Origin of the sequence: Streptomyces sp. NPDC102279 (assembly GCF_044766365.1) — a bacterium.
Classification (GTDB): domain Bacteria; phylum Actinomycetota; class Actinomycetes; order Streptomycetales; family Streptomycetaceae; genus Streptomyces.
The window spans coordinates 1-57,671 of the sequence record NZ_JBIWLU010000013.1 but is presented as its reverse complement, the minus strand read 5'-3'; the positions used below and the strand labels follow the sequence as shown (position 1 = coordinate 57,671).

The window sequence follows — 57,671 nt, the reverse complement described above, 5'->3', positions numbered from 1 at the left end:
GAAGGCAGCGAGCCGGCTCACCTGACCGTGCGGACGCGGCAGGCCTCGTAGCCCTGCCGGTTCGGCAACTCCCCTCACCGCGGCCACCCGGCGACCGGCCCGGCCTGCGCCGAAGTTCTCCCCCTCCCTCAGCGCACCCGGCATCGCACCGATCCTCCGTGCCCCCGCCCGCCGCGCCCGGGGACTCAGCCCTGATTCGCCTGCTGCCCCTCCCCCGCCTGTCCGGCCTGCCCTCTTCCAGGGCCGCCGCAACCGCCCTGGCCGCCGCCCATGCCGCCGCCGGGAGCCCCGCTCGGCATGCCCGAGGGGTTGCCGGACGGGGCCTTGCCGGTGGGCATGCCCGAGGGCGCGCCGGAGCGGGAGGGCATGCCGGACGGTGCTCCCGAAGGGCGGCCGGACGCGCCGCCGCTCGGCATGCCGGAGGGGCGGGTGCAGTTCCGGCCGTCGGAGGTGCCGCTGTCCGAGGACGTCGCGTCGCCCGAGCCGCAGGCCGCCAGCAGGGGCGCGAGGGCGAGGAGGGCGGCGGCGGGGACGAGCCGTGCGCGAGGATTCATGGGTAACTCCCTGTCGGATCGGGCGAGATGGTGGGTGGACGGCCCGCGGTGACCGCCGGTCGACGTGACAGGCCGGCGTCCCCCGGTGGGCGTCCACCGGTCGGGCCGCGCGCCCGTCGGCGGGGGCCGTTCGACGAAGCCGGGTGGCCGAGGCCGTCCGACGACAGGCCGGTCGGCCGGAGCGCCCGGCGCGCGGGCCGGTCGACGTCGGCCCGGCGTCGGCCGATGGACGAAGACGCGCGTGCGCACGTCCGTCGGCGAGGGCCGCCCCGGTCGGGCCGGCCGACGACAGCCGGTCGAGCGGTGGCCAGAGGACCAGATCCACGTAGGTCCGCGCTGTGCCGGAGCTGTGTCTTGCTGTGCGGACCCCCGTACGGCGGGGACGCGATCCCGCGCTCAACCCCCCGCGTACAGCGCGCCGATGGCCGTGGCCGTCGCGGCCAGCTCCGCACGGGCCGCGGCCGGGGCGAGGACCTCCACCGCGTCCCCGAAGGCCATCAGGGTCCGGGCCTCGCGCACGGAACCGTGGGAGAGCCGCGCCGTCACCCACTCACCGGTCCCGGTGTCCTCGGGCAGTTCGGTGAGGACGGCCGCGTTGAGGCGCACGAACATGTCCAGGTGGGAGCGGCGCACCCGGACCGTGATCTCGACGCCGCCGGGCCGCTCCTCGACCTGGCGGCGCAACACCTCCCAGACGTGGGCGAGTTCCACGCCGGGACGGCGGCGCACCGCGTCCGGCAGGAGGGCGGCCGCGCCGATCCTGTCGGCGCGGAACAGCCGCGGGGTGCCGCGCCGGTCGGCGACGAGGTACCAGACCCCGGCCTTGGAGACGAGCCCGTACGGGTCGACGGTGTACGTGCGGGGTTCGGGCTCCCCGCCGTGCCGGTAGCGCAGCCGTAGTCGTCGGTCGGTGAACACGGCGTCCTGCAACACGTCCAGGTCGACGGCGCGTTGAGGCCCGCCCTTCCAGCGGGTGGCGTCGACGAGGATGCGCCGGCCGGTGACCTCGGCGGCAGGCCGGAACGGCGCGGGCAGCGCGGCCATCACCTTGCGCAGGGCGGAGTCGAGCGCCACGTCCAGACCGAGCGCGGCGTGCGCGCCCTGCGCGGCCAGGATGAACAGCGCGCGGGACTCGTCGGCGGTCAGTCCGGTGACGTCCGTACGGAATCCGGCCAGCAGTTCGATGCCGCCGTGCCGGCCGCGCTCGGCGTAGACCGGGACCCCGGAGGTGGAGAGTGCCTCGACGTCCCGGTAGATGGTGCGCACCGACACCTCCAGGCGGTCGGCGAGTTCGTGGGCGGGGACCCGGCCCCGGGTCTGGAGCAGCAGGAGGATCGAGAGCAGGCGGTCGGACTTCACGGGCCCAGGATCGCGCTCACCCGATGACCCGGCAAATGCTGACGGGGGTTGTCAGGTTATGCGTCGACGGTAGGGGCACACCGAGACACGGAAGAGGTCGCTCATGAACGCCATGGACCCCCGCCCCCTGTACACCCGCGCCGCCGGCCGGATCGCCGAACTCATCGGGACCGTCCGGCCGGATCAGCTCTCCGGACCCACGCCGTGCGTCGGCTTCGACGTCCGTCTGCTGCTGTCGCACCTGGTCGGGGGGACCCGGCGGATCGCCGTGATCGGCGCGGGCGGCGACGGGCTCGCGGTGCGGCCGTACGTCGACGGCGTCCCGGACGACGGCTGGGTGGCCGCGTACGACGAGGCCAGGGCCGAGGTCCGGACGGCGTGGGCCGACGACGCGCGTCTGGAGGCGCTCGTGCGGGTGCCGTGGGGTGAGGCTCCCGGGCGCCAGGCCCTCGCCGGGTACGTCATGGAGGCGGTCGTCCACACCTGGGACCTGTCCGAGGCGCTCGGCAGGCCGCTCGAACTCGACCCGGAACTGGCCGAGTTCGCGCTCGCGACCGCCTGCCGGGTACTGCCCGAGGAGGGGCGCGAGGACCCCGAGCTGCCCTTCGACCCGGCGCTCACGGCGCCCGAGGGGGCCGACGCCTACGGCCGGCTGGCGGCCTGGACGGGCCGCCGGCCGTTCGTCACCGTGTGACCGGACGTCGGACCCGGCGGGGCCGCACTCCTTGACCGGAGATCGCACTCGGCCGAGCCGGACCCCGAGGTGGGCGCGTCGGCCGAGCCGCGCCGCGTCACGGAGTCCGCGGTCGGCCGGTCCCGCTCACGACCGGCGGTCCCGATCGGTCGAGCCGGGCCCCCCGACCGGAGCCCGGCTCGACCGGGTCGTACCCCCCGACGAAAGTCCTCGGTCAGCCGAGCCGTGCGCGCGCGAGCTGGCGGGACTGGGCGACCAGCCGGTCCGCGCTGTCCCACACCTCCGCGTCCTCCTCCAGGAAGCCGCCGGCGAGGTTGCGGGTGGTGATCGACACCCGCAGCGGGCCGGGGGCCGGACGGCAGCGCACGTGCACGGTCAGTTCGACGGTCGGCACCCAGCCGGACAGCCCGATCTCGAACGCCGTGGGCGGCAGCGCGTCGACGGCGAGGAGGAGCGAGAGCGGGTCGGCGTCACGGCCGTCGGCGAGCCCGAACCACGCCCGCATCTCGCCCTTCCCGGAGGGGGCGCCGAGGGCCCATCCCAGGGTCGCGGGGTCGAGCTTGAGGAAGAGCCGGTCGGTGATCGCCGAGCTGCCGGGGATCGGCGCGGGCGCGTCCTGCGGTCCGAAGCACTGGTCCATGGACGGGATCGCGGGCGGGCGCGCGGTCGTCCGGACGTCGTCGGGCAGCGCGTCGAGGTCGCCGTACGAGGCGAGGACACGGATCCGCTCGACCTCGCGGCCCTCGTCGTCGTACTGGAAGAGGGACGCCTGGCCCGTCGACAGCGTCCGGCCGGTACGGACGACGTCCGTGCGGACGACGGCGGGGCCCGGCTGGGACGCGGTGAGATAGTGCGCGGAGACCGTGAAGGGGTCGGAGTGCGGCAGGGCGTCGGCGAGCGCGCGGCCGAGGACGGCCAGCAGATAGCCGCCGTTGACGGCGGTGATGATCGTCCACCCGGCGGAGAGGTCCACGTCGTAGACGCCCGGGGCGCGCAGGGTGACCGCGGTGTCGCGGTCGAACTCGCTGTCGCCGATCGTGGCCCGTGTGGCCTGTACCGAAGCTGCTTCTGGCATGTCTGAACGGTACAACAGGAAATTACTAAGCGGTAGCTTTTACTGTTTCGGGAGGATGAACGCCCGTCGGCCCGCGCGGACCCCCTGCCGGGACACCGGCCGCCCCGAGGAGCCGGTCCGGTCCTCCGCACGACCGTCCAGGTGGGTGATCGTTCGCCATTTTCTCGGCAAGTGTCCGAAATCACCCGTGACCAATCGGTCCGGGTGTTCCTCTGACAGGACATGAGTCTCACCGGGACGCCCTTCCTCCTGACCACGATCGCGTTGTGTGCCGTCGCCCTCGTGCTGCCCCTGACCCTGTGGTCCCGGGTTCCCGGACCGGGGCCGGTGCGCGGCGCGGCGCGGCTGCTGATGCTGCTGTTGGCGCAGGCCACCGCGATCAGCGTGGTCTTCGTCCTGGTGAACAACGCGAACAGCCTCTACGACGACTGGGCCGACCTCCTCGGTACCGGCGACCACGTCGGCCGGGCCGCCGACCTCGGTGCGGACGGCACCGGCGGGATCGCGCCGGAGAGCCTGCCGCGGGTGCGGCAGACCTTCGAGCAGGCCGTCGGGCCGGGCATGCGGGAGGCGGGCGGGGTGCGCGTCACCGAGCTGAGGGGACGGGTCTCCGGCGTGAACGCCGAGGTCTACGTCTGGCTGCCGCCGCAGTACGGCGAACCCGCCTTCCGCCACCGCTCGTTCCCCGTCGTCGAGCTGCTTCCCGGCTACCCGGGCTCCGCGAGGGCCTGGTTCGGTTCGCTGAAGGTGCACCGCCAACTGGTGCCGCTGATGCGCGACGGGCGGGTGGCGCCCTTCATCCTGGTCGCGCCGCGCACCAACCTGCTGGCCCGGTCGGACACGGGCTGTGCGAACGTCCCCGGCACGGTCAACGCGGAGAGCTGGCTCAGCGTCGACGTGCCGAGGATGATCGGGGACAACTTCCGCGCCGAGGCCGCGCCCGACGGCTGGGCCACCGCCGGGTACTCGGCCGGGGCGCACTGCGCGACCAAGCTGGCCGTCGCCCACCCCGACCGCTACCGGGCCGCGGTCAGCATGTCCGGGTACAACGACCCGCGTGAGGAGCGCAGTTCGCTCGCCGGCCGGAACCCGGAGCTGCGCCTGCGGAACGATCCATCCGTCCGGCTCCGGGCCGACCGTGTCCCACCGCCGGTCGCGCTCTACTTCTCCGGCGAGTCCGGCGACGGATACGAGGCGGGCGCGGCGATCCAGCGGATCGCGAAGGCGCCGACGCAGGTGGATGTGGTGCTGCTGCCGCGCAGCGCGGGCGGCCACGACATGGGCCTGTGGCGGCCGCAGCTGCCGGAGGTGTTCCGCTGGCTGACGGACCGCTTCCGCACGCGGGCCGCCGCCGGCAGCGGGCCGGGCGCGCCCGGGGACGGCGTGAGCGGCCCCGGCGGCTCCGGCAACCTCGTGGAGACCGGCGACACCGAGCGCTCCCGGGACGTCGTCGGAGCCGGCCGGGTCAGGGGGTCTCTTCCTCGCTCACCGTCGAACGGCGGTTCCAGGCCCGCGGAGCACGCCAGTGGAACCGCATCGCGAGCAGCCGCAGCGCGAAGGCCGTGACCACGGCGAGGCCGCTGGTGAAGGGGGTGAGCGCGTCGTAGCGGATGCAGAGCGCCACCATGGTGGCGCCGACGATCGCGGGAACCGCGTAGAGGTCGCGGTCCCAGCGCAGCAGCGAGGGCACCTCGTTGGCGAGGACGTCCCTCAGCACACCGCCACCGACGGCGGTCGCGAGGCCGAGGGCGGCCGAGGCGGTGAGGCCGAGCCCGTAGTCGTACGCCTTCACGGTGCCCGTGACGCAGAACAGTCCCAGTCCGGCCGCGTCGAAGACGTTCACGCCGACCTGGATGCGCTCCACCTGGGGGTGCAGGAAGAACACGAGCAGGGCGGCGACGAACGGCGTGGTGAAGTACCCGAGGTCCGTGAAGGCGGCCGGGGGCACGGCGCCGATGATGATGTCGCGCAGCAGCCCTCCGCCCAGCGCGGTGATCTCCGCGAGAACGGCGATGCCGAAGACGTCGAAGTTCTTGCGGACGGCCAGCAGCGCGCCGGAGATCGCGAAGACGAAAATGCCGATCAGGTCGAGCGTGTGCTGGACGGAGGGGCTGAAGAGTTGCAGGAGCACCCCCACATTCTCACCTGTCGTGGGGCGTGCGCCTTACGAAGAAAGGTCTAGACGGCGGGCTTACCGGTGGTGAAGAGCCAGGTCTGGAAGAGGTCGTCGAGCTGCCGGCCCGAGATCCGCTCCGCGAGGGAGATGAAGTCGGCGGTGCTCGCGTTGCCGTAGCGGTGCAGTTTCGTCCAGGCGGGCAGCAGCTTGAAGAAGGCGGTGTCGCCGATGCGTTCGCGCAGCATCTGGAGGGTCATCGCGCCCCGCTGGTAGACGGCGGACGCGAACATCGTGTCTCGCTGCGGGTCGCCGACGGTGGTCTGCCAGAAGGAGGAGTCCGCGGGACGGGAGTCGTAGCCGGCGACGAACGAGTCGTGCGCGGAGCGGACGCCCTGGTGTTCCGACCACAGCCACTGCGCGTAGGTGGCGAAGCCCTCGTTCAGCCAGATGTCCTTCCAGTGGGCGACCGACACGGAGTCGCCGAACCACTGGTGGGCCAGCTCGTGCACGATGGTCGACTCCGAGCGCACCGCCGAGTACGCGGGCTTCGACTGGACTTCCAGCGAGAAGCCGGCCTGCGGCATGTCGTCGACGATCGCGCCGGTCTCCTCGAACGGGTACGGGCCGAAGACCTGGGACCAGTAGTCGGTGGCCGCGGCGGTGACGGCGTACACGTCGACGCTGTTGCTGTTCGCGAGCACCGGGTCGATGGCGACGTAGATGGGCGTCCCGGCGGGCGTCCGGCCCGTCTTCACGTCGAACTTCCCGATGGTCGCGGTCGCCAGGTAGGTGGCCATGGGCCGGCTCTCGCGCCAGTGCGTGACCGTGCTCGCGCCGTGGTCGCGGGTCGATATCAGGCGTCCGTTGGAGACACCCGTCAGGCCCTTGGGCGCGGTGATGCGTATGTCGTAGGTCGCCTTGTCGGACGGGTGGTCGCTGGAGGGGAACCAGGTGGAGGCGGCGTTGGGTTCGCAGGCGACGAAGACACCGTCGGTCGTCTTCATCCACCCGTAGTCGGAGCCGAACACGATCGGGCCGCTGAGCGCCTCGGGGACTCCGCCGTAGGTGACGGCGACCGTGAAGGTCCGGCCCTTGGCCAGCGGGCCCCGGGGGGTGACGCGGATCTCGTCGCCCGACCGCGTGAAGTGGGCGGGTCTGCCGTTCACCTCGACCTTGGTGACGTCCAGCTTCTGGAGGTCGAGGTCGAAGGAGGAGAGGCTCTGGGTGGCGCGGGCGGTGAGGGTGGTCCGGCCGTCGAGGCGGTCGGTGGCCGGGTCGTACGCCACGTCGAGGGCGTAGTGGCGGGCGTCGAAGCCGCCGTTGCCGAGCTGGGGGAAGTAGGTGTCACCGATGCCGTCGGCGCCCGGGGTGGGGGCGGAGGAGGCGGCGACAAGGAAGAAGGAGGCCGCCGCGGTGGCGAGGGCCCCTAAACGTGCCGAACGGGAGAGTGCCATTTCGCGTCCCTTTCGTACGTGTGCCGATCAGATTCGATCAGACGGACACGCAGGACTCTGCACTCTCCCGTTCGGGCATGTTCATGACTTTGCCAAGTCGTCACGGGCTGAAGGCCGGTGACTCCTGACAGCCGAGAACGCTACTTCTTGTCTTCCTCCGCCGCGTCGGCCGCCTCGGGGACCACAGCCGCCTCGGACGCCTCAGGCGCCTCGGCGACCGTGTCGTCCGCCGTGGGCTTCACGGGCTTCTCGGCGGGGACCGCCGAGAGCTCGGGCTCCGCCGCGGCGACGGGCGTCACCGCCGACTCCTTGAGCACCGCTTCGCCCACGAGCTCGACAGCCTCCCGCGCCGCCGACAGCAGCACGGTGTCCTGAGGAGCCTGGTCCGCGAAGTTCTCCGGGTGGTGGCAGGCGACCTGCTGACCGGGCTTCAGCTCGATGAGCGGCGGCTCGGTCGTCTTGCAGATCTCCGTGGCCTTCCAGCACCGGGTGTGGAACCGGCAGCCGCTCGGCGGCGAGATCGGCGAGGGAACGTCGCCCTTCAGCAGGATCCGTTCGCTCTTGGCGCCCCGGCGCTTGGGGTCCGGCACCGGCACGGCCGACATCAGGGCCTTGGTGTACGGGTGCATCGGCGCCTCGTACAGCGAGGAGCGGTCGGCGAGTTCGACGATCTTGCCGAGGTACATCACCGCGATGCGGTCCGAGACATGTCGGACGACGGAGAGGTCGTGCGCGATGATCACGTACGTGAGACCGAGCTCGGACTGCAGGTCGTCCATCAGGTTCACGACCTGCGCCTGGATCGACACGTCGAGGGCCGAGACCGGCTCGTCCGCCACGACCAGCTTCGGCTTCAGGGCGAGCGCGCGGGCGATGCCGATGCGCTGGCGCTGACCGCCGGAGAACTCGTGCGGGTAGCGGTTGAAGTGCTCGGGGCTCAGACCCACCAGCTCCAGGAGCCGCTGGACCTCCCGCTTCACCCCGCCCTCGGGCGTGACGCTCTGCAGCCGGAACGGCGCCGAGACGATCGAGCCGATGGTGTGGCGCGGGTTCAGCGACCCGTACGGGTCCTGGAAGATCATCTGGATGTCGCGGCGCAGCGGACGCATCCCCGAGGGCTTGAGCCGGGTGATGTCCTGGCCCTCGAACTCGATGCTGCCGCCGGTCGGGTCCTGGAGGCGGGTGATGACCCGGCCCATGGTCGACTTGCCGCAGCCGGACTCGCCGACGACGCCGAGCGTCTCGCCCTTGCGGACCTCGAAGTCGATGCCGTCGACCGCCTTGACCGCGGCGACCTGGCGCTGAAGAACACCCTTGCGGATGGGGAAGTGCTTCTTCAGTCCCTGGACCCGCAGCAGCACCTCGCGGTCGTCCCGCGACTTCGCGGAGGCCGCGCGGTCGTCGGACGCCGCTGCCTGCTGCGGGATCACCGCGTCGGCGGCGTCCGTCTTCTTCGTCTCACTCACAGCTTCGGCGCAATCTCTTCGGTCCAGATCCGCGTGCGGTCCTCCTGCGAGAGGTGGCAGGCGGTGTAGTGGCCGCTGCCGATCAGCTGCAGTTCGGGGCGCACGGTACGGGTGACATCGCCCTTGGGCAGGTCCGCGTACGGGCAGCGCGGGTGGAAGGCGCAGCCCGACGGGACGTTGATGAGGCTCGGCGGCTGACCCTTGACCGGGATGAGCCGGTCGGAGGTCTCACGGTCGATACGGGGCATCGAGCCGAGCAGACCCCAGGTGTAGGGGTGCTGCGGCTGCTCGAAGATCCGGTCGACGGTGCCGCGCTCCACACAGCGGCCGCCGTACATCACCAGCACCTCGTCGGCGATCTCGGCGACCACGCCGAGGTCGTGGGTGATGAGGACGACCGCGGAGCCGAACTCCTTCTGCAGGTCGCGGATGAGGTCGAGGATCTGCGCCTGGACGGTGACGTCGAGGGCGGTCGTCGGCTCGTCCGCTATGAGCAGCTCCGGGTTGTTGACGAGCGCCATGGCGATCATCGCGCGCTGCCGCATACCGCCGGAGAACTCGTGCGGGTAGCTGTCGGCGCGCTTGGCCGGCTCGGGGATGCCCACACGGTCGAGCATCTCGATCGCCCGCCGGCGGGCGGTCTTCTTGTCGACCTTGTGGTGGACGCGGTACGCCTCCACGATCTGGCTGCCGATCGTGTAGTACGGGTGCATCGCGGACAGCGGGTCCTGGAAGATCATCGCCATCTCGCGGCCGCGGAGCTTGCGCACCTCGTCCGGGTCGGCGTTGACCAGTTCCTTGCCGTCCAGCCAGATCTCGCCGGACATCTGGACGTTCTTGCCGCGTGCGCCGAGCCGGTGCAGGCCCATGATCGCCAGCGAGGTGACGGACTTCCCGGAGCCGGACTCGCCCACGATGGAGAGGGTCTTGCCCTTCTCCACCGAGAAGGTCAGGCCGTCGACGGACTTGACCAGACCGTCGTCGGTCGGGAAGTGCACCTTGAGGTCGCGCACTTCGAGGAAGGAGCGCGGGGCGTTCGAGGGGGAGGAGACGGGCTCGCCGACCGCGGCGCCGGTCTTGGACAGTTCGGTCACGAGAGCCTCACCCGCGGGTCGGCGGCTGCGTACAGCAGGTCCACCAGGAGATTTGCGATGACGACGAAGAAGGCGGCGAGGAGGGTCACGCCGAGGATCTTCGGGAGGTCGTTGTCGGTGATGCCCTGCACCGCGTACTGCCCGACACCGTGCAGCGAGAACACGGTCTCGGTGATCACGGCGCCGCCGAGCAGCAGACCGAGGTCCATGCCGAAGACGGTGATGATCGGGGTGAGAGCGGCGCGCAGTCCGTGCCGGACCACGACCTTGCCCTCGCGCAGACCCTTGGCGCGGGCCGTGCGGATGAAGTCCTCGTTCATCGTCTCCATCATGCCCGAACGGGTGAGCCGGGCGTAGATGGCGGAGTACAGCAGAGCGAGTGAACACCACGCCGGGAAGAGCGTGTTGGCCCACTGCGCCGGGTTCTCGGTCAATGGCACGTAGGTGGTGCCGAAGATCGGCCACTGGTAGGCGAAGAGCAGCAGGGCCAGGTTGCCCGTGAAGAACATGGGCAGCGAGACACCGGCGAGCGCGACGCCCATGAAGGCGCGGTCGAAGATCGAGCGGGGCTTGAGGGCGGAGATGACGCCGATGGTCACACCCGAGACCAGCCACAGGACGGCGGCGCCGCCGGCCAGCGAGAGAGTGATCGGAAGGCGGGAGGTGAGTTCCGGCCAGACCGCCTGGTGGGTCTTGAAGGAGTACCCGAAGCACGGCGCGCTGCAGTGTGCCGTGGTGGGGCCGAGGTCGTAGGTAGCGCCTGTGACGATCCCCTTGATGAAGTGCCAGTACTGGACGTAGACGGGCTGGTCCAGACCGAGGTTGTGCTTGACCGCGAAAATGTCGGCCTTCGACGGGCTCTTCCCGATGTACTGCTGAGCCAGCTGGTCGGGGGTCTGACCGGCCAGTCTGGGGAGCAGGAAGAAGATGGCGAAGGTGACCGCGGAGACGACCAGGAGCAGGATCGCTGCCGCTGCCGTCCGACGGAGGATGTACGAGATCACGGGGATCGGCGCTGGTGCCCGCGGGCCGTAAAGCCCGCGGGCACCAATGCCTTCACCTGCCTTCCGGGGCTACTACTTCTTCGTGGTGCCGATGTTGAGGTAGTCGTACTGACCGCTGAAGGCAGCCGTGGAGACCAGGTTCGTGGCGTACTTCGGACGGGCCAGGAGCACCTTGAAGTAGGTCAGCGGAACGAGGACGGCGTCGTCCATGGTCTTCTTGTCGATCTCGGTGTAGAGGCTGTTGCGCGCAGAGTCGTCCTGCGTGCCGATGGCCTTCTCGAGAAGCGAGTTGACGTCCTTGTTGTCGTACTGCGACAGGTTGGTGTTACCCGAGGCGCCGATGGCGCTGCCGTTCAGGATCTGCTGCAGGAAGCCGTAGCCGGAGGGCCAGTCGGCACCCCACTGCATCATGATCAGACCGATGTTGTTCTTCTCGGTGAACTTCGGGACACCCGCGTAGTCGGTGAAGTACTTGCCCGACGGGTACTGCTTCAGGCTGGCGTTGATGCCGACCGTCTTCAGCGAGTTGATGATCGCGGTGGCCGCGTCGATCTCCTGCGGGCGGTCGCTGCGCGCGGAGATGTTCGTGTTGATGGCCGTCTTGCCACAGGCCTTGAGCTGCTCCTTGGCCTTGGCCGCGTCACCCTTGTTGCCGGCGGACGCGTAGGCGTCGGCCTTGGCGTAGCCCGGGATGTCGGGCGGGAGAACGGTGGAGGCCACGTCGCCGCGGACCGGGCCGCCCTCGGCGGTCTGCACCGAGACCTTGTCGATCGCGAACTGCACGGCCTTGCGGCACTCGACCTTGTCGAACGGCTTCACCTTGGTGTTGATCGCCATGTAGACGAGACGGCCACCGTAGGTGTTGTCCGTGCCGGCCTTCTTGTCGGCCGAGCTGAGCAGCTGCGCCTGGGTCGCGGCCTGGACACCGCCGCCACCGAGGTCGATCGCGTCGCCCGCGAGGACGTCCTTGTCGATCGTCTCGGCGTTGACCTTCAGGTTGACGACGATCTTGGCCGGGTACTGCTTGCGCAGCGGGTCGGTCTTCGCGTCCCAGTCCTCGTTGCGCACGAGGACGGCCTGCTTGCCGTCCGAGTAGCTCTGGAACTTGTACGAGCCCGAGGACACGATGTTCTTGACGTAGTCGACGCCGTTGTCCTTCGCCTGCGGGACCGGAGCGGTCTGCGGCGAGGCGACCAGGTAGTCGAACTCCTGGAACGCGGTCTTCAGGTGGAAGACGACCGTGGTGTCGTCCGGGGTCTCGATGGACGAGAGGCCCTTGGCGCTCTTGTCCTTGTAGGGACCCTTGTACTTGTCGCCGCCCACGAGGAACTGCTGGAAGTAGTTCGGGCCGAGGGAGAGGACGTCACGCGCGAAGTTCGAACGCTCGACCGCGTACTTCACGTCCTTGGACGTGATCGCGGCGCCGTCCTGGTACTTCAGGCCCGAACGCAGCTTGTACGTCCAGGTCTTGCCGCCGTCGCTCGGGACACCCTTGCTCGCCGCGAGGTCGGGGACAAGGGTGTTGCCCTTCTCGCCGGCGCCGGGCTGGAACGTCATCAGCGGACGGGCGTACAGCCGGCTGAGGTTGTACATGTACGCGTAGTACGTGTTGCCCGGGTCGAAGGAGTCCGGGACATCGGAGTACTCGTACGTAACCGTGCCCCCCTTCTTCGTGGAGGCGTTGACGACGTCCGTGGTCGCTGCGTTGGCCCCAGCTGATTTGGTGGTGTCGTCGTTCTTGTTGTCATCGGCCTTGCTGCAGCCTGCAATAAGCAGACTCGCGGAGCCGATGGCCGCAACTGCGGCCAGCGCTGACCTTCGCATGATGGGTGGGTTCCCCTCCATTGTCGGAAACTCTTGGATCTCTCGGTGCGCGTCAGGCATCAGCGACTGCGCGGGTCGAGAGCGTCGCGGAGACCGTCACCCAGCAGGTTGAACGCCAGGACGGTCACGAAGATGGCGAGGCCGGGCACGATCATGAACTGCGGGTCGACCTCGTAGTAGGTGACCGCTTCACGGAGCATGCCGCCCCACGACGCCTGCGGGGGCTGGATGCCGACCCCGAGGAAGCTCAGGGACGCCTCGAAGAGGATGTTGGTCGGGATGAGCAGCGTCGAGTAGACGATGATCGGGCCGACCAGGTTGGGCAGCAGTTCCCGGAACAGGATGTACGGGCCCCTGGCCCCCATGCCCCGCGAGGCGTCCACGAACTCCCGCTCACGCAGGGCGAGCGTCTGGCCTCGGACGATACGGCCCAGGTAGGGCCAGTTGAAGAAGCCGATCACGAAGATCAGCACGCTCAGGTGGAGCGGGAGCCCTTCGAGGCCGAACGCGCCGCCCTGCAGGGTGGCGGAGATGGCGATCGCGAAGAGCAGGAGGGGGAAGGCGAGGAACGTGTCCATCAGGCGGCTGATGATCGCGTCGACGCGCCCGCCGTAGTAGCCCGCGACGACGCCGAGGATCGCGCCGATCACGTTCGACAGGATGGTGGCGCCGAAGGCGACCACCAGGGAGACCCAGGAACCCTCGAGGACACGGGTGGCGATGTCGCGCCCGAACTTCGGGTCGACGCCGAGCGGGTGGTCCCAGCTCATTCCGCCGAACCCGCCCTTGGGCAGCGAGGTGTTGGGGTCGATCAGGTCCTGGTGGAAGGCGTTCGGGTCCAGCCCGAGCATGGCCTGGACGGGCCGGGCGAGCACGGCCAGCAGGATGAGCAGCACGACGATGACACCGCCGGCGACCGCCACTCTGTCGCGCTTGAAGCGCGTCCAGGCGATCTGTCCCAGGGAACGACCCTCGATCTGCCCCTTGTCGACTCCGGCGAGCACAGCCTCTGGCTGAACTTCCGTCGCCGCCCCGGTGGTCTCGATCGGTGCGGTCACAGTGACCCGACCCTTCTCGCCGGTGGTGACCGGCCTACGCCTGCCGCTGTCTGCGGCTTGGTTCACTTGCTCGCCGGGAAGCCGGCCGCAGATGATGCGGCCCGATGACCCGGCTGATCGTTCGACTTGCACTCGCTCACGGAATCGATGACCCCGTGTCTGATGGGCGAGTCTTCAGTGCCGCCACGATCACGTGCCAGGTCTCATGGAGAAAGTATGCGCAACCGTGATGCTTGTAGGGGGATTCCGTTATCCGAACAGTGGGTAACGCGAGCCGGACGGGGGGCAGTTGGGCGCGAAGGGTCCACGCTGATCCTTTTGCCCTCAGACCGTCCCCAATCGGGACAACCACCCCATGCGCCTGCTCCCCCGCAGGTCAGCACCATCGTGCGTACGGCACTGGAAGGCCGCGCACGAGGTCATGATGCCAGCACCGCTCGCACGATCGTACGAGCGGTCCGGAATACGGGACGGCCTCAGTAGCCGCCGCGGGCCGGCGGATAGCCGTAGCCGCCCGCCACCGGGGCCTGCGCGGGGGCCGCGTGGGCCTCGCGGTCGTAGAACGGCCGGGCGTTGGCGCGCAGCCACATCGCGACCGGGTCGAACGCGTCCGACATCGCGACCGTCGAGACGGGCAGCCCCTCCGGGACGGCGCCGATCGACTGCTGCATCATGGCCCGCACCGAGTCGACGGCGGGCGGCGAGGTGTCGTACACGTCCAGGCCGATGGCGAGATACGGCGCCCCCAGCGCGGGCTGCACCCAGGCGCGGCGCAGCGAGCGCACGGCCGGGGTGAGATGGGCGTTCTGCGTGATCAGGGCGTAGAACTGCGGGATCTCGATGCCGGGTTCGGAGAGCCGGAGCGGGCCCGCCGGCTGGCGTTCCAGACCGGTGGCGATCCGGCGCAGATCGAGCCAGGGGATGCCGAGGCCGCCGCCGGGGGCGTGCGGATTCAGCCACAGACCGAAGTGGTCGGGGTAGAGGGTGCGGGCCACGTCCAGGCCGTCGACGACCTCGTACGAGCGGTTCCAGCCGCTGGCCGACAGTTCCTGGGCGGAGGTGACGCACGGCGCGTAACCGAAGCCGTCCACCTGCATGTTGCCGTACTGGGCGTCCGGGGAGCCGGCCTGGCCGTGCCAGAGGAGCATCCACACCTGGCCGGACGAGGGGGTCGTGAGCGCGCGAAGGAGCGCCTCGTAGGCGTCGTAACGCCCGGGCGTCACCTGGCGCAGCATGTGCTCGACCTGCCCGGCCGCGGCCGTGCCCGACGCGCTCACCCTTCAACCGCCCCTTCGCGAACAAATCACGACGAACTCATCCAATACGCCTGCGGTATCGGTGAGAACGTGCGTCAACACCTCGACCGGGCCATGAAACCAGCTTATGCGGCGAACGTCCTCCGCCGGGGGACGCCGTCGCGTGCTCCTTCCGTCACGGTGGGACGGCGCGTGCCTCCCGCGACCGGTCCCGAGGAGCGTCCGGCACGTGCGGAACGGGTGCCGCCCGACGGCCGGGCGGCGGGCGGCCGTTCAGTGACCTGCCTGGTAGAAGGGCCGGACCTGGGCGCGCATCCAGTCACCCACCGGGTCCTGCGTGACGTCGAGCAGCACCAGGTTCACCGGGATGTTCATCGGGACGCGGCCGAGGGCCCGGCCGAGGGCGTCGAGGGGGAGGGTGCGGGCCTCGCCCTCCCACAGCGAGAGTTCGACACCGATGAACATGACCGGGGCGTCGCCCTCGATGCTGGCCAGGCAGCGGCGGGCGCTCAGCACGACGCCGGTCCCGGCGAACTCCGCCGAGGCCGCGGCGAGGAAGTCCACCGGATCCTCCTGCCAGTCCGGCTCGAACAGCCGCACCCGGCCGCCGCTCGCCGGTCCGTCCAGCGGGGTGCGCCCGGCCCGGCACAGGTCGGCGACGGCGATCGGCGGCAGGGGCACACCGACCACGCCGTCCGGGTTGACCGCGATACCGACCTGCGGCGGGAGTCCGCGCGCGAACTCCGCGGCGGGCGCGATGGTGAACGACATGTGGCCGCCGGTGACCTGCCGGAACTGTTCCTCCGAGCTGAAGACGGGCACGTACACCTGGCCTTCGAGCTCCATCGTGGGCAGATCGAGCGGGCCGCTCTCGGGGCCGCCGCCGCTGGGCAGCGGCACCCAGACGAAGCTGCGGCCGAGCACCTCGACGATGCGGGCGCCCGCCGAGGCCGCACCGCCCATGCCGAGGGCCGCGGACAGCACCTCCTCCAGCTCGTTGCCGGGCCAGCCGCCGTGCGGATGGGGGTGTGCCTGTGCCGGGAAGTCCATCTGTCTCTACCGCCTGCTTCGAACCACTGTTCCGGCTGGAAAGGTTAATGGGACGAGACGGCCGGTCAGTGGCCGAAGTCGATCCTGCGCAGCACGTCCGCCGCGTCCCGGTCGAGAAGGACCGCTGAGCCGCACCCCTCGGGGAGGTCGCCCCGCTCCACGGAACGCAGCAGCCGGGCGACCGCGCCGCGGTGGCGCGCGAACGCGTAGCGCGAGACGCCCCGGCCGCGCTCGCGCTGACCGTCCAGCGCGGTGTCCGCCGCGACGTCGAGCAGCAGCAGGTGCAGGGCGCCGCCCCGGCGGCGGGCCTCACGGGCGAGCCAGCGGCGCACCCAGGCCTGGGTGCCGCAGTCGTGCACGACGACTCCGCCCGCGCCGCGCAGTGCCCGGCGCAGGCCGGCGTAGTGCGCGAGGCGGACGAGGGGGCGGTACACCGCGTACGGCAGCAGGCGGGCCATCCGGCCGTCCCAGCGGTCACGGGTGTCCTGCGAGTCGACGCGCTCGCCCTCGACGGCCCGGCGCATCAGCGTCGACTTGCCGCTGCCGGGCAGTCCGGTGACCACGACGAGGTCGCGGGTTCCGAAGCGCAAACCGTGCGGGCTGTGCCCCGCGCGGTCCCTGAGATCCCGGACGACGGCCGCCGGGAGCGGGCCGCACGCCTCCCGGGCCGGCGCTCCGGGCTGCTCGGGCAGCGCGAGACCCGAGGTCGTCGCGTACACCGTGGTCCTGTTCACCGTGGCCGTCCTCCCCTTGGCTGTGGAGCCCCATCCCCGTCGAGTGTAAAGAGAAGGTAATGCGCGGCGCTTCCCGTTTCGGTGAGCGGACTGCCACAGCACGGTTACAGATGCGGACTGCCCTGATCGGACGGGGCGTGCAATGATGGCCGCGCCAACTGCATACCGGCCGCTTGAATCCGCGCGGGAGAGTCCTGGGTACGTGTACCCGGGCGCCGAAGGAGCAAGTCCCTCCCTTGAATCTCTCAGGCCCCGTTACCGCGCGGGCGAGGCACATCTGAAAAGCGGGCCGCTCTCCAGTGGCTCCACCCAAGGTGCAAGTCAGGACCACCGTTTCGCGGGGTCGTGATGAACCTCTCAGGTTCCGATGACAGATGGGGAGGAACGACCTCGCCGTCATGCCTTGGGAGCCCCACCGATGAGCAGCAACACCCCCCGTCTCACCGCGCTCGACGCCCTGCACCGCTCGCTGGGCGCGACGATGACCGACTTCGCCGGCTGGGACATGCCGCTGCGCTACGGGTCGGAGCGCGACGAGCACCTCGCCGTCCGCACGAAGGCCGGCCTCTTCGACCTCTCGCACATGGGCGAGATCACCGTCACCGGCCCGCAGGCGGCCGAGCTGCTCGCCTTCGCGCTGGTCGGCAACATCGCCACCGTGGGCGTCGGCCGCGCCCGCTACACGATGATCTGCCAGGAGGACGGCGGCATCCTGGACGACCTGATCGTCTACCGGCTGGCCGAGCACGAGTTCATGGTCGTGGCGAACGCCTCCAACGCCCAGGTGGTGCTGGACGCGCTGACCGGGCGCGCCGCCGGTTTCGACGCGGTCGTGCGCGACGACCGTGACGCGTACGCGCTGATCGCCGTGCAGGGCCCCGAGTCCCCCGGCATCCTCAAGTCGCTGACCGACGCGGACCTGGACGGCCTGAAGTACTACGCGGGACTGCCGGGCACCGTCGCCGGCGTCCCGGCGCTGATCGCCCGTACCGGCTACACGGGCGAGGACGGTTTCGAGCTGTTCGTCGCGCCCGCCGACGCCGAGAAGGTGTGGCAGGCGCTGACCGACGCGGGTACCCCCGTCGGGCTGATCCCGTGCGGTCTGTCCTGCCGCGACACGCTGCGCCTGGAGGCGGGCATGCCGCTGTACGGGCACGAGCTGACTACCTCGCTGACCCCCTTCGACGCCGGTCTCGGGCGGGTCGTGAAGTTCGAGAAGGAGGGCGACTTCGTGGGGCGCGCCGCGCTCCAGGAGGCCGCCGAGCGTGCCGAGCAGAACCCGCCGCGGGTCCTGGTCGGCCTGATCGCCGAGGGGCGTCGTGTACCGCGCGCCGGGTACCCGGTCGTCGCCGGCGGCCAGGTCGTCGGCGAGATCACCTCCGGCGCCCCCTCGCCCACGCTGGGCAAGCCGATCGCGATGGCGTACGTCGACGCCGCGCACGCCGCGCCGGGCACCGCCGGTGTCGGTGTGGACATCCGGGGCACCCACGAGCCCTACGAGGTCGTGGCGCTGCCCTTCTACAAGCGCCGGAAGTGACACTGGTCCGCACCGGCAGGCCGTCACACCGGTCCGCCGCGCGGGCCGCACACGACACGGGTCCGCACGGACCACGGGTCACCCGGCCCGGCGGGCACCGACGGCACTCCCGGGCGGGCTCGTCCGGACGACCGACTCCCCCCTTTCATCAGCACTCCCCCGCGTACAGGAGAATTCAGGCCATGAGCAACCCCCAGCAGCTCCGCTACAGCAAGGAGCACGAGTGGCTGTCCGTCGCCGAGGACGGCGTCGCGACCGTGGGCATCACCGAGTTCGCGGCGAACGCGCTCGGCGACGTCGTCTACGCCCAGCTTCCCGAGGTCGGTGACACGGTGACCGCGGGCGAGTCCTGCGGTGAGCTGGAGTCGACCAAGTCGGTCAGCGACCTGTACTCCCCCGTGGGCGGCGAGGTCGTCGAGGCGAACCAGGACGTGGTGGACGACCCGTCGCTGGTGAACTCGGCCCCCTTCGAGGGCGGCTGGCTGTTCAAGGTCCGCGTCGCCGACGAGCCCGAGGACCTGATGTCCGCCGACGAGTACGCCGCCTTCACCGCCGGCTGAGGAGTCACCGCATGTCGCTTCTGAACACCCCCCTGCACGAGCTGGACCCGGACGTCGCGGCCGCCGTCGACGCCGAGCTGCACCGCCAGCAGTCCACCCTGGAGATGATCGCCTCGGAGAACTTCGCTCCGGTGGCGGTCATGGAGGCCCAGGGTTCGGTCCTGACGAACAAGTACGCCGAGGGCTACCCCGGCCGCCGCTACTACGGCGGCTGCGAGCACGTCGACGTCGTCGAGCAGATCGCCATCGACCGGGTGAAGGCGCTGTTCGGCGCCGAGCACGCCAACGTGCAGCCGCACTCGGGCGCCCAGGCCAACGCCGCCGCGATGTTCGCGCTGCTCAAGCCGGGCGACACGATCATGGGTCTGAACCTGGCGCACGGCGGGCACCTCACCCACGGCATGAAGATCAACTTCTCCGGCAAGCTCTACGACGTGGTCGCGTACCACGTGGACGACGAGACCGGTCAGGTCGACATGGCCGAGGTCGAGCGCCTCGCCAAGGAGTCGCGCCCGAAGCTGATCATCGCCGGCTGGTCCGCCTACCCGCGTCAGCTGGACTTCGCCGCGTTCCGCCGGATCGCCGACGAGGTCGGCGCGTACCTCATGGTCGACATGGCGCACTTCGCCGGTCTGGTGGCCGCGGGCCTGCACCCGAACCCGGTGCCGCACGCCCACGTCGTCACGACGACCACCCACAAGACGCTCGGCGGTCCCCGCGGCGGCGTGATCCTCTCGACGGCCGAGCTGGCCAAGAAGATCAACTCCGCGGTCTTCCCCGGTCAGCAGGGCGGTCCGCTGGAGCACGTGATCGCGGCCAAGGCCGTCTCCTTCAAGGTCGCCGCCACCGACGACTTCAAGGAGCGCCAGCAGCGCACGCTGGACGGCGCGCGCATCCTGGCCGAGCGCCTGGTCCAGGATGACGCGAAGGCCGTGGGCGTGGACGTGCTGTCCGGCGGCACGGACGTGCACCTGGTCCTCGTCGACCTGCGCAACTCCGCGCTGGACGGGCAGCAGGCCGAGGACCGCCTCCACGAGGTCGGCATCACGGTCAACCGCAACGCCGTCCCGAACGACCCGCGCCCGCCGATGGTCACCTCCGGCCTGCGCATCGGCACGCCGGCGCTCGCCACCCGCGGCTTCACGACCGAGGACTTCACCGAGGTCGCCGACATCATCGCCGAGGCGCTCAAGCCGTCCTACGACGCCGAGGGCCTCAAGGCCCGGGTGTCCGCTCTGGCCGACAAGCACCCGCTGTACCCCGGCCTGAAGTAGTTTCGTACGCTTCAGGCCGTACGTTTTTGTTCGTACGTTTTTCCCGCGTACGGTTTTTGTTCGTACGGTTCGTTCCGTACGGGCGTCCGGGGCACCGCGCACACTGGAAGCAGCGCGGTGCCCCGTCCCATGCAGTCCCGCACCACCCCCGCCGGACAACGGCGTCCGGCGAAACCACCAAGGAGTTCCCCGTGGCCCTCTCGGTCTTCGACCTGTTCTCGATCGGCATCGGCCCGTCCAGCTCCCACACGGTGGGCCCGATGCGCGCCGCGCGCATGTTCGCCCGGCGGCTGCGCAACGAGGAGCTGCTGGCCCCGGTGACCTCGATACGCGCCGAGCTGTACGGCTCGCTGGGCGCGACCGGCCACGGCCACGGCACCCCCAAGGCGGTGCTGCTGGGGCTGGAGGGCGCCTCGCCCCGCACGGTCGACGTGGAGGGCGCCGACGACCGCGTGGAGCAGATCAGGACGTCCGGGCGGATCAACCTGCTCGGCGAGCACGAGATCGACTTCTCCTTCGACGACGACCTGATCCTGCACCGCCGCAAGGCCCTGCCGTACCACGCGAACGGCATGACGATCTTCGCCTACGACGCCGAGGGCGGCCTCGTCCTGGAGAAGACGTACTACTCGGTGGGCGGCGGCTTCGTCGTCGACGAGGACGCCGTCGGCGAGGACCGGATCAAGCTCGACGACACCGTCCTGAAGTACCCGTTCCGCACGGGTGACGAGCTGCTGCGGCTGACGAAGGAGACCGGCCTGTCGATCTCCGCCCTGATGCTGGAGAACGAGCGGGCCTGGCGCACCGAGGAGGAGATCCGCGAGGGCCTTCTCGCCATCTGGCGTGTGATGCAGGCGTGCACCTCCCGCGGCATGTCCCGCGAGGGCATCCTGCCGGGCGGTCTCAAGGTCCGCCGGCGCGCCGCCGTCTCGGCCCGCCAGCTGCGCGCCGAGGGCGATCCGCTGGCCCACGCGATGGAGTGGATCACCCTCTACGCGATGGCGGTCAACGAGGAGAACGCCGCGGGCGGCCGGGTGGTGACCGCTCCGACCAACGGCGCGGCCGGCATCATCCCGGCGGTGCTGCACTACTACATCAACTTCGTGCCGGGCGCCGACGAGGACGGCGTCGTACGGTTCCTCCTCGCGGCCGGTGCCATCGGCATGCTCTTCAAGGAGAACGCGTCCATCTCCGGCGCCGAGGTCGGCTGCCAGGGCGAGGTCGGCTCGGCCTGCTCGATGGCGGCCGGCGCGTTCGCCGAGGTCCTCGGCGGCAGCCCCGAGCAGGTGGAGAACGCCGCCGAGATCGGCATGGAGCACAACCTCGGCCTGACCTGCGACCCGGTCGGCGGCCTGGTGCAGATCCCCTGCATCGAGCGCAACGGCATGGCCGCCGTGAAGGCCGTGACCGCCGCGAAGATGGCGATGCGCGGCGACGGCTCCCACAAGGTCTCCCTCGACAAGGTCATCAAGACCATGAAGGAGACCGGCGCCGACATGAGCGTCAAGTACAAGGAAACGGCCCGGGGCGGGCTCGCGGTGAACATCATCGAGTGCTGATCGCGCACGCCGGGTACGGGTCGCTCCTCCGTACGAGGGTGACAAGGGTGAAGTCGGGGAACTCGAAAGGCAGTTGTTCCCCACGAACCCCGGGCACCACTCTGTGTGGCCCGCCCCCTGCACGGAGGCTCCCCTCATGCTGCGAGGCATCGACGTCAGCGCCTATCAGTCGTCCGCGTACGGAACCGACGGTCTGTCGTTCGTCTTCATCAAGGCGACCGAAGGCCGCTCGTACGTCAATCCGAAGCTCGCCGCCCAGGTGAAGACGGCTCGCGACGCCGGCTGCGTCGTGGGCTTCTACCACTTCCTGTGGCCCGGCGACATCACCGCCCAGGCCGAGTACTTCGTCGGCAAGGCTCCCGAGAAGGCGGGCGACGTGCTCGCCGTCGACTGGGAGACCACCGGCGAGGGCACCCACGCGAGCAACGCGGAGAAGGACCGCTTCATCCGCAAGGTGAAGGAGCTTCGTCCGCACAACCGGGTGGTGCTCTATACGAACCGGAACTTCTGGCTGAACATCGACACCACGTCGTACGCAGGCGACGGTCTCTGGATCGCCGACTACGTCTCCGCGGGCAAGCCCCGCATCAAGGCGAAGTGGCGCTTCCACCAGTACACCTCCGACCCGGTGGACAAAAACGTGGCGGACTTCGCGAGCAAGGCCGCGCTGCGCACCTGGGCCGGCGGGGCGTAGGCCGAGCGGAAGGAAGAGAGCGGACACATGGGCGGAACGGTCGCTGCGGTCAGCAGCAACGGGACGTACTCCTTCACCAAGCCGAACCGGGCGGGCGTCACGCTCCTCGCCGGGCTCGGCGTGGAGGGGGACGTGCACGCCGGGACGACGGTGAAGCACCGTTTCCGGATGCTGAAGGACCCGTCGCAGGTGAACCTGCGGCAGGTGCACCTCATCCACGAGGAACTCTTCGACGAGGTCCGTGCGGCGGGGTTCGAGGTCACCGCGGGTCAGCTCGGGGAGAACGTCACCACCCGGGGCGTCGACCTGCTGGCGCTGCCCACGGGAACCCGGCTGCTCCTGGGGGCGCAGGCCGTCGTCGAGGTGACCGGACTGCGCAATCCCTGCGCCCAGATCGACACCTTCCAGAAGGGCCTCATGAAGCAGGTCGTCGGGCGGGGCGAGGACGGGGCGGTCCGCTTCAAGGCGGGGATCATGAGTGTCGTCCTCACCGGCGGGCCGGTGCGGCCCGGCGACTCCGTGACGGTGGAGCTGCCGGACGGGCCGCACCGGCCCCTGGAGATCGTCTGACCTCCGGGCCCCGTGCCGTACGGGTCAGCCGCGGAAGTCCGCCGGGCGCTCCCTGGGCGCCTCGGCCAGGGCCTTCGTGACCGCGTCCAGGCCTTCCTGAAGGCCGTAGACGGGGGTGCCGGGCTGCTGGCGCCAGGAGTCGTCCAGGCCGCCCGCGTCGACGGTGTCGAAGCCGATCTCGTCGATCAGGTCGCGCACCCGCTGCTTGGCCGCGGCGTCGTCACCGGCCACCGGGAGCGCCATGCGGTCGGGGGCACCCGCCGGGCGACCGCGGTCCAGGATGTCCTGGGCGTAGGTGCCGTTGAAGGCCTTCACGACCGTGTGGCCGATCTGCTGCGCGGTCCAGCGGCTCTCGGTGAGACCGTCGTCCTCGATCGCGTCGATCCGGCCGTCCCGCTGCTGGGGGTAGTAGTTGCCGGTGTCGATGACGGCGACGCCCTCGGCGGCTCCGTCCAGGATGCCGTCCGGCAGGTCCGGCACCGCCTTGAGGGGGACCGTGACGACAACGATCTCGGCGTCGCGCGCCGCCTCCTGGACCGTGACGGGGGTCGCCCCGGTCTCCTCGGCGAGCGCGGTGAGCGTCTGGGGACCGCGGGAGTTGGCGACGGAGACGTCGTGCCCGGCGGCGGTGAACCGCCGGGTGAGGTTGCCGCCGATGTTGCCCGCGCCGATGATGCCGATCTTCATGAGAGACAGACCCTTCCGGGGTTGATGCTCCTGATGGGGATCACCAACCCCGGGGACGGATGCCCTATTCCGGGCTGTGCGGCATCCGGGTGAAGAGGCCGAAAACACCATGTTCTCCGGCTGCTTCGGGCCGGGCCGAGGGCTGCCCGCCGGGTCCGGTGACGCCGAAGGGGCGCCCGCCGGGATGACCGGTGGGCGCCCCTTCGCGCTGCGTCACTTGTTCAGGTGGACCCAGAACTCGTCGAACGAGAGGAGCTTGTCGCCGTTGAGGTCGCGGGCGGAGATGATGACCTCCGCCACCGACTCGGTGACGTTCCAGTCACCGCCCTGGGCGAGCGCAGTCTTGAACTCGGCCGGGGTGATGAACCCGTCACCGTCCGTGTCGATCCGCTCGAACTGCTTACGTGCTTCCTCGATGTCGGCCACCGATCCGCCCCTTCGTCGTGCATCACTGCGTGCGTCACTGCGTTGTGTACGGAGGTCAGATTAACGGTCCGCGCGAGCCCGTAGTGCCGCGACCACCCAGGCGAACTCCGCGCGGTGCGCCGACAGCGGTTCCAGGCCGCGGACCCGCGCGCACAACTCCCGGAACCGGGCCATCTCGGCGTGTGCCGCGGACTCGACGCGGGCCAGCAGCACGGCGTTGTCCGCGTCGCCGAGCAGCCCGGCGAGCACCTCGTCCGCCTCCGGCGAGGCGGGGTCGACACCGCGCTCCAGCGCCTCACCCGCGAGCTGCACCAGCCGGCTCATGAACCACAGGGACGTGCCGGGCGCCACGTCCGGGCCCCGGTCGGCCGCGTTGAACTCGACCGTCTCGCGCATCCTGGCGCGAAACGCCGGGTCCTGGATCAGTTCCGCCAGCTCCACCCAGGCGTCCACCTGCTCGGGGGCGGGGTCGTCGGGCAGATCGCCGACGCTGAACCGCAGCCGGGTACGGATGTCGGGGTCGGCGGTGTCCAGGCCCCCGAAGGTCTCCTCCATGAAGTCGTCGACGATGCGTCCGCGTTCGGCGGCCGAGAGCCGGGCCAGTCTGTTCATGAGCGTCATCTCCTCCGCGGTCGAGCCGCGTCGCGCCACGGTCGACAGCACCGCCCGGGTCACCTTCAGGGACCTGATCTGCGCGTCCAGCGCGGCCACGTGCGCGGCCGCCACCTCCGCCACCGTGGTCCCGCCGGCCAGCACCGCCCGTACGTCGTCCAGCCCGAGCCCGAGCTCACGCAGCGTGCGCACCAGCTCCAGCCGGGCCACGGACCCGGCGTCGTAGAGCCGGTAGCCGCCGGACGAGCGGGCCACCGGGGGCAGCGCGCCCTCGTCCGACCAGTAGCGGATGGTCCGGACGGACAGGCCCGTGCTCCGGGACAGTGCGCCGATGGTGAGAAAGCCGGTGCCGTCGTCGGTCATGTCTGGAAGTCTGGGCCTTCCAGTGGGTGGAGACTCAAGCGCCGAGGGGGGCGGTCGTGACCGGCACCGCACACAGGCTGGAGGCCGTCGTGGACGCCGCGGCACGGGGGGTCTTCCCACCGCCCGACGGCTCCGTCACGGTCGTACGGCAGCAATGCGCGCGCGATGCCGGGGTGCTCGCCTTCACCGCGCACTCCGTGGTCTTCACCGACGAGGACGAGGGCTGGGTGCGCGCGAGGCTGGCCGGCGTCGGCTGCGATCCGCTCGCCGCGGCGATGAACCCCCGGTTCCTCGCCGCGCTCATGGAGCGGACGGGACGCGCGCACGACACCGTCGACGTGATGTCCGTCGCCGCCCCGCTGCCCGGCCCGCCGCCGCTGACCCTCACGGAACTCTCCGGTCCCGGGCATCCGCGGATCGCCGGTGCGCTCAGGCGGCGGGACGGCGTGCGGGCCTGGGCGGCGGACGGCGGGGTGGTGGTCCTCGGACACGGGATCGGGGGGCGCCTGGAGGCCTCTGTGGAGGTGGACGAGGACGTACGGCACCGGGGGCTGGGGCGGGCGCTCGCGACCGCGGCGCGGCACCTCGCCGGCGGGCCGGTCTGGGCTCAGGTGGCGGCGGGGAACGCCCGCAGTCTGCGGGCGTTCCAGGCGGCCGGTTTCCGTCCCGTCGGGGCGGAGGCGCTGCTCACGGCGGTCTGAACGGGCGCCCGGAGCGGGCCGCCGGTTCCGGTGGTGCCGGGGGGCGCGCGTCAGTGCCAGGGCTCGTAGTACGGGTTGCTCTGGCAGTCGCTCATGATCTCGGTCCTGGTCCTCTTGTCGACGGGGCAGACGCCGACGACGTACTGGCGTGCGACGCCGCCGGGGAAGGCCACCTCGTCCTGGCCGGCCCGGCGGTGGGTGTCGCCGATGGTCTTGTTGACGTCGACGCCGCCGGGAGCGTCGATGTAGTAGTTGAAGCCCGCCGTGTTCCCGGCCTTGTAGAGATCGTGGTCGTACGTCGCCGCCACGTACGGCGAGGGCTGGTCGGCACGGGCGTACTGCTCGATGTCGTACTGTCCGCCGATGACGTCCTTCGGGTAGAAGCCCTGCTCGAAGACGGTCGCCGGGCCACGGGTGTCGCTGCGGTACAGGGTGTCGCAGGTCCTGCGCCAGACGGGTTCCGGCGTGATGCGCCCGATGTCCACCCGCCGGTCGGCGGCGGCCTTGACCGGGTCGGTGAACTGGGGGCAGCTCGGTGCCGCGGCCCTGGTGGCGGGGATGGCCGGGGCGGCGGGCGTCGCGGCGGTCGTCGCGAGGACGGCCCCGAGGGACAGGACGACGGCGGCGGCCCGCCGCCGCGGGCGATGGATGATCATGGGGAGCACGATCTCCGTTCCGCGGTGGCGGGCCGTGCATCGTCACCCGTACGACGGCGTGTCAGCTCAAGCGGGTCAACAGGCGCCGCTCTAGCGGAAGATGCCGGTGTGGCCGAGCGAGTAGCGGCCGGGCTGCGGGTACACGGCGAGGCCGTGCGGGCCGCTGCCGACCGGGATGCGGGCGAGCTGCACACCGGTGCGCGTGTCGATGGCGTACACCTCGGCGTTGTAGCGGCCGGAGAGCCACAGGACCTTGCCGTCCGCCGAGACGCCGCCCATGTCGGGGCTGCCGCCGTCGGGCAGGCGCCACTTCTTGGTGAGCCTGTTCTGGGTGAAGTCGAAGATGGAGATGGTGCCTTCACCGCGGTTGGAGATGTACATCTCGCGGGAGTCGCGGCTGACGTAGAGGCCGTGTGTGCCCTTGCCGGTGTGCAGCAGGGTCGGCTTGGTGAACTTGTCGCCGTCCAGGACCCACACGCCGTCGGCCATCATGTCGGCGATGTAGAACCTCTTGCCGTCCGGGGAGATCTTCACGTCCTGAGGCATCGCCCCCTGGAACGGGAGTTTCTGCTGGGCGACCACCTTCATCTTCTCGGTGTCGACCTTCAGCAGTTCGCCGCTGAACTCGCAGGACACGATGAAGTACCTGCCGTCCGGGGAGAAGTCGGCGTGGTTGACGCCGTAGCAGCTGACCGGCACCGTCTTGACGCGCTTCATCGTGTGCGCGTCGCGGAACACCAGCTCACGGTCGAGGGAGGCCATCACGATGGCGTACTTGCCGTTGGGCGTGAAGTACAGGTTGTACGGGTCGTGCACGTCGACCGGCTTGCCCGCCTTCCCCGTCTTCGGGTCGATGGGCGTGAGGCTGTTGCCCTTGTCGTTGTTGACCCACAGCGTCTTCATGTCCCAGGAGGGGACGACGTGTTGGGGCTGCACGCCGACCTTGATCGTCTCGATGACCTCGTACGTCTTCGGGTCGATGACCGTGACCGTGTTGGACTCGGTGTTCGGCACGTACACCCGGGACGGGAAGTCCTTGACCACCGGGGAGAGCCGGCCCGGCCGGTCGGCGGCGTAGACGTCCGTCGGGTCCAGCAGCGGAGGCATGCCGGGCAGACCCTCGGGTGTCTTCTTCTTCACGGGGGCGGGCTGGACGGCGGCCTTCGTGCCGAGGGCCTCGTCGGCGTGCTTCCCGCCGGGGCCGCCGCAGCCCGCGAGGGCGGCCAGCGTGGTGAGGGCGGCGCCGACGGCCAGCACGCCACGCAGGGAGGTGTGCAGGGAGGAGCGCGGGGAGGAGGGGGGCGTCAGCATCAGCTCAGCAACTCCGTTGTGGTGACCGGGCGCAGGCCGCGCCGGTCGAGCTCGTGCAGGAGGTCGGGGAGGGCGGCGACCGTGTCGGCGTAGCCGAAGTGCAGGCTCACCACGGAGCCGGGGCGGACCGTCGCCAGGACGTTCCGGGTGACCGCGGCGGCCCCCGGCGACGTGAAGTCGAGGGAGTCGACGTCGTAGGAGAGGGTGTGCGGGTAGCCGGCGTCCTGTGCCAGGCGCTGGACCAGGGCGGAGGCCCGCGGGCTGCGGGAGGGCCGGAACCAGGTGCCGATCGAGCCGGTCAGCCGCTTCAGCCGGTCCGCGCAGCCCCGGATCTCGGCGGCGGCCTCCGTCTGCGACATCGCGTTGATGTCGAGGTGGTGGAGCGTGTGGTTGCCGAGATCGTGGCCGCCGTCGAGGATGCGGCGTGCGATGCCGGGGTGCTCGTCGAGCCAGGTGCCCACGGCGAGGACGGTGACACGGACGCCGGCCTTCTCGGCCTCGCCGAGAAGCGACGTGGCGATGGCGGGATCGCCCTGTCCGTGGAAGGTGAGGGCGACTTTCGGGGGGGTCGTGCGGGGGCCGTGGGTGATCTCGGGGGGCTGGGCGGGGAAGCGGCGGGGGGCGGGGGCGGGGGGTACGACGGGCGCGCTCGGCGCGGCGGGGGGTGTCGGGGGCGTTGTCGAGGGCTGGGCCCGTGCGGCATCGGGGGTCGCCCGGGCGGAGCAGCCTGCGGTGAGGGTTCCTGCGGTGAGGGCGAGTCCCGTGAGCAGGGCCGCGCGCCGGGGTGGGGCGGCTGCGGGGTCTTCGGCGGGCGTGGTCACCGGACCATTTAAGGGGTGATCGTCCTGGAAACCGACGATTGGTCCGTCTGCGGGCGGCTGCGCGCCGGGCGGCCCGGGGGCGTTCCGGTCGGGCCGGGCGTTCCGGGTGTCCTCCGGTGGGTGGATCGGGGCCGTGCCGGTAGCTCCGCCCGTCGCCGCCGGATCAGACGCGGGGGAGGAAGCGGGAGCTGCTCGACCCGGAGGTAGGCGACGGGCATCCGCTGTGACGGCACGCCCCCTCCCGACGGATGCCGGGTGCGCGCGGCAGGGGGCCCGTGCACCTTCCCTCCGTCGACTGCCGGGCGCGGGCACGCGCCCGTACCCCCGGCGATCGAGGAGCGGGGGGTGGGGCGGCGCCCCAGGTGGGGACGGGCAGGGGCGGAGGGAGCGGGAGGAGGTTGCGCCGGGGGCGAGAGGTGGGACCGGGTGGAGGTTTCGGGGAGGGCGTCCGGGCCAACATCCCCTGGTTTTGGATCAATCCGGCGGGTCTGCGATAGTCAGCGATGCGACCTCCACCCATTGACCCGGGCCATGGTTGTCGTCGGCACCGCGGATCACACCCCATTCGTTCCGCGGAGCCCCGAAGCCCCGGCTGCCCTGCGGCCGGGGTTTCCGCGTACGACGGACGGTTCAGCGGTCGGCGACGCGCATCTCGAACCAGGTGGTCTTGCCACGGGGCAGCAGATCGACGCCCCAGCGGTCGGAGAGCTTGTCGACGAGGAAGAGACCGCGCCCGCTCAAGTCCAGTTCCTGGACCGGCAGGAGGCAGGGGAGGCCGCGGGAGGGATCACGCACCTCGACGCGGATCCAGCCACGGCGACGGCGCATCCGGAGTCCGAAATGGCGGGCGCCGGTGTGCCGCACGGCGTTGCCCACGAGTTCGGAGACGAGTAAGACCGCGTCCTCGGTCATCTTCGGCGAGAGACCCCAGTGACGCAGCACCACCACCTGGGCGAGCCGCCGCGCGGACGCCGCGGACTCCGGGCGGGACGGCAACCGCACCTCGGTCTCGGTGGGATTGCCGAACAACTCCAGTGCTTTGAGTGCCCGTTCGTCCTCGACCGCAGGCGTCCAGCGTGCCGCGGTCGCACTCCCGTGCCGCCGCGGCTGTTCGATACCCTCCAGCCCCGCCATGCCCCCATCATGGCCGCCCCGGCCTCACTTGGGGGCCGTTCCGGAGGAATACGCCCCCCGGAATGGGACATTCCGACGCCACTGATCGGCATATGCCCCGGGCATTTCGGAAGCCCGGACAACCCATCCGACCTGCGGACGAAGGGCAGTTGGGGGCAATACCCGGCGACCGCCGACAAGATGCGCTTAAGGTTGCCTTAAGGCTGGCATAAATCGCTCCATCGGGGGACGCCGGGTAAGACACCGCGTCAACTGCAAGTGGATCAGGGGAATTACGGGGGTGGCGTTCGCCCTCCGGTCAGAGGAACTTCGCCTTGCCCGGGCCCTCCTCGACGAAGCTCCGCATCCCCCGCTCCCGGTCCTCCGTCGCGAACAGGCCCGCGAACCAGTTCCGCTCGATGGCGAGTCCGGTCTCCAGGTCCGTCTCCAGACCCGCGTCGATGGATTCCTTGGCGGCGCGCAGCGCGATCGCCGGGCCCTGCGCGAGCCGGGCGGCCCACGCGTGAGCCGCCGTGTACACCTCGGCGGCGGGGACGACCCGGTCGACGAGGCCGAGGGCGAGCGCCTCGTCGGCCTTGACCATGCGGCCGGTGAAGATGAGGTCCTTGGCCCGGGAGGGGCCGATCAGCCGGGACAGGCGCTGGGTGCCGCCGGCGCCGGGGATGACGCCCAGCAGGATCTCCGGCTGGCCCAGCTTCGCGTTCTCCCCGGCGATGCGGTAGTCGGCGCAGAGGGCGAGCTCGCAGCCGCCGCCGAGCGCGTAGCCGGTGACGGCGGCGACGACCGGCTTGGGGATGCGGGCGACGGCGGTGAAGGAGTCCTGCAGGGCCCGGGACCGTACGACCATCGCCGCGTGGTCCATGGCCTGCATCTCCTTGATGTCCGCGCCGGCCGCGAACACCCTCTCCCCGCCGTACAGCACGACGGCACGGACGTCCGTGCGGGTCGCGGCCTCCTCGGCGAGCTCCTTGAGACGGTCCTGCGTCGCGACGTCCAGGGCGTTCATGGGCGGGCGGTCCAGGCGGATGGTGCCCACGCCTTCGGCCACTTCGAGATGCACAGTCATGGAAGCAGGTTAGTGGCCGTTAACGACAACGGGCCGGGTGTGCTGAGTCACAGCACACCCGGCCCGCCGAAGTCCGGTTACTTGGTCCAGTCCGACCAGGACATGTTCCAGCCGTTGTAGCCGTTGGCCGGGTCGACCGTCTTGTCGTGGGAGTTCTTCACGACGACCACGTCACCGGTCATCGAGTTGTCGAAGAACCAGGCAGCCGCCACCTTGCCGTCGTAGCCGCCGCGCACGTCGCGCAGACCTATGCAGCCGTGGCTGGCGTTGTAGTTGCCGAAGGCGTCGCCGCCCCAGTAGTTGCCGTGGATGAAGGTGCCCGAGTTGGTCAGGCGCTGGGCGTGCGGCACGTCCTTGATGTCGTACTCGCCGCCGTAGCCGACCGTCTCGCCGTTCATGCGGGTCACCTTGAGGCGCTCGCTGATGACCATCCGGCCGTTCCAGGTGTCGTAGCCCGGCTTGCCCGTGGTGACGGGGATGGTCTTGAGGACCTTGCCGTCCCGCTTGACGGTCATCTTGTGGGTCTTGACGTCGACGGTGCTGACCTGGCTGCGGCCGATGGTGAACTTCACCGTCTTGGCCTGCTTGCCGTAGACACCGGGGCGGCCCTCGACACCGTCGAGGTCGAAGGTGACGGTGACCTTCGTGCCGGCCGCCCAGTACTCCTCGGGACGGAAGTCGAGCCGGTCGTTGCCGAACCAGTGGCCCTCCACGTCGACCGCCGGCTCCGTCTTGATCTTGATCGCCTTCTCGACGTCGTCCGGGTGCGTGATACCCCGGGTGAAGCGGACCGAGAAGGGCATTCCGACGCCCACCTTGGAGCCGTCCTCGGGCGTGTAGATGCCGACGAACGTGTTCTTCGGGGTCAGCGTGGTGAACGCCGACTCCTCGGCGGCCTCACGTCCCCCGGAGTCCTTGGCCACCGCGTGGACCGTGTACTTGGTGGCCGCGGCCAGGTGTGACGACGGCGTCCAGGTGGCGCCCCCGTCGGTGATGCTTCCCTTGACAGCGTTTCCCTTGGTGTCCTCGACGCGGACCTCGGTCAGCTTGCCCTTGGCCGCGGTGACCTTGAGCGCACCGCTCGTCTCCACGTCGCCGGCGCCGTCCTTGGGGGCGATCTTCACCACGGCCTGCGAGACCTTGGTGTCCGCCGTACCACTCGACCCCTTGCCCTTGCCGTCGCCCGAACCGGCTTCCCGGTCCGAGCCTCCTCCCCCGCCGCACGCGGTCACCGCGAGCAGCAGGACTCCCAGCAGCAGTGCCAGGATTCCCTTGCTCCGGTGGGTCCGTGCGCCAACCGACGCCCCCGATATCGGTCGCCCGTTCAAGTCGTTCTCCCCTCGCACGGCCTGATCAGGCCCGCACTCCAGCGCGTCCCACGCGCGTATCGCGCTAATTAATCACACGGCCTGCGGCGATGGCTCCCCGGGAAGGTCACCGTTCAGTCCCAACTTCGGCCGTGCGGGGCGCCGCTGGAGTTCATCGTGCGCATACCCGCATATCGGGTCACTTCATCGCCGGACGCCCGCCTTCCACTCTTTCCAGTTCATGTTCCAGCCGCCGAGCCCGTTGTCGGCCGCGACCTGCTTGTCGTTGCTGTGCACGACCTCGACGACGTCCCCGATGAGGCTGCGGTCGAAGAACCAGCCCGCGGGGGTGTCCGAGCCGCCGCCCTTCACGTCCTGCAGGCCCACGCAGCCGTGGCTGACGTTGGTGTGCCCGAAGGCGTCCGGCGCCCAGTAGTTGCCGTGCAGGAAGGTCCCGGAGTCGGTGAGGCGCATCGCGTGCGGGACGTCCGGGATGTTGTACTCGCCGCCGAAACCGACCGTGCGGCTGTTCATCCGGGTCACCTCGAGCATCTCGGTGACGACCATCTTCCCGTTGTACGTCGTCGTCCTGGGCGCGCCCGCGGTGATCGGCACCGTGGCGAGCAGAGCGCCGTCGCGGCGGACCTGCATGGTGTGCGCGCGGGCGTCGACGAGGGAGACCTGGCTGCGGCCCACGGTGAAGGTGAAGGTCTTCGACTGGAGTCCGTAGACGCCGGGCGCCGCTTCGACGTCGCGCAGGCGCAGCGCGACGGTGACCTTCGTACCGGGCTTCCAGTACGTCTCGGGGCGGAAGTCGACGCGGTCCTTGCCGAACCAGTGCGGGCGGATCTCGACGGCCGGGCTCGCCTCCACCCGGATGGCCCGCTCGACGGCGGCCCGGTTCTCGATCTCCCGGTTGAACTCCAGGGAGACGATCATCCCGGTGCCGACGGTGGACCGGTTCTCCGGGGTGACGTAGCCGATGAAGCGTTCGTCGGGGACCTCCGTGGTGAAGGTGGTGTGCCGGGCCGAGCGGCGTCCCTGCCCGTCCAGGGCCACCGCGTCGACCGTGTACTTGGCGGCGAGGGCGAGCCGCGGGTCGTCCGGTTTCCAGGACAGGCCGTCGTCGGAGAGGCGCCCGGCCACCAGGGACTCCTGGGCGTCCTGGGACTTGACGACCGTCACGGACTCCAGGCGTCCGCTGGGCACCCGCACCGTCAGCGTCTCCTGCGGGCGGACCCCCTTGGCGGTGTCGTCGGGCGTGACGTGGATGACGTCCTCGGGCGAGCGTGGTTTGCCGAACGCCTCACCGATCCCTTTCGAGATCCCGTCGGAGGAGCAGCCGGCGGCTCCGGCCAGCAGACCGGCCCAGGTCAGTGCGGCGGCCAGCGCGGCCCCTGCGCGCCGCGCGCGCGTCGGTACGTGGTTCACAAGGGACCCAACGACGGCGCCCCGCCGGGGAAACGTGAGTGCGAGCCACGCGGTGGGCAGAACAGTGGGGAGGACGACGCGACAAGGAGCTGCGGCCGGGACGCCGTACGCCCCTTTTCGTTGCGTTCCACGAGCCGCGGGAGGCTGATCGGTGTCGAGCGCACCCGAGCAGGAGGCAGTCCACCAGGGACATGCCGCTGAACTGCCCACGCAGACCGCCACGGAACCGGCGGGGCGGTCCACAGCCGTGCCCGCGACCACGGAGCCGGAACCGGCCGCTCCCGCACTGAACGGCGCCCGGCGCCCGAAGGCGCCTCCCGTCTCCGTGTGGCCGGGTGCCCCGACTCCGCTCGGAGCACGCTTCCGGGTGGGCCCGGACGGCACCACGGGCACCAACTTCGCGCTGTGGGCGGGCGGGGCCGAGGCCGTCGACCTGTGCCTCTTCGACGAGGCGGGTGCCGAGACGCGCGTCCCGCTCACCGAACTCACCCACGAGATCTGGCACGGCTTCGTCCCCGGCGTGATCCCCGGCCGCCGCTACGGCTTCAGGGTGCACGGCCGCTGGGACCCGTGGACCGGCGCCCGCTGGAACCCGGCGAAGCTGCTGCTCGACCCGTACGCGCGCGCGGTGGACGGCGACTTCACCCTGCCGCCCGAGGTGTACGGGCACGTCCGGGACTGGCCGCAGCAGCACGTCGCCGACACCGTGCGCGACGACCGTGACTCGGCGCCGTTCGTCCCCAAGGGCGTCGTCGTGCAGGACGACGACGACTGGGCCGACGACCACCGCCCGAAGACCCCCTGGGCCGACTCGGTGATCTACGAGCTGCACGTCCGCGGGTTCACCCGTCTGCACCCCGGGATCCCGGAGGAACTGCGCGGCACCTACGCGGGACTCGCGCACCCGGCCGCGATCGAGCACCTGGTGAGGCTCGGGGTCACGGCGGTCGAGCTGCTGCCGGTGCACCAGTTCGCCCACGAGGACCATCTGCTGCGCCGGGGCCTGAAGAACTACTGGGGCTACAACTCGATCGGCTACTTCGCCCCGCACGCGGGCTACGCGGCCTCCGGGACGACGGGCCAGCAGGTCGGCGAGTTCAAGCGGATGGTGCGCGCGCTGCACGCCGCCGGCATCGAGGTCATCCTCGACGTGGTCTACAACCACACCGCGGAGGCGGGCGAACTGGGCCCGATGCTGTCGCTGCGCGGCATCGACAACCGCGGCTACTACCGGCTCCAGTCCGACGCCCGCCGTTACGCGGACTACACGGGCTGCGGCAACACCCTGCACGTCGTGCAGCCGCAGGTGCTGCGGCTGATCACGGACTCGCTGCGGTACTGGGTGACCGAGATGGGCGTCGACGGCTTCCGCTTCGATCTGGCGGCCGCGCTCGCCCGGTCCATGCACGACGTCGACATGCTGTCGCCGTTCCTCGCCGTCATCGCGCAGGATCCGGTGCTGCGCCGGGTCAAACTGATCGCCGAGCCGTGGGACGTGGGCTCCGGCGGCTACCAGGTCGGCGCCTTCCCGCCCCTGTGGACGGAGTGGAACGACCGCTATCGCGACGCCGTCCGGGACTTCTGGCGTGGTGCCCTGCCCGACGTGCGGGACCTGGGGTACCGGCTGTCCGGATCGAGCGACCTGTACGCCTGGGGCGGCCGGCGCCCGTACGCGTCGGTGAACTTCGTGACCGCGCACGACGGATTCACCCTGCGGGACATGGTGTCCTACGAGCGCAAGCACAACGAGGCGAACGGCGAGAACAACCGGGACGGCACGGACGACAACCGCGCGTGGAACGGCGGGGTGGAGGGCGAGAGCGGGGACGAGCGCGTCCAGGCGCTGCGGCGGCGGCAGTTGAGGAACCTGCTGACCACCCTGCTGCTGTCGACCGGGGTGCCGATGCTGGTCGCCGGTGACGAGTTCGGGCGGACCCAGCGGGGCAACAACAACGCGTACTGCCAGGACAACGAGATCAGCTGGGTCGACTGGGCGCAGTTGGAGGACCCCGGCTGGCGGGCGCTGTTCGAGCTGACGGCCCGGCTGATCGCGCTGCGGCACGAGCATCCGGTGCTGCGCCGCCGGGCGTTCTTCTCCGGGCGGGCCCATCCGGCCGACGGGCTGCGGGACCTGGCCTGGTTCACCGCGCGGGGCACGGAGATGACGGAACGCGACTGGTACGCGCCCGCCGCGACGCTCGGGATGTACCTGTCCGGGCGGGACATTCCGGGCCGGGACGCGGTGGGCGTCCCCGTCACCGACGACAGTTTCCTCGCCGTGCTGCACGCCGGGGACCGGCCGGCCTCCTTCGAGCTGCCGGGGCTGCCGTGGGCCGCGCGGTACGAGGTGGTCGTGGACACCTCGCGGGAGGAGCAGGGCGAGGAGCCCGGTGTCGTGCATCGGGCGGGGACGGCGATCACGGTGCCGGCGCGGTCGGTGCTGCTGCTGAAGGTGTGCTGAGGGCCGCCCAGGGCTCTGACAAGCGCACGCCGTTGCGGCGGGTCCGGGGCTCCGGCCGGCCCGGCCCGTCAGCCGAGGATGCCGCGGTCGTAGCCCCTGGCGACCGCGGCCGCGCGGTCCTTGACGCCGAGCTTGTTGTACAGGTGGGTGAGGTGGGTCTTGACCGTGGCCTCGCTGATGAACAGCACACGGGCGATCTCGCGGTTGGAGGTGCCCTTGGCGACCAGCGCCAGCACCTCGCGTTCGCGGGCGGAGAGGGACTCGGCGGCGGCGGGGGCGCGCACCGCGGACACCAGGCGGGAGGCGACCGCCGGGGACAGGACGGTGCGGCCCTCCGCCGCCGCGCGGACCGCCGTGAACAGCTCGTCGCGGGGCGCGTCCTTGAGGAGGTAGCCGGTCGCGCCCGCCTCGATGGCGGGGAGGGTGTCGGAGTCGGTGTCGTACGTCGTCAGGACGAGGACCTTGGCGCGGGCGCCGCGGCGGGTGAGTTCGGCGATGGCCTCGACGCCGTTGCCACCGGGCATCCGCAGGTCCATCAGGACGACGTCCGGGTCGAGGGACGCGGTGAGCGCCACCGCCTCCACCCCGTCGGAGGCCTCGCCGAGGACCGTGAAACCGGGGGCGGACTCGAACATGCCGCGCAGTCCGTCACGTACGACGGGGTGGTCGTCGACGAGGAGAAGGGTGATCACGGCGTCGGAGCGGCGGGCCGCGGGGTCATCGGTCATGGCGCACCAACGGTACGCGAGCGGAGACCGCCGTACCGTGTCCCGGCTCCGACTCGACGGTGAGGGAGCCGGCGATGCGTTCGGCGCGGGCGCGCATGCCGTCGAGGCCGAATCCGCCGGTGCCGGTGCGGGCGGGGAGGGCGAGCGGGTCGAAGCCGTGTCCGTCGTCGCGGACATCGAGGGTGACCTCGTCGACCATGAAGCTCAAGGTCACCCCGACCCGGGCGGCGCGGGCGTGCCGGGAGGCGTTCGAGAGGGCTTCCTGGGCGATGCGGAGGAGGGTGGCCGAGACCTCGTCGTGGAGCTGCTCGGCGGTGCCGGTGACGGTGAACTCGGCCCGGACCTCGTTGCGTTCACCCCATTCGGCGACGGTCTTCTTCAGCGCCTCGGGCAGACCGTCGTCGGCCAGGGCCACGGGCGCGAGGTTCTGCACGGAGCGGCGGGCCTCGCCGAGGCTGTGCCGGGCGAGGTCGGCGGCGCGGGTCAGGTGGTCGCGGGCGGCGGCCGGGTCCGGGGTGTTGGAGACGACCTGGAGCTGGGCGATGATGCCGGTCAGGCCCTGGGCGATGGTGTCGTGGATCTCGGCGGCGAGCCGGCGGCGCTCGTCGGCGACCCCGGCCTCCCGTGCCTGCACGAGGAGTTGGGCGTGCAGGGCGGCGTTCTCGTCGAGGGCCTGCTGCAACGCGGTGTTCGTGCGCTCCAGTTCGGCGATGGTGGCGGCCTGGACCAGGGCCCGCTCGTTCTCCTTGGCGTTGAGGTGGCCCATGATCGCGGCGAGGGTGACGTTGACGGCGAGCAGTCCGCCGAACACGGCCCAGCCGACCGCGCCGTGGGGCGGCAGCCCGCCGGACTGCGATCCGGCCACGACGACGACCGCGGCGATCACCCCCACCCGCACCATGCGGCGGGGCAGCAGCCGCTCGACGTCGAAGTAACTGGCGGCGGCGTAGAAGGCGTAGAACGGGTTGGTCAGGGCGAGGACGAAGGCGATGGCCCAGCGGGTCCAGAAGTAGCCGATGCTGGCGGGGGTCGGACCCGGTCTGCTGCGGATCGCCCGGGTCCACCACAGCTGGAGGGCGAGCGCGGCGAGCACCAGCGGCACGCCGACGTACCAGTCCGTGCGGTTCATGCCGACGACGCCGGCCGTCGCCACGGAGAGGACGACGGCGACGCCGAGCAGGCCGAAGGGGCCGTAGCGGTGGAAGCTGGCCCAGCGTTCCTCCACGGTCCGTGCCGCGGCGGCCGCGCTGTCCTGTCGCGGTGCGGTCGTCATGCGTTCAGTCTGCACGGAGTGGAGGTCGGTCATCGCTCACTCCCAGCGGAACCAGCGCGCGGCCCCGACCGACAGCAGCACCGTCCAGGCGATGAGCACGCCCAGGTGGGACCAGCCCGGCCAGTGGCCCGCGGCGGCCTGGTCCAGGGCCTGGGCGGCGGCGCCGAAGGGTGTGTAGCCGACGATCCGGGCGAGGGTGTCCGGCATGGCCTGCACGGGGAGCCAGACGCCGGCGCAGAACATCATCGGGAAGAACACGGCGGACCCGATAGCGCCGGCGATCTTCGTCGTGCGGGACACGGCGGAGACCACCGCGCCGAGCGCGAGCGCGGCCAGGACGGCGAGGACCAGCGCGAGGAGGTAGCCGCCGGGCTGCCGCGGCAGGGTGACGTCGAAGGCCAGCCGCCCGACGGTGAGCGCGAACAGGGCCGAGAGCAGGGCCGCACCGCCGAACACGAGCATCTGCGCGGACAGCAGTGCCGCGGGCCGTACGGGGGTGGCGGACATGCGGCGCAGGATGCCGCGCTCGCGGTAGCCGGTCAGGGACTGCGGCATCGACTGGAGACAGCCCACGATCAGGCCGAGCAGGACCGCGACGGGGACGTAGGCGTCGACCGGGCGCAGACCTCCGAAGGACGGGTCGGGCCGCCGGAAGGAGGGGATCGAGCCGAGGATCACCAGGAGGACGGTGGGGAAGAGCAGGATCCAGAAGATCGCGCCGGGTTCACGGCGGAAGAGCCGGATCTCGGTCCGGATGACGGCGGTGTTCAGGCCGCCGCGGATACCGGAGCGGAGGTCCGCGCGGGTGCCGGGGCGGGCGAGTGCGGTGCTCATGCTGCTGCCTCCGTCAGGTCCAGGAACGCGTCGTCCAGGGTGGCGTCGGTGACGCGGAGTTGGTGGGCGGTGATGCGGTGGCGGGCGAGGAGGGTGATCACGGCGTTGACCGTCTCGTCGGTGCCGGACAGGGTGACCCGGCCGTCCTTGTGCTCCGCGGAGGCGAGCGCGGGCAGCGCGGCGAGGTCCCGCTCGTCCAGCGGCGCCGACGGCGTGAAGCTGATGACGGTCGAGCCGTTCGAGCGGCGGATCAGCCCGGCCGGGGTGTCCAGCGCGGCGACCCGGCCCTTGTCGATGACGGCGATCCGGTCGCAGAGCCGCTGTGCCTCCTCCATGAAGTGGGTGACGAGGAGGACGGTGACGCCCTGCGCGCGGATGTCCTCGATGAGTTCCCAGGTGTCGCGGCGGGCCCGCGGGTCGAGCCCGGTGGTCAGCTCGTCGAGGACGACGACGCGCGGGTTGCCGATGAGCGCGAGCGCGATGAACAGGCGCTGTTTCTGGCCACCGGAGAGTTTGCCGAACCCGGTGGTGAGCCGGTCGGTGAGGCCGAGGCGTTCGGCGAGCGGGCGCCAGTCGGCGGGGTGCGGGTAGAAGGCCGCGTACAGCTCCAGGGCCTCGCGCACGGTGAGCCTGGCCTGGAGTTCGCTCTGCTGGAGCTGGGCGCCGAGGACGCGGCTGGTGGCCTCGCGGTCGGCGAAGGGGTCGAGCCCGGTGACCCGGACACGGCCCGCGTCCGGGACCCGCAGGCCCTCGACGCACTCGACGGTGGTGGTCTTGCCGGCGCCGTTCGGGCCGAGGATCCCGAAGATCTCACCCTCCTCGACGGTGAAGGAGACACCGTCGACGACGGCCCGGCCGCCGTAGGACTTGCGCAGTCCGCTCACTTCGATGACTGACATGCTCCGAGCGTCCCGCCCGGACCCCGGCCACCACATCGGCCATCGCGCTCGAACCGGCATCAGCCGATCGGTTGATGCGGCACTACGACCCGGCCCGCGGGAACCGGGCGCCGGCTCGGGAGGTCCCGGACGCGGCGTGTCCGAAGGGCGCGGACGTCGGGGGCCCGGAGGGCGCGGACGCCGGAGGTCCGGAGGGCGCGGACGCCGGAGGTCCGGATCTTTCCGCTGCGGCCAAAACTCGGTGGGCACTGTCAGTGCCACTCCGTAGGCTCGCCGGTGATGGGAACCACAGATGCAGTCACCACGGACCTGCCCGACCGATCGACCGTTCGCAGCCTGCTGCGCCTGTGGCCGTATGTGCGGCCGGTGCGGACGCGGCTGTTCGTCGCGGCGTTCGTCGCGGTGGTGGCGTCCTGTCTCGCGCTGCTGTTCCCGCTCGTCCTGAAGTGGATGGTGGACGGGCCGATCTCGGGCCACGACCCGGCGGGCGTCTGGCTCGGAGCGTTGTGGCTGCTGCTCCTCGGCATCGCCGAGGCGATCCTCTTCGGGCTGCGCCGATGGCTGGTTGCCCGGCCGCTGGCGGGCGTCGAGGCGTCGATGCGGGCCGATCTCTTCCGGCATCTGCAGCGGCTTCCGGTCGCCTTCCACGACCGCTGGGCGTCGGGCCAGCTGCTGTCCCGGGGGACCACCGACCTGATGCTGGTGCGCATGTTCCTGGCGTTCCCGCTGACGTTCCTGCTGGTGAACTCGGTGACGATCCTCGCGGGCGTCGCGATCATGCTGGTCCAGCAATGGACCCTGGGACTCGTGCTGCTGGCCCCCGCGATCCCGGTGATGATCGTCTGCTGGCTCTTCGAGCGGCGCTACTCGGAGGTGGCACGGCAGGCGCAGGACCAGGTCGGCGACCTCACGACGGTGGTCGAGGAGAGTGTGCTCGGCATCCGGATCATCAAGGGGTTCGGGCGGCACCGGAGCCAGGCCCGCGCGTTCCGCGAGCTCTCCGGGACGCTGCGGGGTACGGAACTGGCCAAGGCGCGGCTGCTCGCGTCGATCTGGGCCGTGATCGTCACCCTGCCGGAACTGGCCATCGGCGCCGCCCTGGTGCTCGGCACCGTCCAGGTCGCCGACGGCGACCTGTCCGCCGGAACGCTGGTCGCCTTCCTGTCCACCGCGCTCGCTCTGCGCTGGCCCGTCGACTCCATCGGCTTCCTCCTCGCGATGAGCCAGGAGGCGGCGACGGCCACGGAGCGGTACTTCGAGGTGATGGACGCGGAACCGGAGTCGTCGCTCGCGCCCACGCCGGGCGCGACGACAGCCGTCACGGAACGGGCAGGACCCCCCTCGGCCTCCGCAGAACCGGAACTGGAACCGGAATCGGAACCCGGCGTTCCCGGACCGGCGCACGCGCCGGTCACCACGTCGGGGCCGGAACGGGGTTCGGCGGGCGAGCGGGGTTCCGGGGCCTCGCGCCGGGAGGGCGGCCTACGGTTCCACGGGGTCCGGTTCCGGTACCCGGACGCCGCCGCCGACGCCCCGCCGGTCCTCGCCGGGGTCGACCTGCACATCAGACCCGGCGAGAGCATGGCTCTGGTCGGAGCGACCGGGACCGGTAAGACCACGCTCACCGCGCTCGTCCCCCGGCTGCACGAGATCACCTCGGGACGGATCACCCTGGACGGCCGGGACATCACCGCCATGCCCCGCGAGGAGCTGCGCGAACTCGTCGCCGTCGCCTTCGAGGAGCCCACCCTCTTCTCGGCCACCGTCGGCGAGAACGTGCTCATGGGCGCCGCGGACACCGCCGGCCGGGACGAGCTGGACCGCGCCCTGGCCGTCGCGCAGGCCGACTTCGCGCACACGCTGCCCCAGGGCACCGCGACGCAGGTCGGCGAGCAGGGCCTCAGCCTCTCCGGCGGCCAGCGCCAGCGCCTCGCACTGGCGCGGGCGGTGGTCGGACAGCCTCGCTTCCTGGTCCTCGACGACCCGCTGTCGGCCCTGGACGTGCACACGGAGGCGGCCGTCGAGGCCGCCCTGCGCCGGGTGCTGGCGGAGACGACCGCGCTGATCGTGGCGCACCGCCCGTCCACGGTCCTGCTGGCCGACCGCGTCGCCCTGCTCTCCGGCGGCCGGATCACCGCGGTCGGCACCCATCACGAACTGCTGCGCACGAACGCCGAGTACGCCCACCTGATGTCGGGCGCAGAGGAGGACGACCGATGACCGCGGCGCCCACGACCACCGCTCCGGACCGGGAACCGGACGGAGCGCCGGGCGAGGACCCGGCCGAAGGACGGCTCGCGGTCCGCGCGGACCGGCGGACCGAACCGCACCAGGACCCGTTCGACCGCGACACCCTGCCCACTCCCCCGGGTGCGACGGCGGCCCTGCTGCGGTCACTGCTCGTGCCGCTGCGGGCCCGGGTGGTGGTGACGACCGTTCTGCTGCTGCTCCAGCAGGCGGCGGTGCAGGCCGGGCCCCTGCTCGTCGCGTACGCGATCGACCGTGTCGTCCCGGCGCTGCGGCACGACGACCACGGGCCGCTGATCGTCGTCGGCGCCGCCTACCTGCTGTGTTCGGCGCTCTCCGGCGGACTGCAGTGGGCCTTCATCATCGCCTCGGCCCGGGTCAACCAGGACGTGCTGCTCGATCTGCGCGGCCGGATCTTCCGGCACGCCCAGGCCCTCAGCGTCGACTTCCACGAGCGCTACACGTCGGGCCGGCTGATCTCGCGCTCCACCACCGACGTCGAGTCGCTGCGCGAACTGCTCAGCGAGGGGCTCCAGGAACTCGTCACGGTCATCCTGTCGTTCGTCTACATCTCGGCGATGCTGCTCTGGCTGGACGCGGGCCTCGGCGCGGTCGCGGTGGGCTCGTTCGTCCCTCTGTACCTGCTCATCCGCCGCTACCGCCGTCGGGCGGGCAGGATCTTCGCCATCCGGTCGACGACGATCGCGTCGGTGATCGTGAAGTTCGCGGAGACGATGAACGGCATCCGGCCGGTCCGCGCGTTCCGCCGCGAGGAGGCCAACGACGACGCCTTCCGGGTGCTCAACCAACGGCACGAGAAGACGAACGGCGACGCCCTGCTGGAGATGGCGCGCTATGTCGTCGGCTCCCGTCTCGTCGCCAACACGGCGGTCGCGGGCATCGTGCTGTGGGGCGCGTACCGGGTGGCGTCGGGTTCGCTGGCCCTCGGCGTGCTCGCCGCGGCGGTCCTCTATCTGCGCCGGCTGTACGACCCCATCGACCGCCTGGGCATGTTCCTGAACTCCTACCAGTCGGCCGCCGCCTCGATGGAGAAGATCGCCGGTATGCTGGCCCAGACGCCGTCGGTCCCGGAGCCGTCCGCCCCGCGCCCGCTGCCCGCGCTCGCCTCCGAACACCCGGGCCGCGAGGTCGTCTTCGACGAGGTCCGCTTCGCGTACCGCACCGGCGGGGAGGTCCTGCCCACGTTCTCGCTGGCACTGCCCGCGGGACAGACCGTGGCCGTGGTCGGCTCGACCGGCGCGGGCAAGTCGACGCTGGCGAAGCTGCTGGCCCGGTTCTACGACCCGTCCGAGGGGCGGGTCCTGCTCGACGGCGTCGACCTGCGCGAGCTGTCGATGCCCGAGCTGCGGCGCGGGGTGGTGATGGTGACCCAGGAGGCCTTCCTCTTCTCGGGCACGGTCGCCGAGAACATCGCGATCGGGCGCCCCGAGGCGTCCCGCGAGGAGATCGAGCAGGCCGCGAAGGCCATCGGGGCGCACGAGTTCATCAGCGAGCTGCCCGACGGATACGACACGGACGTCCGCAAGCGCGGTGGCCGGATCTCCGCCGGCCAACGCCAACTGGTGGCTTTCGCGCGGGCGTTGCTCGCCGACCCGGCGGTCCTGATTCTCGACGAGGCGACCAGTTCGCTGGACGTGCCGGGTGAACGGGCGGTGCAGCGCGCCATGTCGACGGTGCTGCGGGGCCGTACGGCCGTGGTCGTCGCGCACCGGCTGTCGACGGTGGAGATCGCCGACCGGGTGCTGGTGATGGAGCACGGGCGGATCGTCGAGGACGGATCACCCGCCGAACTCGTCGCGGGCACCGGCCGGTTCGCCGACCTGCACCGCGCGTGGCGCGACAGCCTCGTATGACGGCGGACCGGCGTGGCGGAGGGGGACGGATGATCGACGCGTACGCGGATCCGGGAACGCCGGACCGGCGGGGCGGCTGGCGCTACCTGTGGTGGCTGGTCGGCCGGCAGGCGGGCCGCTCGGCCACCGGCGCGGTGGTCGCCACCGTGTGGATGGGGCTCCTGGCCCTCACTCCGTATCTGCTGTCCCGGGCGATCGACGACGGTCTGGAGCCGGGTGACGGGACGGCGCTGGCCGGCTGGACGGCGGCCGTGCTGGGCGCCGGGGTGTTCAACGCGTGGCTGGGTGTCCTACGGCACCGCACGATGACCAAGCTCCGGATGGACGGCAACTTCCGCACGGTCAAGGTGGTCGTGGAGCACGCGGTCCGGCTGGGGGCGGCACTGCCGCGGCAGGTCGGGGCCGGTGAGGTGGTGACGATCGGTGTGGGTGACGTACAGACGATCAGCATGTCGCTGACCGTCGTCGGGCCCGGTGTCGCCTCGGTCGTGACCTACGGGGTGGTGGCCGCGCTGCTGTTGTCGGTGTCGGTGGCGCTGTCGGTGGCGATCCTGCTGGGGGTGCCGCTGATCGCGCTGCTCGTCGGGCCGCTGATGGGCCGGCTCCAGGGGACCGAGACGGACTACCGGGAGCGGCAGGCCGTGCTGACGGCGCGGATCGCCGATCTGGCGGGCGGCCTGCGCGTCCTCAACGGGCTGGGCGGGAAGGGGCTGTTCGCGGACGCGTTCCGGCGCGAATCCCGGCACCTGCGCGACCAGGGCTACCGCGTCGGCGCGGTGACGAGCTGGATCCAGGCACTGGGTCTCGGGCTGCCGTCCCTCTTCCTGGCCGTGGTGACCTGGCTCGCGGCCCGGCTCGCCGCGCAGGGCGCCATCAGCATCGGCGAGCTGGTGTCCGTGTACGGCTATGTCGCGGTGCTGGTCCTGCCGGTGTACTTCTTCATCGAGGCCGGCTACCAGCTCTCCCGGGGCGTGGTCGCCGCGCGGCGCGTCGTACGGTTCCTGTCGCTGGAGCCCGACCGCGCTCCCGCGGACGCGCTGGACGCCCCGGTGTCCCCGGCCGTGCTGCACGATCCCGCGTCCGGGGTCCGGATCGTGCCGGGGCGGCTGACGGTGCTGGTCGGGGCGCGGCCCGCGGAGTCGGAGGCCGTGATGGACCGGCTCGGCCGGTACGCGCCGTCGGACGTGACCTGGGGCGGCGTCCGGCTGGACGAGGTCGCTCTGGAACAGGTGCGGGAGCGGATCCTGGTCGCGGACAACGAGGCGGACCTGTTCGCGGGCACCCTGCGCGAACTGGTCGGCGGGCGGCGGGACCACGCCGAGGACGTGATCGCGCGGGCGGTGCGCGCGGCCGCCGCCGACGACATCGTCCTCGGACTGGCGGACGGTCTCGGCTCGTCCGTCGACGCGGGGGGCAGCAGCCTGTCCGGCGGCCAGCGGCAGCGGGTCCGGCTGGTGCGGGCCCTGCTCGCCGACCCGGAGGTGCTGCTCGCGGTGGAACCGACCTCGGCGCTCGACGCGCACACCGAGGCGGCCGTCGCGCATCGGCTGCGGGCCGGGCGCTCCGACCGTACGACGGTCGTCACCAGTACCTCACCGCTCGTGCTGGACCGCGCGGACACCGTCTGTTTCCTGGTCGACGGCAAGGTCGCGGCCACCGGGTCCCATCGCGAACTCCTCGGCACGGAGCCGGGATACCGGGCGTTGGTGGCCCGCGACCTGGCGGCGGACGAGGCCGGGGAGGCCGTTCGATGAGCACCCACCTGCCCGTCGCGGGACAGGCCGACGTGCGGCGGGCCACGGTCCGGCTGATCCGCGCGGAGGGCCGGGTCTTCGCGGCCGTGATCGCACTGAACGCGCTGGCCGCCGCGGCCGGTCTGGTCGGGCCCTGGCTGCTCGGCCGGATCATCGACGACGTGCGGCGCGGTGGCGGGGTGGAGGTGGTGGACGGCCCGGCGCTCGTCATCCTCGTGGCGTCGCTCGCCCAACTGATGCTGGCGCGCTGGGCCCGCCTCGCGGGATACCGGTTCGGGGAGCGGACCCTCGCGCGGGTGCGGGAGGAGTTCGTGGAGCGGACGCTGACCCTGCCCGCCTCGGTCGTGGAGCGGGCGGGCACCGGCGATCTGACGGCGCGCGGCACCGCCGACGTGACCCTGGTGGGCAACACACTGCGCGACGCGATCCCCCAGCTGCTGATCTCCGGCGCGCAGGCGCTGTTCATCCTGGCCGCCGTGTTCGCCATCGACCCGCTGCTCGGCGGCTGCGCGGCGCTGGGTCTCGCCGGCATCTGGGCCGCGCTGCGCTGGTATCTGCGCCGGGCGCGCACCGCCTACCTCGCCGAGGGCGCGGCCACCTCGCAGGTCGCGGAGATCCTCGCGGCCACCGCGTCAGGGGCCCGCACGGTGGAGGCGTTCGGGCTCGGTGAGCGCCGGATCCGGGCGGGCCGGGACGCGCTGGAGGAGTCGCGCCGCAGCCGGATGCGGACACTGTTCCTGCGCAGCGTGTTCTTCCCGGCGGTGGAGATCTCGTACGTCCTGCCGGTGGTCGCCGTGCTGCTGGTGGGCGGCGCGCTGCATGCCCAGGGTGTCCTGAGCCTCGGGACGGTGGTCGCCGCGACGTTGTATCTGCGCCAACTCGTCGAGCCGCTCGACACGATGCTCAACCAGGTCGAACAACTGCAGAGCAGCAGCGCCTCGTTCGCCCGGGTGGAGGGGCTCGCGGGTGCTCCGCGGGCGGTGCGGGCGGGGTCGCCGGTTCCCGCGGACGACCGGATCGACGTCGCCGGTGTGCGGTACGCGTACGACCGCGGGGGCGAGGTGCTGCGCGGGGTCGACCTGACGGTGCGGCCCGGGGAGCGGCTGGCCGTGGTGGGCCCCTCGGGTGCGGGGAAGTCCACGCTGAGCCGGCTGCTGGCGGGCGTGGACGCGCCGGGCAGCGGGTCGGTGACGGTCGGCGGGGTGCCGGTCGTCGCCCTCGGCCCCGAGCAGTTGCGCCGGCAGGTCGTCCTCGTCACCCAGGAGCACCACGTGTTCCTGGGCACGGTCCGGGACAACCTACTGATCGCGGAACCGGGCGCCGGGGACGCCGAGTTGTGGGCGGCGCTCGCGGCGGTCGGCGCCGACGACTGGGCCGGAGAGCTGCCGGAGGGACTGGACACGGAGCTGGGGCCCGAGGCGGTCCCGGTGGATGGTTCGCGCGCGCAGCAGCTGGCGCTGGCCCGCGTGGTCCTCGCCGATCCGCACACCCTGATCCTCGACGAGGCCACGGCGCTGCTCGACCCGGCGACCGCGCGGCACACGGAGCGGGCGCTGGCCGCCGTGCTGGAGGGCAGGACCGTGATCGCCATCGCGCACCGGCTGCACACCGCGCACGACGCCGACCGGGTGGCGGTGATGGAGGACGGTCGCCTGACCGAACTGGGCACGCACGACGAACTGGTGGCGGCCGAGGGGGCGTACGCGGCGCTGTGGCACTCGTGGCACGGGGACGGACAGCCCGCCGCCGGTCACTGACCGGGGGCGCGTGCGGCGTACGGGCGCGTGAACTCCTCGTCACACGGGGCGGAAGACTGTCGCACGCCCGTCGGACAGTCCGTATACCGAACATGACGAACCGGACAACGAACCGTTTCCGGCCAAAGTGCTGACGCGGTCCTGACAGAAAGCGTCATCTCCTGCCACTCTTCCCACGGCTGCTTCACAGCAACCCCACAGCTCCATCAGCTGTGACGCACCCGCACGACCCCATTGCACCTGGTTCCGCGTAAAGCCCAGTTCTGCCCGGACGGGTCTTCCTTCGTCCGGTCTCCCCTGGCCGCGCGACCCGCGGCCACGCAGAAGGAGTCAGTGTTGAGTAGCAGCTCCTCCCACAGACGCACCTCCCACACCACCAAGCGCCGCGTCGCCGGTGTCGCCCTCGTCGGCGTCACCGCCCTGCTGGCCGCGGCCGTCCAGTCGGGCGCCGCGAACGCCGCCCCCGAGCAGGCACCGAGGGCCGGCAGGATCAACCCCGGTGCCGTCGCCATGAAGCTCACCGCCTCGCAGCGGGCCGAGCTGATACGCGACGCCAACACGGCCAAGGCGGCCACCGCCAAGGACCTGGGCCTCGGCGCCGACGAGAGCCTCGTCGCCCGCGACGTCATCAAGGACCACGACGGCACCGTCCACACCCGTTACGAGCGGACGTACGAGGGGCTGCCGGTCCTCGGCGGCGACCTGGTCGTCGACACGGCGAAGTCCGGGAAGACCGGGCACGTCTACAAGGCGACGAAGGCCTCCCTCAAGGTCGCCACGCTCAAGCCCGCCATCGCCGCCGCGACGGCGGAGAAGCAGGCGCTGTCCGTCGCCAGGGCCGCCGGCTCGAAGAGCACGGACGCCGACCGCGCGCCCCGCAAGGTGATCTGGGCCGCCACCGGCAAGCCGACCCTCGCCTACGAGACCGTCGTCGGCGGCCTCCAGGACGACGGCACCCCGAACGAGCTGCACGTCATCACCGACGCCGCCACCGGCAAGAAGCTCTACGAGTGGCAGGGCATCAAGACCGGCATCGGCAACACCCAGTACAGCGGCCAGGTGTCCCTGACCACCACGCAGTCGGGCTCCAACTACACGCTGACCGACGGCGCGCGCGGCGGCCACAAGACGTACAACCTGAACCACGGGACGTCGGGCACCGGCACGCTGTTCTCGCAGACGAGCGACACCTGGGGCAACGGCACCACGTCGAACGCCGCGACGGCCGGCGCCGACGCGCACTACGGCGCCGCCGAGACGTGGGACTTCTACAAGAACACGTTCGGCCGCAGCGGCATCAAGAACAACGGCGTGGGCGCCTACTCCCGCGCGCACTACGGCAACTCGTACGTGAACGCGTTCTGGGACGACAGCTGCTTCTGCATGACCTACGGCGACGGCTCCGGGAACGCCGACCCGCTGACCGCGCTGGACGTCGCGGGCCACGAGATGAGCCACGGTGTCACCTCCAACACCGCGGGTCTCAACTACTCGGGCGAGTCCGGCGGCCTGAACGAGGCCACCTCCGACATCTTCGGAACCGGCGTCGAGTTCTACGCGGCCAACTCGACCGACGTGGGCGACTACCTCATCGGCGAGAAGATCGACATCAACGGTGACGGCACGCCGCTGCGCTACATGGACAAGCCGAGCAAGGACGGCGGCTCCAAGGACTCCTGGTACTCGGGTGTCGGCAACCTCGACGTGCACTACTCGTCGGGCATCGCCAACCACTTCTTCTACCTGCTGAGCGAGGGCAGCGGCGCCAAGGTCATCAACGGCGTCAGCTACAACTCGCCCACGTCCGACGGGCTTCCGGTCACCGGCATCGGCCGCGACAAGGCGCTGCAGATCTGGTACCGCGCCCTCACCACCAAGTTCACCTCGACCACCAACTACGCGGCGGCCCGTACCGGCACGCTCGCGGCGGCGGGTGAGCTGTACGGCACGACCAGCGCCGAGTACACGGCCGTGGCGAACGCCTGGGCGGCCGTGGCCGTCGGCTCGCGTCCCGGCGGGGGCGGCGGTGGCGGCACGTCGTTCGAGAACACGGCCGACGTATCGATTCCGGACAACGGCGCGGCGGTCACGTCGTCGATCACGGTCAGCGGCCGGACCGGCAACGCCCCGTCGAACCTCGCGGTCGCCGTGGACATCGTGCACACCTGGCGCGGTGACCTGGTGATCGATCTGGTCGCCCCGGACGGATCCACGTACCGCCTGAAGAGCTTCAGCTCGTCCGACTCGGCGGACAACGTGAACGCGACCTACACCGTCAACGCGTCCTCCGAAGTCGCCAACGGGACCTGGAAGTTGAAGGTCCAGGACCAGGCGGCCCAGGACACCGGCTACATCAACAGCTGGAAGGTCACCTTCCCGTAGACCGACCCTGAGGTCCGCGCCTGGGCGCGCGGAACCCCACGAGACAGGACGCCGTCCCGGAGGTTCGACTCCCCGGGGCGGCGCCCTCTTTTACCCGTGCGGGAGTTTGCTTTGACCGCCCCTTGGGGGGAGTTGAGGTGGGCCGGTACCCCCTCACTGTTCACCTGATCGACGATTTTCGGCCAAGGTCTTTAGGCCCTCCTGACATGTACGCGCCCCGAGTGGCACGCTTCCACCGCACGGCTCACCCGCACCGCAACTTCACAATCGCCCGTCCGGCATCCCCAAGCCGTTCGGACGCCCCCACGAGAAGGAGCTTGCGTGACCCCCCTCTACGCGCGTCACAAGCGCACCACTCTGGCCATCGCCACCGCTGTCGCCGCCGGAGCCCTGCTCGCCACCGGTATGACCACCGGTGCCGCCGCCCAGACCGCGGCGCTTCCCACCGGCAAGACCACCCCCCTCGCCGGCTCGCCCGTCCAGCTCTCCTCCTCCGCACGCACCGCGCTCATCCAGAAGGCCGACGCCGCCACGGCGGAGACGGCCCAGGAGATAGGTCTCGGCGCCAAGGAGAAGCTGGTCGTCAGAGACGTCGTCAAGGACACCGACGGCACGGTCCACACGCGGTACGAACGCACGTACAACGGACTTCCGGTCCTCGGCGGCGACCTCGTCGTGCACGAGACCAAGGCGGGGAAGACCGAAGGCGTCTCCAAGGCGACGAAGGCGACCATCAAGGTCTCCTCGCTCAAGGCGGCGGTCACCACCGCAAAGGCCGAGAAGCAGGCGCTCACCGCCGCCAAGGACGCGGGCTCGGCCAAGACCTCGGCCGACCAGGCGCCCCGCAAGGTGATCTGGGCCGCCACCGGCAAGCCGACCCTCGCCTACGAGACCGTCGTCGGCGGCCTCCAGGACGACGGCACCCCGAACGAACTGCACGTCATCACCGACGCCGCCACCGGCAAGAAGCTCTACGAGTACCAGGGCATCGAGACCGGTACCGGCAAGAGCCTCTACTCGGGCACGGTCACGCTCAGCACCACCCTGTCGGGTTCGACGTACAGCCTGACGGACGGCACGCGCGGCGGTCACAAGACCTACAACCTCAAGCACGGCACGTCGGGCACCGGCACGCTGTTCACCGACGCCGACGACGTGTGGGGCACCGGCGCCGCGTCCAGCTCCACCACGGACCAGACCGCCGCCGCGGACGCCGCCTACGGCGCCCAGGAGACGTGGGACTTCTACAAGAACACGTTCGGCCGCAGCGGCATCAAGAACAACGGTGTCGGCGCCTACTCCCGCGTGCACTACGGCAGTTCGTACGTGAACGCGTTCTGGGACGACAGCTGCTTCTGCATGACCTACGGCGACGGCTCGGGCAACACGCACCCGCTCACCTCGCTGGACGTCGCGGGCCACGAGATGAGCCACGGTGTCACCTCCAACACCGCGGGCCTGAACTACTCGGGCGAGTCCGGCGGCCTGAACGAGGCCACCTCCGACATCTTCGGAACCGGCGTCGAGTTCTACGCGGCCAACTCGACCGACGTGGGCGACTACCTCATCGGCGAGAAGATCAACATCAACGGTGACGGCACGCCGCTGCGCTACATGGACAAGCCGAGCAAGGACGGCGGCTCGAAGGACTCCTGGTCCTCCACCGTCGGCAACCTCGACGTGCACTACTCGTCGGGTGTCGCGAACCACTTCTTCTACCTCCTCTCGGAGGGCAGCGGCGCCAAGACGATCAACGGGGTCAGCTACAACTCCCCGACGTCCAACGGCTCCACGATCACCGGCATCGGCCGGGCCAAGGCGCTGCAGATCTGGTACAAGGCGCTGACGACGTACATGACGTCGACGACCAAGTACGCGGGCGCCCGCACGGCCACGCTCTCCGCGGCGTCGGCCCTGTACGGCTCCACCAGCACCGAGTACAAGACGGTCGCGGCCGCCTGGTCCGCCGTGAACGTCAGCTAGCGGACCGGCAGATCGAACGAGGCGGCACCCGGGGCGAGGACTCCCCCGGGTGCCGCCCTACTCTTGCCCCCATGCCCTACACGTACGAGGACGTGGGCGCGACCCGCGAGGACCGCTGCCCTCCGGGCTTCCACCGACTGCACGTCCGCTCCCGGATCGGCGAGGGCGAGGCCGTCTTCCGACGCGCCTCCGATGCCCTGATGACCTGGGAGATGCACCGCGCCATGGGTTTCGGCATGGTCTCCGAGGCCGACAAGGCGGCGCCGGGTGTGGACGTCACGGTCGGCATCGGCCCGATCAAGGCCCCCTGCCGCGTGGTCTGGACGGCCGAGGAACCCCGGCGCACCGCCTGGGCCTACGGCACGCTCACCGGCCATCCCGAATGCGGGGAGGAGGCCTTCGTGGTCTCCCGCACCGGCGACGGCACCGTGTGGCTGACGGTCACGGCGTTCAGCCGCGCGGTCAAGTGGTACGCCCGAGCGGGCGGAGCCGCGACCCGGGGCCTGCAGCACGCCTACGCGCAGCGCTGCGGAGCGGTGCTGCGCCGCCTGTGCGCGGGGCTCGACAGCTGAACCCGGCCCCCGCCCCCCGACCGGACGCGGTCCGCCGGGGCCGGACCGCGGTGTGCGGTCCGGCCCCGGCGGCCGTGATCCGGAGGGTTACGTGATCTCTTCGGGTCAGCGCATCAGCAGCCCCGCACCCTCGCCCGGCTCCTCCGACGGCACCGCCACCAGGCCCAGTTCCGCACCGGAGGCCAGCAGTCGGTGGGCCGGCAGGATGCGAACCGTGTAGCCGAACGGGCCGGTGCGGTCGAGGGACAGCGGGCCCTCGTACACCCAGCGCCCCTCCAGGTCGGAGCCGCCGGCCGGCTTCAGCGGGACGCACACCGCGTCCGCGATCCGGTCGTCCGTACCGACGCGGCCCGCGACGGCCTGGACCTCCACGTCGTCCGGGGCGAGATCGCCGAGACCGACGCGGACGCGCAGCGACAGGGTGGCGCCCAGTTCCGCGGTCGTGGTGGCCGAGGTCGCCTCCAGGTGGTCGACCGTCACCTGCGGCCAGGCGGCGCGGACCCGGGCCTTCCAGCCGGCGAGCTCGCGTGCGGTGTCGGCGGTGAGCGAGCGGTGGGCGTGCGCCGCGGGGGCGTACAGGCGCTCCACGTACTCGCGGACCATCCGGCCGGCCAGCACCTTCGGGCCGAGGTGGGTCAGCGTCTGGCGGACCATCTCGATCCACCGGCCGGGCAGGCCGTGCTGACCGCGGTCGTAGAACCGTGGGGCGACCCGCTGTTCGAGCAGGTCGTACAGCGCCCCGGCCTCCAGCTCGTCCCGGCGGTCGTCGTCGGTCGCGGTGCCGTCCGCGGTGGGGATCGCCCAGCCGAAGTCGGGCCGGAACCACTCGTCCCACCAGCCGTCCAGGACGGAGAGGTTGAGACAGCCGTTGAGCGCCGCCTTCATCCCGCTCGTGCCGCACGCCTCCAGCGGGCGCAGCGGGTTGTTGAGCCAGATGTCGCAGCCCGGGTACAGCTTCTGCGCCATCGCCATGCCGTAGTCGGGCAGGAACACGATCCGGTGGCGCACCCGGGGGTCGTCGGCGAACCGGACCAGCTCCTGGATCAGCCGCTTCCCTCCGTCGTCGGCGGGGTGCGCCTTGCCCGCGACGACGATCTGGACGGGCCGCTCGGGGTGCAGCAGCAGGTTCATGAGCCGGTCCCGGTCGCGCAGCATGAGCGTCAGACGTTTGTACGAGGGGACGCGGCGCGCGAAGCCGATGGTGAGGACGTCGGGGTCCAGCACCCCGTCGATCCAGCCCAGTTCCGCGGTACCGGCGCCGCGCTGACGCCAGGACGCCTGGAGCCGCTCGCGCACCTCCAGCACCAGTTGTTCCCGCAGCACCCGGCGCAGGTCCCAGATCTCCTGGTCGGCGATCTCGGCGACCGCGTCCCACCGGTCCGAGCCGCCGACGGTCAGCGCGTCCTCGGTGCGCAGCGCGCCGATCTGCCGGGCGCCGAGCCGGAAGACCTCGGGGGCCACCCAGGTCGGCGCGTGCACGCCGTTGGTGACGGAGGTGATCGGCACCTCCTCGGGGTCGAAGCCGGGCCAGAGCCCGGAGAACATCTCCCGGCTGACCTGGCCGTGCAGCAGGGAGACCCCGTTGGCGCGCTGGCCGAGGCGCAGGCCCATCACGGCCATGTTGAACAAGTTCGGCTCACCGCCGGGGTAGGTCTCCATGCCGAGGGCGAGGATCCGCTCCACGTCGATGCGCGGGAGTTCCGCGTCGGCGCCGAAGTGGCGGGCGACCAGTTCGCGGTCGAAGCGGTCGATGCCCGCGGGGACCGGGGTGTGGGTGGTGAAGACGGTGCCGGCCCGGACCGCCTCCAGGGCGGAGGCGAAGTCCAGCCCGGCGTCGCCGAGTTCGGCGATCCGTTCCAGACCGAGGAAACCCGCGTGGCCCTCGTTCGTGTGGAACACCTCGGGTGGCGCGTGCCCGGTCAGCCGGCAGTACGTCCGGACCGCACGCACCCCTCCTATACCGAGGAGCATCTCCTGGAGGAGCCGGTGCTCGCTGCCGCCGCCGTACAGCCGGTCGGTGACGCCGCGTTCGCCGAGGTCGTTCTCCTCGACGTCGGAGTCGAGCATGAGCAGCGGGACGCGCCCGACCTGGGCGAGCCAGATCCTGGCGTGCAGCGCGCGGCCGCCGGGCAGGGCGAGGGAGACCTGGGCGGCGGTGCCGTCCTCCTCACGCAGGGGGACGACGGGCAGTTCGTTGGGGTCCAGGACCGGATACTGCTCCTGCTGCCAGCCCTCGCGGGACAGGGACTGGCGGAAGTAGCCGTGCCGGTAGAGCAGGCCCACTCCGATGAGCGGGACGCCCAGGTCGCTGGCCGCCTTGAGATGGTCGCCCGCGAGGATGCCGAGGCCGCCCGAGTACTGCGGGAGCGCTGCGGTGATGCCGAACTCGGGCGAGAAGTAGCCGACGGCGGCGGGCAGGTCGGAGGTCTGCGTCTGGTACCAGCGGTCGCCGGTCATGTAGTCCCGCAGGTCGTCGGAGACCTCGGCGAGGCGGCGCAGGAAGCGACTGTCCTCGGTGAGCTCCGTGAGCCGGGCGGCCGACACGCTGCCCAGCAGTCGTACGGGGTCGCCGTCGGAGGCGGCCCAACGCTCCGGGTCGACGGACTGGAAGAGGTCACGGGTCTCGGCATGCCAGGACCAGCGGAGGTTGCGTGCCAGGTCACTGAGGGGGTGAAGGGCTTCGGGGAGTACTGGTCGGACGGTGAATCTGCGGATCGCCTTCACGGATTCCACCTTCACGGAGGACGTACGCGGCAGAGGACCGCACGGCGTTGTGCGGCCTTCGTCACCCACGACGGTAGCGGCGGGGGTGCCTTCGCGACACGGCGCATCGCGGCACACCCCCGGATCCGTCCGACCGTGTGACACCGGCGGAAACTCGCCGCGACCTTCACGGGGCCGCCACGTTCGGTATGGCCGATTCCGCCCTGCTGGGCGGCCTTGTGGTGCTTCGCCCCGTCGGGAGAGGCTCGCCAGGTGACGTACGGCCGGGTCCCGTCCGCGAGGACGGTCCCGGGCCGCGTACGTCGACGTGAGGAGGGGAACAGCAGTCATGGCACGGACGAGGAAGTGGCGTCGGCGCTGGGGGGCGGGTCTCGCCGCGGTCACGACGACCGCGGTGCTTTCGGCCATCGCCCCACCGGCTCAGGCGTCCGCCGAGGGGCGGATCCTCGGAGCGGGGGATCCCGGCTCCGTCAGCGGGAGCTACATCGTCACGCTCAAGGGGAGTACACGCGCTCCGTCGGCGGCCGGCACGGACGTCGCCGAGACGTACGGGGCGAGAATCAGCCACACCTACGTCACGGCTCTCAACGGCTTCGCCGTACGCGTCGACGAGAGACGGGCCCGGCGGCTCGCCGCCGATCCCCGGGTGGCCTCGGTCGTCCAGGACACCCGGGTGGCCCTCGAAGGCGCCCGGAAGGACCCGCTCCCGTGGGGCCTGGACCGGATCGACCAGCGGAACCGGGCGCTCGACGGGCGGTACACGGTCCCCGGACCGGCGGGCGCGGGCGTGACGGCGTACATCATCGACACCGGCATCCGGGTCACCCACCAGGACTTCGGCGGCCGGGCGAGCTACGGGTGGGACTTCGTGGACAACGACCGGACGGCCCGCGACGGAAACGGCCACGGCACCCATGTGGCCGCGACCGTCGTCGGCAGCCGGAACGGCGTCGCCAGGAAGGCGAAGGTCGTCGCCGTCCGCGTCCTGGACGACCGGGGGGCCGGTACCACCGCTCAGGTCATCGCCGGGATCGACTGGGTCACCCTGCACGCCAGGAAGCCGGCCGTGGCCAACCTCAGCCTGGGCGGGTACGGCAACGCCCAGCTGGACGCGGCCGTCCGCAACTCCATCGCGTCCGGCGTGACGTACACGGTCGCGGCGGGCAACGACGGCCGGCCGGCCGCGCGCTACTCCCCCGCCCGGGTCGCCCAGGCCCTCACGGTCGGCGCGAGCGACCGGTCCGACGCGCGGGCGAGGTTCTCCAACACCGGCCCCGCGGTCGACCTGTTCGCGCCCGGGGTGGCAATCACGTCAGCTTCGTACACGAGCGACACGGGGAAAGTGGCCTATTCCGGCACCTCGATGGCGAGCCCGCATGTCGCGGGCGCTGCCGCCCTGTATCTGTCCCGCCATCCGCGGGCCGCTCCGGCACAGGTCGCGAAGGCACTGGTGAAACAGGCCGTTCCGGGGAAGTTGTCAGGTGTCGGCCCCGGTTCACCGAACAAACTGCTGAACGTCGGGTGACGGCGGCGGGATGCTGGTACAACCAGGGTGATTCGGCCACACCGCACCGGCCTCGCCTGCCCGGGACGAGGCCGGTCTTGTGTGTAGACATACGCGTGAGTAGTTAACAAAGTGCCGGAATGCTCACCCGCATAGGGTGGGAAGACTCCTCCGGTACACCTCGCAGGTCCACCTCCCCACACCCCCATCCGCCCACCCACGTTGACGCGGACAGGAGCGGTCATGCCCGCCACGCACCACACGTCGCCACCCCCGACGACCACTTCCGAGAAGCCCCGAAAGCGCAAGACCGACCCCCGTCCCCGCACTCCGGAGAAACCGGCCGCCGCCTCCGAGGGCAGTGGTCCCGCCGACGCCGCGGCCACACCCGCCGTCCAGGACACCGCCGACGCCGTGCCCGCGGCGCCCGCCCCGCGGACCACCGCCCCCCGCAAGGCCGCCCCGCGCAAGGCGGCCGCCTCCGCGTCGGGCGCACCGGCCCGCAGGAAGGGCAGGTCCGCCGTCCCGGCCACCCGTGCCGCCGACTCGCCCGTGACCGCCGCCGTCGCTCCGGTGACGGCCGTCGGGCGCATTCCCGTCCTCGACGTCCACCCGGTGGTGCTGGGCGGACGCCGGCCCGCGAAGGCCGTGACCGGCGAGGAGTTCGAGGTCTCGGCCACGGTGTTCCGCGAGGGCCACGACGCGGTCGCCGCGAACGTCGTCCTGTACGACCCGCAGGGCCGCCCGGGGCCCTGGTCGCCGATGCGCGAGCTGGCTCCCGGCACTGACCGCTGGGGCGCCCGCGTGAGCGCCGACCGGGAGGGCCGCTGGACGTACACGGTGGAGGCGTGGGGCGACCCCGTCACCACCTGGCGGCACCACGCGGGGATCAAGATCCCGGCCGGTCAGGACACGGAACTGGTGCTGGAGGAGGGCGCACGGCTGTACGAGCGGGCCGCCGCCGGTATCCCGAAGGGACCCACGGGCAAGCGTCACCGGGACACGGTCCTCGCCGCCGTCGACGCGCTGCGCGATCCCGACCGTCCCGTCGCCACCCGGCTCGCCGCCGCCCTCACCCCGGAGGTGGACGAGGTACTGGCCCGTCACCCGCTGCGCGACCTGCTGACGTCGTCCGAGCCGTTGCCGTTGCTGGTGGAGCGGGAGCGGGCGTTGTACGGCTCCTGGTACGAGTTCTTCCCGCGCTCGGAGAGCGGGCAGCTCGACCCGCCGGC

The 57,671-nt window shown here is 71.3% G+C and carries 47 protein-coding genes and 1 riboswitch; of the genes, 19 read left to right on the top strand and 28 right to left on the bottom strand.

All coding sequences use genetic code 11. The features are described from left to right. Positions 1 to 185: 185 nt before the first annotated feature. Positions 186 to 554, bottom strand: coding sequence for a hypothetical protein (locus ACIRQH_RS30775; RefSeq protein ID WP_404227956.1), 369 nt, complete (start codon positions 552 to 554; stop codon positions 186 to 188). Between the two features lie 396 nt (positions 555 to 950). After that, the gene (locus ACIRQH_RS30770; protein ID WP_388932951.1) at positions 951 to 1,913 is read right to left on the bottom strand and encodes a helix-turn-helix transcriptional regulator; all 963 of its coding nucleotides are present in this window, start codon (positions 1,911 to 1,913) and stop codon (positions 951 to 953) included. A 103-nt stretch (positions 1,914 to 2,016) separates the two neighbouring features. On the opposite strand from ACIRQH_RS30770, the gene ACIRQH_RS30765 reads away from it, so the two are divergent. Beyond that, the gene (locus ACIRQH_RS30765; protein ID WP_388869991.1) at positions 2,017 to 2,607 is read left to right on the top strand and encodes a TIGR03086 family metal-binding protein; all 591 of its coding nucleotides are present in this window, start codon (positions 2,017 to 2,019) and stop codon (positions 2,605 to 2,607) included. 214 nt (positions 2,608 to 2,821) lie between these two features. On the opposite strand, the gene ACIRQH_RS30760 is transcribed toward ACIRQH_RS30765, so the two are convergent. Then, positions 2,822 to 3,682: a thioesterase family protein gene (locus ACIRQH_RS30760; RefSeq protein ID WP_358818998.1), complete on the bottom strand. Its 861-nt coding sequence runs from the start codon at positions 3,680 to 3,682 to the stop codon at positions 2,822 to 2,824. A gap of 222 nt (positions 3,683 to 3,904) precedes the next feature. Between ACIRQH_RS30760 and ACIRQH_RS30755 the strand changes: the two genes are divergently transcribed. After that, a complete protein-coding gene (locus tag ACIRQH_RS30755; protein WP_388869996.1) occupies positions 3,905 to 5,248 on the top strand; it encodes an alpha/beta hydrolase in 1,344 nt (447 codons plus the stop codon). Here the strand turns inward: ACIRQH_RS30755 and ACIRQH_RS30750 are convergent. From ACIRQH_RS30750 to ACIRQH_RS30705, 10 genes are all read right to left on the bottom strand, one after another. Continuing rightward, positions 5,148 to 5,813, bottom strand: a complete 666-nt coding sequence (locus ACIRQH_RS30750) for a trimeric intracellular cation channel family protein (RefSeq protein ID WP_358818996.1) — start codon at positions 5,811 to 5,813, stop codon at positions 5,148 to 5,150. The genes ACIRQH_RS30755 and ACIRQH_RS30750 overlap by 101 nt on opposite strands. 47 nt (positions 5,814 to 5,860) lie before the next feature. Next, complete coding sequence (locus ACIRQH_RS30745) at positions 5,861 to 7,252, bottom strand: M1 family metallopeptidase (protein ID WP_358818995.1); 1,392 nt, start codon at positions 7,250 to 7,252, stop codon at positions 5,861 to 5,863. Positions 7,253 to 7,392: 140 nt separating this feature from the next. Continuing rightward, entirely contained in the window at positions 7,393 to 8,718 is a 1,326-nt protein-coding gene (locus ACIRQH_RS30740) for an ABC transporter ATP-binding protein (protein ID WP_404227950.1), read from the bottom strand. Next, positions 8,715 to 9,812: an ABC transporter ATP-binding protein gene (locus ACIRQH_RS30735; protein WP_358818993.1), complete on the bottom strand. Its 1,098-nt coding sequence runs from the start codon at positions 9,810 to 9,812 to the stop codon at positions 8,715 to 8,717. The genes ACIRQH_RS30740 and ACIRQH_RS30735 overlap by 4 nt, the downstream gene beginning before the upstream one ends. Continuing rightward, complete coding sequence (locus ACIRQH_RS30730; RefSeq protein ID WP_355867562.1) at positions 9,809 to 10,816, bottom strand: ABC transporter permease; 1,008 nt, start codon at positions 10,814 to 10,816, stop codon at positions 9,809 to 9,811. Before ACIRQH_RS30730 ends, ACIRQH_RS30735 begins: the two co-directional genes overlap by 4 nt. Before the next feature lie 72 nt (positions 10,817 to 10,888). Then, positions 10,889 to 12,661 carry an ABC transporter substrate-binding protein gene (locus ACIRQH_RS30725; RefSeq protein WP_404227946.1) on the bottom strand — a complete coding sequence of 591 codons (1,773 nt, stop codon included), beginning with the start codon at positions 12,659 to 12,661 and terminating at the stop codon, positions 10,889 to 10,891. Between the two features lie 38 nt (positions 12,662 to 12,699). Next, entirely contained in the window at positions 12,700 to 13,698 is a 999-nt protein-coding gene (locus ACIRQH_RS30720; RefSeq protein WP_358818991.1) for an ABC transporter permease, read from the bottom strand. Between the two features lie 476 nt (positions 13,699 to 14,174). Further along, the gene (locus ACIRQH_RS30715) at positions 14,175 to 14,975 is read right to left on the bottom strand and encodes an enhanced serine sensitivity protein SseB C-terminal domain-containing protein (protein WP_358818990.1); all 801 of its coding nucleotides are present in this window, start codon (positions 14,973 to 14,975) and stop codon (positions 14,175 to 14,177) included. Between the two features lie 252 nt (positions 14,976 to 15,227). Continuing rightward, positions 15,228 to 16,004 carry an enhanced serine sensitivity protein SseB gene (locus ACIRQH_RS30710; RefSeq protein ID WP_358818989.1) on the bottom strand — a complete coding sequence of 259 codons (777 nt, stop codon included), beginning with the start codon at positions 16,002 to 16,004 and terminating at the stop codon, positions 15,228 to 15,230. A gap of 65 nt (positions 16,005 to 16,069) precedes the next feature. Next, positions 16,070 to 16,738 (bottom strand): AAA family ATPase, encoded by a 669-nt coding sequence (locus ACIRQH_RS30705; protein WP_404227943.1) that lies wholly within the window; start codon positions 16,736 to 16,738, stop codon positions 16,070 to 16,072. Between the two features lie 174 nt (positions 16,739 to 16,912). Further along, positions 16,913 to 17,009, top strand: a riboswitch (glycine riboswitch). 147 nt (positions 17,010 to 17,156) lie between these two features. On the opposite strand from ACIRQH_RS30705, the gene gcvT reads away from it, so the two are divergent. The 6 genes from gcvT (at position 17,157) to ACIRQH_RS30675 (ending at position 22,932) form a co-directional block, all read left to right on the top strand. Continuing rightward, entirely contained in the window at positions 17,157 to 18,275 is a 1,119-nt protein-coding gene (gene gcvT / locus ACIRQH_RS30700; protein WP_358818987.1) for a glycine cleavage system aminomethyltransferase GcvT, read from the top strand. 182 nt (positions 18,276 to 18,457) lie between these two features. Beyond that, positions 18,458 to 18,835, top strand: a complete 378-nt coding sequence (gene gcvH, locus ACIRQH_RS30695; protein WP_081219542.1) for a glycine cleavage system protein GcvH — start codon at positions 18,458 to 18,460, stop codon at positions 18,833 to 18,835. Between the two features lie 11 nt (positions 18,836 to 18,846). Further along, complete coding sequence (gene glyA / locus ACIRQH_RS30690; RefSeq protein WP_388870014.1) at positions 18,847 to 20,109, top strand: serine hydroxymethyltransferase; 1,263 nt, start codon at positions 18,847 to 18,849, stop codon at positions 20,107 to 20,109. Positions 20,110 to 20,300: 191 nt separating this feature from the next. Next, positions 20,301 to 21,668 carry an L-serine ammonia-lyase gene (locus ACIRQH_RS30685; RefSeq protein ID WP_358818985.1) on the top strand — a complete coding sequence of 456 codons (1,368 nt, stop codon included), beginning with the start codon at positions 20,301 to 20,303 and terminating at the stop codon, positions 21,666 to 21,668. 136 nt (positions 21,669 to 21,804) lie between these two features. Beyond that, on the top strand, positions 21,805 to 22,362 hold the full coding sequence (locus ACIRQH_RS30680; protein ID WP_358818984.1) for a glycoside hydrolase family 25 protein: 558 nt from the start codon (positions 21,805 to 21,807) through the stop codon (positions 22,360 to 22,362). Between the two features lie 27 nt (positions 22,363 to 22,389). Next, positions 22,390 to 22,932 (top strand): MOSC domain-containing protein, encoded by a 543-nt coding sequence (locus tag ACIRQH_RS30675; protein ID WP_358818983.1) that lies wholly within the window; start codon positions 22,390 to 22,392, stop codon positions 22,930 to 22,932. 24 nt (positions 22,933 to 22,956) lie between these two features. On the opposite strand, the gene ACIRQH_RS30670 is transcribed toward ACIRQH_RS30675, so the two are convergent. The 3 genes from ACIRQH_RS30670 to ACIRQH_RS30660 form a co-directional block, all read right to left on the bottom strand. Beyond that, the gene (locus ACIRQH_RS30670; protein WP_358818982.1) at positions 22,957 to 23,730 is read right to left on the bottom strand and encodes an NAD(P)-binding domain-containing protein; all 774 of its coding nucleotides are present in this window, start codon (positions 23,728 to 23,730) and stop codon (positions 22,957 to 22,959) included. Between the two features lie 102 nt (positions 23,731 to 23,832). Beyond that, positions 23,833 to 24,045: an EF-hand domain-containing protein gene (locus ACIRQH_RS30665; RefSeq protein ID WP_358818981.1), complete on the bottom strand. Its 213-nt coding sequence runs from the start codon at positions 24,043 to 24,045 to the stop codon at positions 23,833 to 23,835. Positions 24,046 to 24,105: 60 nt separating this feature from the next. Beyond that, a complete protein-coding gene (locus ACIRQH_RS30660; RefSeq protein WP_358818980.1) occupies positions 24,106 to 25,020 on the bottom strand; it encodes a MerR family transcriptional regulator in 915 nt (304 codons plus the stop codon). Between the two features lie 56 nt (positions 25,021 to 25,076). Here ACIRQH_RS30660 and ACIRQH_RS30655 point away from each other — a divergent pair, with 56 nt between their 5' ends. Beyond that, positions 25,077 to 25,721, top strand: a complete 645-nt coding sequence (locus ACIRQH_RS30655) for a GNAT family N-acetyltransferase (RefSeq protein WP_388870025.1) — start codon at positions 25,077 to 25,079, stop codon at positions 25,719 to 25,721. A gap of 50 nt (positions 25,722 to 25,771) precedes the next feature. On the opposite strand, the gene ACIRQH_RS30650 is transcribed toward ACIRQH_RS30655, so the two are convergent. From ACIRQH_RS30650 to ACIRQH_RS30620, 7 genes are all read right to left on the bottom strand, one after another. Beyond that, positions 25,772 to 26,377, bottom strand: coding sequence for an ADP-ribosyltransferase (locus ACIRQH_RS30650; protein ID WP_358818978.1), 606 nt, complete (start codon positions 26,375 to 26,377; stop codon positions 25,772 to 25,774). A gap of 90 nt (positions 26,378 to 26,467) precedes the next feature. Beyond that, positions 26,468 to 27,688 (bottom strand): YncE family protein, encoded by a 1,221-nt coding sequence (locus tag ACIRQH_RS30645; protein WP_404227936.1) that lies wholly within the window; start codon positions 27,686 to 27,688, stop codon positions 26,468 to 26,470. Next, on the bottom strand, positions 27,688 to 28,509 hold the full coding sequence (locus ACIRQH_RS30640) for a polysaccharide deacetylase family protein (protein ID WP_388870029.1): 822 nt from the start codon (positions 28,507 to 28,509) through the stop codon (positions 27,688 to 27,690). The genes ACIRQH_RS30645 and ACIRQH_RS30640 overlap by 1 nt, the downstream gene beginning before the upstream one ends. A gap of 630 nt (positions 28,510 to 29,139) precedes the next feature. Then, positions 29,140 to 29,643: an ATP-binding protein gene (locus tag ACIRQH_RS30635; RefSeq protein ID WP_358818975.1), complete on the bottom strand. Its 504-nt coding sequence runs from the start codon at positions 29,641 to 29,643 to the stop codon at positions 29,140 to 29,142. Between the two features lie 298 nt (positions 29,644 to 29,941). Then, positions 29,942 to 30,709, bottom strand: coding sequence for an enoyl-CoA hydratase/isomerase family protein (locus ACIRQH_RS30630; protein ID WP_388870032.1), 768 nt, complete (start codon positions 30,707 to 30,709; stop codon positions 29,942 to 29,944). Between the two features lie 77 nt (positions 30,710 to 30,786). Further along, on the bottom strand, positions 30,787 to 32,037 hold the full coding sequence (locus ACIRQH_RS30625; RefSeq protein ID WP_358818973.1) for an Ig-like domain-containing protein: 1,251 nt from the start codon (positions 32,035 to 32,037) through the stop codon (positions 30,787 to 30,789). 183 nt (positions 32,038 to 32,220) lie between these two features. Then, positions 32,221 to 33,447 carry an Ig-like domain-containing protein gene (locus tag ACIRQH_RS30620; protein WP_388870035.1) on the bottom strand — a complete coding sequence of 409 codons (1,227 nt, stop codon included), beginning with the start codon at positions 33,445 to 33,447 and terminating at the stop codon, positions 32,221 to 32,223. A 151-nt stretch (positions 33,448 to 33,598) separates the two neighbouring features. Here ACIRQH_RS30620 and glgX point away from each other — a divergent pair, with 151 nt between their 5' ends. Then, positions 33,599 to 35,908, top strand: coding sequence for a glycogen debranching protein GlgX (gene glgX, locus ACIRQH_RS30615; RefSeq protein ID WP_388870038.1), 2,310 nt, complete (start codon positions 33,599 to 33,601; stop codon positions 35,906 to 35,908). Positions 35,909 to 35,976: 68 nt separating this feature from the next. Here glgX and ACIRQH_RS30610 read toward each other — a convergent pair whose 3' ends face one another. The 4 genes from ACIRQH_RS30610 to ACIRQH_RS30595 are packed head-to-tail and all read right to left on the bottom strand — an operon-like array spanning position 35,977 to position 39,642. Further along, complete coding sequence (locus ACIRQH_RS30610; protein ID WP_388870041.1) at positions 35,977 to 36,636, bottom strand: response regulator; 660 nt, start codon at positions 36,634 to 36,636, stop codon at positions 35,977 to 35,979. Continuing rightward, positions 36,626 to 37,909 (bottom strand): sensor histidine kinase, encoded by a 1,284-nt coding sequence (locus tag ACIRQH_RS30605; protein ID WP_358818970.1) that lies wholly within the window; start codon positions 37,907 to 37,909, stop codon positions 36,626 to 36,628. Before ACIRQH_RS30605 ends, ACIRQH_RS30610 begins: the two co-directional genes overlap by 11 nt. Positions 37,910 to 37,945: 36 nt before the next feature. Then, positions 37,946 to 38,680, bottom strand: a complete 735-nt coding sequence (locus tag ACIRQH_RS30600) for an ABC transporter permease (RefSeq protein ID WP_388870099.1) — start codon at positions 38,678 to 38,680, stop codon at positions 37,946 to 37,948. A 59-nt stretch (positions 38,681 to 38,739) separates the two neighbouring features. Then, entirely contained in the window at positions 38,740 to 39,642 is a 903-nt protein-coding gene (locus tag ACIRQH_RS30595; protein ID WP_358818969.1) for an ABC transporter ATP-binding protein, read from the bottom strand. A 279-nt stretch (positions 39,643 to 39,921) separates the two neighbouring features. On the opposite strand from ACIRQH_RS30595, the gene ACIRQH_RS30590 reads away from it, so the two are divergent. The 7 genes from ACIRQH_RS30590 to ACIRQH_RS30560 all read left to right on the top strand — a co-directional run bounded on the left by ACIRQH_RS30590 (position 39,922) and on the right by ACIRQH_RS30560 (position 52,211). Beyond that, on the top strand, positions 39,922 to 41,862 hold the full coding sequence (locus tag ACIRQH_RS30590) for an ABC transporter ATP-binding protein (RefSeq protein WP_388870044.1): 1,941 nt from the start codon (positions 39,922 to 39,924) through the stop codon (positions 41,860 to 41,862). Beyond that, the gene (locus ACIRQH_RS30585) at positions 41,859 to 43,763 is read left to right on the top strand and encodes an ABC transporter ATP-binding protein (RefSeq protein ID WP_404227930.1); all 1,905 of its coding nucleotides are present in this window, start codon (positions 41,859 to 41,861) and stop codon (positions 43,761 to 43,763) included. The genes ACIRQH_RS30590 and ACIRQH_RS30585 overlap by 4 nt, the downstream gene beginning before the upstream one ends. Before the next feature lie 29 nt (positions 43,764 to 43,792). Further along, complete coding sequence (locus tag ACIRQH_RS30580; protein ID WP_404227928.1) at positions 43,793 to 45,517, top strand: ABC transporter transmembrane domain-containing protein; 1,725 nt, start codon at positions 43,793 to 43,795, stop codon at positions 45,515 to 45,517. Then, the gene (locus ACIRQH_RS30575) at positions 45,514 to 47,274 is read left to right on the top strand and encodes an ABC transporter ATP-binding protein (RefSeq protein ID WP_404227925.1); all 1,761 of its coding nucleotides are present in this window, start codon (positions 45,514 to 45,516) and stop codon (positions 47,272 to 47,274) included. Before ACIRQH_RS30580 ends, ACIRQH_RS30575 begins: the two co-directional genes overlap by 4 nt. Positions 47,275 to 47,610: 336 nt before the next feature. Next, positions 47,611 to 49,656, top strand: a complete 2,046-nt coding sequence (locus tag ACIRQH_RS30570) for a M4 family metallopeptidase (protein WP_388870056.1) — start codon at positions 47,611 to 47,613, stop codon at positions 49,654 to 49,656. Positions 49,657 to 49,977: 321 nt separating this feature from the next. After that, complete coding sequence (locus ACIRQH_RS30565) at positions 49,978 to 51,639, top strand: M4 family metallopeptidase (protein WP_404227922.1); 1,662 nt, start codon at positions 49,978 to 49,980, stop codon at positions 51,637 to 51,639. 71 nt (positions 51,640 to 51,710) lie between these two features. Then, entirely contained in the window at positions 51,711 to 52,211 is a 501-nt protein-coding gene (locus tag ACIRQH_RS30560; RefSeq protein WP_388870061.1) for a DUF1990 family protein, read from the top strand. A 105-nt stretch (positions 52,212 to 52,316) separates the two neighbouring features. Here ACIRQH_RS30560 and ACIRQH_RS30555 read toward each other — a convergent pair whose 3' ends face one another. Continuing rightward, positions 52,317 to 54,935 carry a glycosyltransferase family 1 protein gene (locus tag ACIRQH_RS30555; protein ID WP_388870064.1) on the bottom strand — a complete coding sequence of 873 codons (2,619 nt, stop codon included), beginning with the start codon at positions 54,933 to 54,935 and terminating at the stop codon, positions 52,317 to 52,319. Between the two features lie 328 nt (positions 54,936 to 55,263). Between ACIRQH_RS30555 and ACIRQH_RS30550 the strand changes: the two genes are divergently transcribed. Both ACIRQH_RS30550 and ACIRQH_RS30545 read left to right on the top strand, forming a co-directional pair. Then, entirely contained in the window at positions 55,264 to 56,460 is a 1,197-nt protein-coding gene (locus tag ACIRQH_RS30550) for a S8 family peptidase (RefSeq protein ID WP_404227918.1), read from the top strand. A 222-nt stretch (positions 56,461 to 56,682) separates the two neighbouring features. Continuing rightward, positions 56,683 to 57,671 (top strand): maltotransferase domain-containing protein (locus ACIRQH_RS30545; RefSeq protein WP_404227916.1); only part of this gene is annotated, 989 nt, incomplete at its 3' end.

Excerpts from the sequence above, each read along its gene's own strand:
- ACIRQH_RS30660 (WP_358818980.1), bottom strand. The coding sequence starts at position 25,020 with ATGACCGACGACGGCACCGGCTTTCTCACCATCGGCGCACTGTCCCGG.
- ACIRQH_RS30585 (WP_404227930.1), top strand. The coding sequence starts at position 41,859 with ATGACCGCGGCGCCCACGACCACCGCTCCGGACCGGGAACCGGACGGA.
- ACIRQH_RS30675 (WP_358818983.1), top strand. The coding sequence starts at position 22,390 with ATGGGCGGAACGGTCGCTGCGGTCAGCAGCAACGGGACGTACTCCTTC.
- ACIRQH_RS30710 (WP_358818989.1), bottom strand. The coding sequence starts at position 16,004 with ATGGACTTCCCGGCACAGGCACACCCCCATCCGCACGGCGGCTGGCCC.
- gcvT (WP_358818987.1), top strand. The coding sequence starts at position 17,157 with ATGAGCAGCAACACCCCCCGTCTCACCGCGCTCGACGCCCTGCACCGC.
- ACIRQH_RS30650 (WP_358818978.1), bottom strand. The coding sequence starts at position 26,377 with ATGATCATCCATCGCCCGCGGCGGCGGGCCGCCGCCGTCGTCCTGTCC.
- ACIRQH_RS30635 (WP_358818975.1), bottom strand. The coding sequence starts at position 29,643 with ATGGCGGGGCTGGAGGGTATCGAACAGCCGCGGCGGCACGGGAGTGCG.
- ACIRQH_RS30725 (WP_404227946.1), bottom strand. The coding sequence starts at position 12,661 with ATGGAGGGGAACCCACCCATCATGCGAAGGTCAGCGCTGGCCGCAGTT.
- ACIRQH_RS30745 (WP_358818995.1), bottom strand. The coding sequence starts at position 7,252 with ATGGCACTCTCCCGTTCGGCACGTTTAGGGGCCCTCGCCACCGCGGCG.
- ACIRQH_RS30595 (WP_358818969.1), bottom strand. The coding sequence starts at position 39,642 with ATGTCAGTCATCGAAGTGAGCGGACTGCGCAAGTCCTACGGCGGCCGG.
- gcvH (WP_081219542.1), top strand. The coding sequence starts at position 18,458 with ATGAGCAACCCCCAGCAGCTCCGCTACAGCAAGGAGCACGAGTGGCTG.
- ACIRQH_RS30630 (WP_388870032.1), bottom strand. The coding sequence starts at position 30,709 with ATGACTGTGCATCTCGAAGTGGCCGAAGGCGTGGGCACCATCCGCCTG.
- ACIRQH_RS30645 (WP_404227936.1), bottom strand. The coding sequence starts at position 27,688 with ATGCTGACGCCCCCCTCCTCCCCGCGCTCCTCCCTGCACACCTCCCTG.
- ACIRQH_RS30765 (WP_388869991.1), top strand. The coding sequence starts at position 2,017 with ATGAACGCCATGGACCCCCGCCCCCTGTACACCCGCGCCGCCGGCCGG.
- ACIRQH_RS30580 (WP_404227928.1), top strand. The coding sequence starts at position 43,793 with ATGATCGACGCGTACGCGGATCCGGGAACGCCGGACCGGCGGGGCGGC.
- ACIRQH_RS30610 (WP_388870041.1), bottom strand. The coding sequence starts at position 36,636 with ATGACCGATGACCCCGCGGCCCGCCGCTCCGACGCCGTGATCACCCTT.
- ACIRQH_RS30775 (WP_404227956.1), bottom strand. The coding sequence starts at position 554 with ATGAATCCTCGCGCACGGCTCGTCCCCGCCGCCGCCCTCCTCGCCCTC.
- ACIRQH_RS30575 (WP_404227925.1), top strand. The coding sequence starts at position 45,514 with ATGAGCACCCACCTGCCCGTCGCGGGACAGGCCGACGTGCGGCGGGCC.
- glyA (WP_388870014.1), top strand. The coding sequence starts at position 18,847 with ATGTCGCTTCTGAACACCCCCCTGCACGAGCTGGACCCGGACGTCGCG.
- ACIRQH_RS30755 (WP_388869996.1), top strand. The coding sequence starts at position 3,905 with ATGAGTCTCACCGGGACGCCCTTCCTCCTGACCACGATCGCGTTGTGT.
- ACIRQH_RS30560 (WP_388870061.1), top strand. The coding sequence starts at position 51,711 with ATGCCCTACACGTACGAGGACGTGGGCGCGACCCGCGAGGACCGCTGC.
- ACIRQH_RS30670 (WP_358818982.1), bottom strand. The coding sequence starts at position 23,730 with ATGGTGTTTTCGGCCTCTTCACCCGGATGCCGCACAGCCCGGAATAGG.
- ACIRQH_RS30680 (WP_358818984.1), top strand. The coding sequence starts at position 21,805 with ATGCTGCGAGGCATCGACGTCAGCGCCTATCAGTCGTCCGCGTACGGA.
- ACIRQH_RS30590 (WP_388870044.1), top strand. The coding sequence starts at position 39,922 with ATGGGAACCACAGATGCAGTCACCACGGACCTGCCCGACCGATCGACC.
- ACIRQH_RS30550 (WP_404227918.1), top strand. The coding sequence starts at position 55,264 with ATGGCACGGACGAGGAAGTGGCGTCGGCGCTGGGGGGCGGGTCTCGCC.
- ACIRQH_RS30760 (WP_358818998.1), bottom strand. The coding sequence starts at position 3,682 with ATGCCAGAAGCAGCTTCGGTACAGGCCACACGGGCCACGATCGGCGAC.
- ACIRQH_RS30605 (WP_358818970.1), bottom strand. The coding sequence starts at position 37,909 with ATGACGACCGCACCGCGACAGGACAGCGCGGCCGCCGCGGCACGGACC.